At 64.0% G+C, this 40,575-nt stretch carries 34 protein-coding genes, 1 tRNA gene and 1 pseudogene; 12 read left to right on the top strand and 24 right to left on the bottom strand.

Features of this window, described 5'->3' with window-relative positions; translation table 11 throughout:
* Positions 1-20 precede the first annotated feature (20 nt).
* The 8 genes from CR492_RS18580 to fabA all read right to left on the bottom strand — a co-directional run bounded on the left by CR492_RS18580 (position 21) and on the right by fabA (position 7,433).
* The gene (locus CR492_RS18580) at positions 21-1,676 is read right to left on the bottom strand and encodes a DNA primase family protein (protein WP_180982617.1); all 1,656 of its coding nucleotides are present in this window, start codon (positions 1,674-1,676) and stop codon (positions 21-23) included.
* Between the two features lie 361 nt (positions 1,677-2,037).
* Positions 2,038-2,382, bottom strand: a complete 345-nt coding sequence (locus CR492_RS18575; RefSeq protein ID WP_102845216.1) for a helix-turn-helix domain-containing protein — start codon at positions 2,380-2,382, stop codon at positions 2,038-2,040.
* Between the two features lie 100 nt (positions 2,383-2,482).
* Positions 2,483-3,010, bottom strand: coding sequence for a hypothetical protein (locus CR492_RS18570; RefSeq protein WP_102845215.1), 528 nt, complete (start codon positions 3,008-3,010; stop codon positions 2,483-2,485).
* A 63-nt stretch (positions 3,011-3,073) separates the two neighbouring features.
* On the bottom strand, positions 3,074-4,288 hold the full coding sequence (locus CR492_RS18565; protein ID WP_102845214.1) for a tyrosine-type recombinase/integrase: 1,215 nt from the start codon (positions 4,286-4,288) through the stop codon (positions 3,074-3,076).
* 156 nt (positions 4,289-4,444) lie between these two features.
* A tRNA-Ser gene (locus tag CR492_RS18560) sits at positions 4,445-4,534 on the bottom strand.
* A gap of 179 nt (positions 4,535-4,713) precedes the next feature.
* Entirely contained in the window at positions 4,714-5,502 is a 789-nt protein-coding gene (gene fabI / locus CR492_RS18555; RefSeq protein ID WP_180982616.1) for an enoyl-ACP reductase FabI, read from the bottom strand.
* A gap of 37 nt (positions 5,503-5,539) precedes the next feature.
* Positions 5,540-6,763: a beta-ketoacyl-ACP synthase I gene (fabB, locus tag CR492_RS18550; RefSeq protein ID WP_102845212.1), complete on the bottom strand. Its 1,224-nt coding sequence runs from the start codon at positions 6,761-6,763 to the stop codon at positions 5,540-5,542.
* A gap of 151 nt (positions 6,764-6,914) precedes the next feature.
* Positions 6,915-7,433 carry a bifunctional 3-hydroxydecanoyl-ACP dehydratase/trans-2-decenoyl-ACP isomerase gene (gene fabA, locus CR492_RS18545; RefSeq protein WP_102845211.1) on the bottom strand — a complete coding sequence of 173 codons (519 nt, stop codon included), beginning with the start codon at positions 7,431-7,433 and terminating at the stop codon, positions 6,915-6,917.
* Between the two features lie 252 nt (positions 7,434-7,685).
* Between fabA and CR492_RS18540 the strand changes: the two genes are divergently transcribed.
* Entirely contained in the window at positions 7,686-8,681 is a 996-nt protein-coding gene (locus CR492_RS18540) for a Tim44 domain-containing protein (RefSeq protein WP_102845210.1), read from the top strand.
* Between the two features lie 224 nt (positions 8,682-8,905).
* Positions 8,906-9,520, top strand: a complete 615-nt coding sequence (locus tag CR492_RS18535; protein WP_102845209.1) for an HAD family hydrolase — start codon at positions 8,906-8,908, stop codon at positions 9,518-9,520.
* Positions 9,521-9,623: 103 nt separating this feature from the next.
* On the opposite strand, the gene CR492_RS18530 is transcribed toward CR492_RS18535, so the two are convergent.
* The 4 genes from CR492_RS18530 to CR492_RS18515 all read right to left on the bottom strand — a co-directional run bounded on the left by CR492_RS18530 (position 9,624) and on the right by CR492_RS18515 (position 14,308).
* Positions 9,624-9,983 carry a HesB/IscA family protein gene (locus CR492_RS18530; protein WP_102845222.1) on the bottom strand — a complete coding sequence of 120 codons (360 nt, stop codon included), beginning with the start codon at positions 9,981-9,983 and terminating at the stop codon, positions 9,624-9,626.
* 145 nt (positions 9,984-10,128) lie between these two features.
* A complete protein-coding gene (locus CR492_RS18525; protein WP_102845208.1) occupies positions 10,129-10,434 on the bottom strand; it encodes a hypothetical protein in 306 nt (101 codons plus the stop codon).
* Position 10,435: 1 nt separating this feature from the next.
* Positions 10,436-13,966 (bottom strand): transcription-repair coupling factor, encoded by a 3,531-nt coding sequence (gene mfd, locus CR492_RS18520; protein ID WP_102845207.1) that lies wholly within the window; start codon positions 13,964-13,966, stop codon positions 10,436-10,438.
* 45 nt (positions 13,967-14,011) lie between these two features.
* Positions 14,012-14,308 (bottom strand): succinate dehydrogenase assembly factor 2, encoded by a 297-nt coding sequence (locus tag CR492_RS18515; protein WP_102845206.1) that lies wholly within the window; start codon positions 14,306-14,308, stop codon positions 14,012-14,014.
* A 164-nt stretch (positions 14,309-14,472) separates the two neighbouring features.
* On the opposite strand from CR492_RS18515, the gene CR492_RS18510 reads away from it, so the two are divergent.
* Genes CR492_RS18510 through CR492_RS18500 form a run of 3 tightly spaced genes read left to right on the top strand, consistent with a single transcriptional unit; the run spans position 14,473 to position 16,298 of the window.
* Entirely contained in the window at positions 14,473-14,829 is a 357-nt protein-coding gene (locus tag CR492_RS18510) for an ArsR/SmtB family transcription factor (RefSeq protein WP_102845205.1), read from the top strand.
* Complete coding sequence (locus CR492_RS18505; RefSeq protein WP_102845204.1) at positions 14,813-15,781, top strand: SRPBCC family protein; 969 nt, start codon at positions 14,813-14,815, stop codon at positions 15,779-15,781. The genes CR492_RS18510 and CR492_RS18505 overlap by 17 nt, the downstream gene beginning before the upstream one ends.
* 37 nt (positions 15,782-15,818) lie before the next feature.
* Complete coding sequence (locus CR492_RS18500) at positions 15,819-16,298, top strand: VOC family protein (RefSeq protein WP_102845203.1); 480 nt, start codon at positions 15,819-15,821, stop codon at positions 16,296-16,298.
* Between the two features lie 142 nt (positions 16,299-16,440).
* Here the strand turns inward: CR492_RS18500 and CR492_RS18495 are convergent, their stop codons facing one another.
* Positions 16,441-18,063 carry an ABC-F family ATP-binding cassette domain-containing protein gene (locus CR492_RS18495; RefSeq protein WP_102845221.1) on the bottom strand — a complete coding sequence of 541 codons (1,623 nt, stop codon included), beginning with the start codon at positions 18,061-18,063 and terminating at the stop codon, positions 16,441-16,443.
* Between the two features lie 109 nt (positions 18,064-18,172).
* On the opposite strand from CR492_RS18495, the gene recG reads away from it, so the two are divergent.
* The gene (gene recG, locus CR492_RS18490; protein ID WP_102845202.1) at positions 18,173-20,245 is read left to right on the top strand and encodes an ATP-dependent DNA helicase RecG; all 2,073 of its coding nucleotides are present in this window, start codon (positions 18,173-18,175) and stop codon (positions 20,243-20,245) included.
* Here recG and CR492_RS18485 read toward each other — a convergent pair.
* The 4 genes from CR492_RS18485 to CR492_RS18470 are packed head-to-tail and all read right to left on the bottom strand — an operon-like array spanning position 20,231 to position 24,274.
* A complete protein-coding gene (locus CR492_RS18485; RefSeq protein ID WP_102845201.1) occupies positions 20,231-21,448 on the bottom strand; it encodes an MFS transporter in 1,218 nt (405 codons plus the stop codon). The two genes, recG and CR492_RS18485, sit on opposite strands and share 15 nt — an antisense overlap.
* Before the next feature lie 4 nt (positions 21,449-21,452).
* Positions 21,453-22,196, bottom strand: a complete 744-nt coding sequence (locus tag CR492_RS18480) for a class I SAM-dependent methyltransferase (RefSeq protein ID WP_180982615.1) — start codon at positions 22,194-22,196, stop codon at positions 21,453-21,455.
* On the bottom strand, positions 22,178-22,633 hold the full coding sequence (locus tag CR492_RS18475) for a DNA polymerase III subunit chi (protein WP_102845200.1): 456 nt from the start codon (positions 22,631-22,633) through the stop codon (positions 22,178-22,180). Before CR492_RS18475 ends, CR492_RS18480 begins: the two co-directional genes overlap by 19 nt.
* Positions 22,634-22,654: 21 nt before the next feature.
* A complete protein-coding gene (locus CR492_RS18470) occupies positions 22,655-24,274 on the bottom strand; it encodes a leucyl aminopeptidase (protein WP_102845219.1) in 1,620 nt (539 codons plus the stop codon).
* Between the two features lie 570 nt (positions 24,275-24,844).
* Between CR492_RS18470 and lptG the strand changes: the two genes are divergently transcribed.
* The 5 genes from lptG (at position 24,845) to rsmA (ending at position 31,656) form a co-directional block, all read left to right on the top strand.
* Positions 24,845-25,930: an LPS export ABC transporter permease LptG gene (gene lptG, locus CR492_RS18465; RefSeq protein WP_102845199.1), complete on the top strand. Its 1,086-nt coding sequence runs from the start codon at positions 24,845-24,847 to the stop codon at positions 25,928-25,930.
* The gene (locus CR492_RS18460) at positions 25,930-28,587 is read left to right on the top strand and encodes an LPS-assembly protein LptD (RefSeq protein WP_102845198.1); all 2,658 of its coding nucleotides are present in this window, start codon (positions 25,930-25,932) and stop codon (positions 28,585-28,587) included. Before lptG ends, CR492_RS18460 begins: the two co-directional genes overlap by 1 nt.
* A gap of 135 nt (positions 28,588-28,722) precedes the next feature.
* Positions 28,723-29,670, top strand: a complete 948-nt coding sequence (locus tag CR492_RS18455; RefSeq protein WP_102845197.1) for a SurA N-terminal domain-containing protein — start codon at positions 28,723-28,725, stop codon at positions 29,668-29,670.
* Between the two features lie 82 nt (positions 29,671-29,752).
* Positions 29,753-30,790, top strand: a complete 1,038-nt coding sequence (gene pdxA, locus CR492_RS18450) for a 4-hydroxythreonine-4-phosphate dehydrogenase PdxA (RefSeq protein WP_102845196.1) — start codon at positions 29,753-29,755, stop codon at positions 30,788-30,790.
* A complete protein-coding gene (gene rsmA, locus CR492_RS18445; RefSeq protein WP_102845195.1) occupies positions 30,790-31,656 on the top strand; it encodes a 16S rRNA (adenine(1518)-N(6)/adenine(1519)-N(6))-dimethyltransferase RsmA in 867 nt (288 codons plus the stop codon). Before pdxA ends, rsmA begins: the two co-directional genes overlap by 1 nt.
* Before the next feature lie 29 nt (positions 31,657-31,685).
* Here the strand turns inward: rsmA and CR492_RS18440 are convergent, their stop codons facing one another.
* The 3 genes from CR492_RS18440 to CR492_RS18430 form a co-directional block, all read right to left on the bottom strand.
* Positions 31,686-32,531 carry an SGNH/GDSL hydrolase family protein gene (locus tag CR492_RS18440; protein WP_245412165.1) on the bottom strand — a complete coding sequence of 282 codons (846 nt, stop codon included), beginning with the start codon at positions 32,529-32,531 and terminating at the stop codon, positions 31,686-31,688.
* The gene (locus CR492_RS18435; RefSeq protein ID WP_102845193.1) at positions 32,486-33,586 is read right to left on the bottom strand and encodes an OpgC family protein; all 1,101 of its coding nucleotides are present in this window, start codon (positions 33,584-33,586) and stop codon (positions 32,486-32,488) included. The genes CR492_RS18440 and CR492_RS18435 overlap by 46 nt, the downstream gene beginning before the upstream one ends.
* A gap of 96 nt (positions 33,587-33,682) precedes the next feature.
* Positions 33,683-35,299: an NAD(P)H-hydrate dehydratase gene (locus tag CR492_RS18430; protein ID WP_102845218.1), complete on the bottom strand. Its 1,617-nt coding sequence runs from the start codon at positions 35,297-35,299 to the stop codon at positions 33,683-33,685.
* 132 nt (positions 35,300-35,431) lie between these two features.
* On the opposite strand from CR492_RS18430, the gene hspQ reads away from it, so the two are divergent.
* On the top strand, positions 35,432-35,761 hold the full coding sequence (gene hspQ, locus CR492_RS18425) for a heat shock protein HspQ (protein WP_012591233.1): 330 nt from the start codon (positions 35,432-35,434) through the stop codon (positions 35,759-35,761).
* Between the two features lie 15 nt (positions 35,762-35,776).
* Here hspQ and CR492_RS18420 read toward each other — a convergent pair whose 3' ends face one another.
* The 4 genes and pseudogenes from CR492_RS18420 to CR492_RS18405 all read right to left on the bottom strand — a co-directional run.
* On the bottom strand, positions 35,777-36,481 hold the full coding sequence (locus CR492_RS18420) for a potassium channel family protein (protein WP_102845192.1): 705 nt from the start codon (positions 36,479-36,481) through the stop codon (positions 35,777-35,779).
* Between the two features lie 206 nt (positions 36,482-36,687).
* Complete coding sequence (gyrA, locus tag CR492_RS18415; protein WP_102845191.1) at positions 36,688-39,474, bottom strand: DNA gyrase subunit A; 2,787 nt, start codon at positions 39,472-39,474, stop codon at positions 36,688-36,690.
* A gap of 174 nt (positions 39,475-39,648) precedes the next feature.
* Positions 39,649-40,158 (bottom strand): single-stranded DNA-binding protein, encoded by a 510-nt coding sequence (gene ssb, locus CR492_RS18410; protein WP_102845190.1) that lies wholly within the window; start codon positions 40,156-40,158, stop codon positions 39,649-39,651.
* Between the two features lie 256 nt (positions 40,159-40,414).
* Positions 40,415-40,575: pseudogene (locus tag CR492_RS18405) on the bottom strand (dicarboxylate/amino acid:cation symporter); the annotation flags it as partial.

Genomic DNA, 40,575 nt, shown 5'->3' with positions numbered 1-40,575 from the left:
GACGGGAGGATAGAGCGGCGCTAGCCGTCAAAACGCTGCCCTTCGCGCTCCAGCTCCTCGCCGCTCCACGCGTGGCCCGATTGATCGACAAAGTCGGTAACGCCTTTGGTAAGCTCGATATCGAGCCAATAAACGTTCACCGACTTCTTTGCGGCAAGTCCGCGCTCTTTCAGAGCCGCGCCAAGACCCTTAGCCGACCATACAGCCTCGCCGTTGGACTTCGCCCAGGCGGCGAACAGCGCGTGCATGTCTGTCGCCTGGACGCGTTTGCCGATTGCCTGCCGCGTGCAAGCCTCAAGAAATCGGCCGAGGGGATCGCTATCGGATCGATAATCCGCCGTCGCCGCCGCAACGCTACTCGGGATACGCAACCCGCCATCGAGCCATGCGCAGAGGCCGTCGAGCAGCCGGTTGAGAACTCCGGACGCTTCGCCGCGCAGCTTCTCTTCTAGCCTCGGATCGCGTTTGTCGGCGGGAAAATAGACGCCCCACGGCACGAGCACGAGGCGGTTCCAAATGCCTTCGTCGGCGCCCGTGATGCGCGGGCGATAATTGCCTTGCATCGTCAATTTTGCTTGCGGCGTGAAGGCAAAAAACCCCTTGTTGAGATGACGCGCCTTGATCACGTCGCCGCCGGAAAAAAGCTTGATCAGGCCTTCGTCCAAGGTCGCGCCTTTTTTCGGCTCCGACGTCGTCAACATCCTGACCCCAGGCAAGCCGGCAAGATCCGGCGTCGCCTGTCCGCCAGCGCGCGCACGGCCGCTATCGAGAAAGCTCTCTATCGGAATAGAGTCGGCGTAATCGCCGGCGACGAAAGAAATCGTTTTGACCCAAACCGATTTGCCGTTGCGACCTTTGCCGTAATGGAAGGTGATTTTCTGTTCGGTGGTATCGCCGGTGAGGGAAAGACCAGCCCATTGATTGAGAAAAATCTGCACGTCGCGGCCGCCCGCCGCATCTGGCGGCTGCACCTCGTCAAGAAACCGATCGTAACGAGGGCAGACGGCATCCGCGTCATATGCCACGGGCGAAATCTTGGTAATGTAGTCTGCCGGATCATGCGGCTTGAGAACGACGTAAGGTCCATCGTCGCACTTGGCGATATGAAGTGTTCCGTTGGCGACGCTGATTTTCATCTTGTCCGCGTCAAGGTCACCAACCTGAATCGAGAGCATGGAATCGGCGCGCTTTGAAATCGAAGCCATCCGGTTAGCGCCTTCCGAGGTCCGCCCCCAAACTGCGATCTTGTCCGACAACAGGGTTTCTTTACCCTTCGCGTCGATAAAGACGACGTCATGGCCCGATTGACGCAAGGCTACAGCCTCGTCCTGGATCGCGCGCACCGTCACATGTTCGGCGCGTTTCACAACCTCTTCGGCGCCGTCGCGCGCCCATCGCTTGCCGTTCCAATAAAGCCAGCCAATGTCCGGGCAATATCGCAATTCGTCTTTGTGTCGCGCCGCAAATCGTTCGGCGTTGCCAAGATCGGTCAACGGAAAGTGCGCGAGACGAAGATCGATGCCCTCGGCGTCCGCTCCACGGCCGTGGCCGCCATTACCTCCGTCTGTCGGTTCGCGGGGCGGCTCGTGAGGAGGCAGGTTGCCTACACTGCTTTTCCGCACTGAGCCGCCGCCCTCCGGGAATGCAAGCACCTCGGCGGTTCGCAGTGTCTCCATGATCGCCGCTACGCCGACGCTCAGATTGCGGCTACCCACGATAATTTCGGCATTTTCCACGGCCGCGATGATAAGCCCGTCGCCTGGCATTGCGCCGATTTCTGGTTCCGTGCGTCCCGCGTCGGAACCGGTTTCTGAGATTGACTTGGGGTCTTCCCGCGGGCCGCGGGGAGAAGCGAGCAACTCCGCGCCTGCGACGAATTCGTCGCCGTCGAGTGGAGGCGCGCCATCACGGCTCACGCGTCAACCGATCGAGCTCCGCGCGCGCCAGGATGGTCTGCGCTTTTCCTAAACCCCGATCTGACGGCGGCTCTTGCGCCAGGCTGGTGGGCGCGCAGGGGAGCGTCGATTTGTTTGGCAACTACCCGACCTTCCCTTGAAGCGAGTTCAAAAAGCGGGTGATCTCGATCGCGCTAAAGAGCGTTCTTTTGCCGATGTATATCGGGAATAATTCGCCGGCGGCGATGAGCCGGTAGAGCGTGTTCCGGCCGATCGACAAAAGCTTGAGCGTTTCGACAACGCTGTATGTCGGATTTTTGAGACCATAATCTTCCGGGCTGCTTGTGGAGAAGCGAGCCGTAAGCTCGGGCGCTTTTTGCAAAGGGAGCAATTGAGGATCGACGCATTTTTCCTGTCGTCGGTCCGAGGAAATCCCGGCCCGGATGGACTTCCCACGCATTTTGTAGCTCCTTGCTTCGCTCAGCACCCCGCCGGCTGCGAAAATTGTGCGATCTCGAAAGCTCCGCTTTAGTCAAGATCGCAATACGAACACTCGATATGAGCGGTGCAAATGCGCCGTTTCTGATCTACTTTTGGGTCGCCGATCGCGGCCGGTCCGCCGCGCGGTAAAGCACGTCCACCCGACGAACGATCTCTACCAGCCAAATAACGGCCAGCCGCGTCGCCGGCTTTGTGTCGGGCGCTATTTCAAACTCTGTTAGTTCTGCCTTCTCGGATATGAGCTCGCCCACGCCCGCTTCGTCGGGCAAAAGCAAGGCGAAAGTCTCGATAGCGCCCTTGATCGCTATCGATGTCGACGGAGTGGCGCTTTCGCCTGTAGCCCGGTTTTCGATGTACCACGGAGGCAGCGTGCCGGCGGACTCTGCTCTGATCCATTGTTCTGCAATTGCTGACGCAACAGAGGGCAAATGCCCAATGTCAACCAGCGCGCGAAGGAAGGCTATCTCCAGCGCATTCTCTCGCGTGAAATTTCTCGCAACTCCAGGACGGGCCGCCGGAAGTTCGGTGGTCAGATGATTGCGGCGGATTAGGTTGTTGACGAAATCGTAGTCGCACCCAGCGGCGGCGGCTACGTCTTCCAAGATCGGGGCCATGAAATATCCTCTGTCGATGACAGAGAATACGCCGGCTTTTGGCCGTCTGTCAATGACAGATAGTTATGGCCGACAATTGGGGACGCGCAAAAAAGCGGCCCAATCCTCCATAAGGGGGCGCCGCCTCTCAAGCGCATCGCCGCGACGATATGCGAGCTCGGTTGCGTCGCCGACCACATGCGCGAGCGCAGCCTCGGCGATCTCGCGGGGATAGCTGGACAAATCACCGCTCCAGTCTCGAAAGCTGCTTCGAAAACCATGGGCGGTCACATGATCGGCCTTCATGCGGCGCAACAACATGACGAGTACATGGCTTGATAACGAACGCCTGAAATCTTGGCCGGGAAAAATGAAGTCGCCAGCTTTTGTCTTGGCAAGGTTTTCGAGGATCTCCAACGCCCTGCTAGAAAGCGGCACGCGATGCTCCCGGCCGCCTTTCATGCGCCGCGCCGGGATCGTCCAAATCTTCGCTGCAAGGTCGACCTCGCTCCACGCCGCGCTGAGAACCTCGCTTGAGCGCGCGGCCGTCAGGATCAAAAATTCGAGCGCCAGTGCAGCGACAGCGGGGCGCTTTCGAAGGCGCGCAACGAACGCGGGCAGCTCACCGTAAGGCATTGCGGCGTGATGGCCGCGGTAAAGCTTCTTGGGGGCGGGGAGCAGCTTGTCGAGGTGGCCTTTCCATCGGGCCGGGTTCGGCCGATCGGCTCCGGAATGGCCCGCCACGCGCGCGGCGTCGAGCACGGCCTCGATACGGCCGCGCAGCCGCGATGCGGTTTCAGGCTTTGCTTGCCATACGGGTTGCAGGGCGGCGAGAACGGCCTGCGTATCGACCTCCTCGACGGGCATATTCCAAAGGGAGGCCGCATAGGTTTCGAGGGTCATGCGCCATTGCGCGCGATGTTTGGCGTTGCGGCAGCCGGCCTCTTTGGCAGCCAGGAGGCTGTCAGCGACATGGCCGAATGTGCGCCGAGCTTGTTCCGCTTCGACGATTGCTTGTCGGGCCTCCCGCTCGGCCTGCTTGGCCGCGAGCGGATCAATCCCGTCGGCGAGCATTTGGCGCAACTCTCCGGCTTTAACCCGCGCCTTTGCGAGCGGCATGCTGGCGACCGAGCCGAGCCCGGCTTCCCTTTGCCGGCCGCCCTGGACACACATGAAAGTCCAACGTTTCGAGCCGCTGCGTTCGATTCTTAGATAGAGATTTCCGCCATCGGCATGACGGCCGGGTTTGGTTAGGGTCGCGACGGTGCGCGCGGATAACCTGTTGACCTTATTAACCACCGGTTTTTGTCCGCCGTACCTCTCTGTCCTAGTCGCCTATCCTAGTCGCTGACGGTGCTTGAGGCAAATAATGAGAAACGTGATAAAACGGCATATCCGTCAACTCATTGATGTTATGGAGTTTCGGACAACGGGGGACGGTCAAAAACAGGTAGCTGGCGGAGAGGGAGGGATTTGAACCCCCGATAGGCTTGCGCCTATGCCGCATTTCGAGTGCGGTGCATTCGACCACTCTGCCACCTCTCCGTGGGTCGGCGCTGGCGTCCGCAGGACGCCGCGTGATGCTTGGCGAGGACTGCGCTTTACAGCAGGTCGCCCTTAGCGTGGCCATGGGCGCAATAGCATGGCGCTTGCCCCCTTACAAGCGCCCGCGGCGGACTTGCAAAGCGCCCTCGGCAGGCGCGCCCCGCGGCGGCGCGCGCCCGCTATTCGGTTCCTCTCATATCGTCGGGATGCGGCATCGAAATGATGTTGTAGCCGGCGTCGACGTAATGGATCTCGCCGGTGACGCCGCTCGACAGATCCGACAGCAGATAAAGCGCCGCGCCGCCGACGTCGTCGATGTCGACGGTCCGGCGCAGCGGCGCATGCGCCTTCTGGAAATTGAACATGAAGCGCGCGTCGGCGATGCCCGCCCCCGCCAGCGTTCGCACCGGCCCGGCCGAAATGGCGTTGACCCGCACGCCTTGTGGCCCGAAATCGGCGGCGAGATAGCGCACGCTCGCCTCAAGCGCGGCCTTGGCCACCCCCATCACATTGTAGTTGGGCATGACCCGCGCGGAGCCGCCGAATGTCAGTGTGAGCATCGCGCCGCCAGCGTTCATCAGCGGCGCGGCGCGCGCCGCCGCCTCCGTGAAGGAGAAGGCCGAAACCAGCATGGTGCGCTGGAAATTGGCGCGGCTGGTGTCGGCATAGCGCCCCTTCAGCTCCCCCTTGTCCGAGAAAGCGATGCAATGGATGAGGAAATCAAGTCCGCCCCAAAGCTCCTTCACGGCGGCGAAAACCGCATCGAGCGAGGCGAGGTCCTCGACGTCGCAGGGCAGCACGAGGCTGGAGCCAAGCCCCGCCGCCAGCGGTTTGACGCGTTTTCCGAGCGCTTCGCCCTGATAGGTGAAGGCAAGCTGCGCCCCTTGCGCGGCGAGGGCGCGGGCGGCGCCATAGGCGATCGAATGGTCATTGGCGACGCCCATGACGAGGCCGCGCTTGCCCGCCATCAGCGAGCCTTCAAACGACTTTCGTTCCGGCCCCGCTTCAGGCGTCGACATGCTTGAAAACGATGCTGGCGTTGGTGCCGCCAAAGCCGAAGGAGTTTGAAAGCACGGCGCGCAGCGAGACGTTGTCGCGGCGCTCGAGGACGATGTCCATGTCGGCGAAGACCGGATCGAGCTCGTCGATATTGGCGCTGGCGCAGATGAAGCCGCTTTGCATCATCAAGAGCGAATAGATCGCCTCCTGCACGCCGGTCGCGCCGAGCGAATGGCCCGTCAGGGACTTGGTGCCGGCAATCGGCGGCGATTTGTCGCCCGAGCCGAACACCGCGCGCAAGGCCTCGATCTCCTTGACGTCGCCAACGCCGGTCGAGGTCGCATGCGGATTGATATAGTCAATCGGAATTTTGACGTCCTGCAACGCCATCTTCATGCAGCGGACAGCGCCCTCCCCGGAGGGCGCCACCATATCGTAGCCGTCCGAGCTCAGGCCATAGCCGACGATTTCGCCGTAAATTTTCGCGCCACGCGCCTTGGCGCGCTCATATTCCTCAAGCACCAGAACCCCGGCGCCGCCGGCGATGACGAAGCCGTCGCGGTTCTTGTCGAACGCCCGCGAGGCCGCCTTCGGACGGTCGTTGTAGGCGGAGGACATCGCCCCCATGGCGTCGAAGAAGACGGAGAGCGTCCAGTCAAGCTCCTCGCAGCCGCCGGCGAACATCACGTCCTGCTTGCCATATTGAATCATTTCATAGGCGTTGCCGATGCAATGATTGGAGGTCGCGCAGGCCGACGAGATGGAATAATTGACGCCCCTGATCTTGAACCACGTTGCAAGGGTCGCGGAGGCGGTTGACGACATCGCCTTCGGCACGGCGAAGGGTCCAATCTTCTTCGGTCCCTTGGTGCGGGCGATATCGGCGCCTTCCACAATGGTTTTTAGCGAGGCGCCGCCCGAGCCCATGATGATGCCGGTCCGCTCGTTCGAGACATCGTCCTCGCCAAGCCCCGAATCAAGGATCGCCTGGTCCATGGCGACATGATTCCAGGCGCCGCCGCGGGCGAGAAAGCGCATTGCCCGGCGATCGATCATCCCCTCGGGCTCAAGCGTCGGCATGCCGTGGACCTGGCTTCGGAAGCCGAGCTCGGCATATTTTTCGGCGCGGACGATGCCGGATCTTCCCTCGCGCAGAGAGGCGAGCACTTCCTGCGTATTGTTGCCGATCGATGAGACAATGCCCATCCCGGTGACGACGACGCGTCTCATAGCGTTACTCCTGGCTGTCCCTGACGCGTGGTCCGCCCCGGGCGCAGCGCTCAAATCCTGCCGTTTCCAAATCGAATCGTGAGCCGGAACTCAGATTCTTCGGCAAAGAACCTCGATAATGGCGTGGCTCACCTCGCCCTAACTGCGGCCCTTACCCCGCGGCCGGCGCCGTGAACAAGCCGACCTTCAGATCCTTAGCTTCATATATGCGCACGCCGTCGGCTTCCAGCCACCCATCCGCAATGCCAAGGTTCAGTTTGGTCTTGAACACGCGCTTGAGGTCGACGCCATAGACGACCCGCTTGACCGTCGGCAACACCTGATCGGCGAATTTGACTTCGCCGACGCCGAGCGCCCGACCGCGGCCGGAAAGGTCAAGCCAGCCAAGATAGAAGCCGAGCAGCTGCCACAGCGCGTCAAGCCCGAGGCAGCCCGGCATCACCGGATCGCCCTTGAAATGACAGCCGAAAAACCAGAGATCGGGCTTGATCTCGTATTCGGCGCGGATAAACCCCTTGCCATTGGGGCCGCCCGTCTCCGACAATTCGGCGATGCGGTCAAACATCAGCATGGGCGGCAGCGGCAATTGCGGATTGCCGGGACCAAACAGTTCGCCTCGCGCGCAGGCGATCAGATCTTCGTATTCGAAGCTTTGACGCCGCTTGCTCATATCGTTCACGCCAGGTTTCTCCGTTCTGCGGCCAGCGGCATAGCCGCGAAAACGCGGCGTTCTAACACAGCCGTCCCTGAGCCGGAAGCGCCGGAGGCGGAAATCGGCGCCGGGACGCGCTGCGACGATGGAAATCCAGACTCGCGCCCGGTTGAGACTGCATCAAGACGCATCGCCTCTTCTTTTTGTCGCAACCGCTTCCTATATTTCGCGCGACGGCGGCCCATGCCGCCCGCCACCAGGACTGATGCAATGGCGATCCGCCACAAAACGTTCATTATGATTCTAGCGCTGATGCTCGCAGCGGGATTTTCCGCCGACGCCTTCGCGCGCGCCGGCAGCGGCGGCTCATTCGGGAGCCGTGGCTCGCGGACCTTCAGCGCGCCCCCTTCGACCTCGACCGCGCCGCGCGGGGCCTCCCCGTTCGAGCGCTCGATGACCCCCAATCAGGGCATGTTCCGGCCAAACAGCGGCGCCGCCGGCGCCTCGCGCGGCGGTCTTTTTTCCGGATTTGGCGGCGGTCTCCTCGGCGGCCTGCTCGGAGCCGGCCTGATCGGCATGCTGTTCGGGCACGGCTTTGGCGGCGGCCTTGGCGGCGGGATGTCGTTTATCGGGCTGCTGCTCCAGTTGGCGCTGCTGTTCTTCGTGGTCCGCTTCGCGATGAATTATTTTCGCAACCGCCGCCCGGCGATGCAGGGCGCGGGTTATGGCGGCGCGTCAAACGTGGGCGCGGGGCCGTTCGGCTCCAACCGCGATAATCAGGGCTTCGGCGGCCCGCAGCAGGGCTATGGCTCCGGGCCGACCGCCGGCGCTGCGCCGGGCGGCGGCCAATCGCCGCTTCAGATCCTGCCGGCCGATTTCAGCGCCTTCGAACAGCGGCTGTTCGACGTGCAGAAAGCCTATGGCGACGAGGACATGAACGCGCTGCGCGCGCAATCGACGCCCGAAATGGCCTCCTATTTCGCCGAAGAGCTTGGCGAAAACGCCCGCAAGGGCGTCGTCAACAAGCTCTCCAGGGTCGAATTTTTGCAGGGCGATCTGGCCGAGGCCTGGAGCGAGGCGAGCGGCGACTACGCCAGCGTCGCGATACGGTTCTCGATGATCGACCAGACGCTCGACCGCGCCACCGGAAGGCTCGTCGCCGGCGACCCATCGACGCCGCAGCAGGCGACCGAGATCTGGACGTTTACGCGACGCCGGGGCGGCGGCGCGCCGGACTGGAAGCTTTCGGGCATCCAGCAGGCGTAAGAGGCTGTCTTCGTCCCTGCCCTTTTCGGGCGGACGCGCAGTCTGCCCGAACCCTGAGAGCGTCTTTGATTGCCCCGTGAGGCGTCTAAGACGCCCTTTTTATGAAAAGGCTCTCGTTGCGGCCCCTGCCGTCCGCCTGAGGATGAGGAAAATCTTTATTGCAGCGGCCTCGAGGCAAGGCGGCTGTCTTCAAATCCGCACGTCTTGCGGCTAGGCTTCTTTCCATGCAGCCATCCGTTCCGACGATCATCTTCGACCTTGGCGGCGTTCTGATCCGCCACGACAATGAACTTTTGTTCGAGCGTCTCGCCGCCTGCTGCGTCGATCCCGTCGCGGCGCGGCCGCATATCACGCGGGCGCTCGACGATGAGGCGATCGGCACGGGCAAGCTCAGCGTCGAGGCGCTGCACGCAAAACTCGTCGCCGAGCACGGCTTCGCGCAGGCCTATCCGCATTTTCTGGATTTATGGAGCAGCCATTTCAGCGCCGAGCCCGGCATGGAGGCGCTGCTTTGCGCCCTCGCGGAGCGCTATCGCGTGGTCATTTTCTCAAACACCAACGCCGCGCATATCGACCATATCAAGGAAAAATATCCGGTCTTCGCGCGCGCACACGCCGCCTATGTGTCCTACGAGCTTGGCCTCGTCAAACCCTATGCCGAAGCGTTCCGCAAGGTGCTGGAGCTGGAGGGCCGCAAGCCGGAAGAGTGCATTTTTATCGATGACCGGGCCGAAAATACCGCCGCGGCCGAATCTCTCGGCATAAGGACGGTGACCTTTACCGACGATGCCGCGCTCAGAGCCGCAATTTCGGAATATGGCGTAGCGGTCGACGCGTGAGGCTTTGCCTCAACCTGCGCTGAGACACCCCTTCGACGCCGTGCGAGCGCGCCGATCGGCAAGACTAAGAGGAGGCACGTGGCGCCTCCGCTCGAAGCAACAATTACCCCTGCGCGGGCGTGATCGAAACCGATTCGCCGCAGCCGCAGGCTGAGGTCTGATTGGGGTTCTTGAAGGTAAAGCTCGCGGCGAATTTGTCCGTCTCGAAGTCGAGCTGGGTTCCGAGTAGAAACATGAGATCTTTCGGCGCGATTAGAATATTGACGCCCTGATCCTCGACAATTTCGTCCCCCGGCAGCTTTTCATCCGCCAGATCAAGCGTATAGGTCATGCCGGCGCAACCGCCATTCTTGATGCCGACCTTGATCCCGGCGACCGGCTTGCCGGCCCCCGCAATGAGGTCGCGCGCTCTGGCGGCGGCGGCTTCAGTCAGCGACAGAACCGCAAATTTCGGATGGGCCATGCATCTCTCCGGTTTGACTGGGCGCGTTTTGGCGTCGGCCAACCCTTATATAGACCGTTGCAGCGGCAATGTTTAGAGGCGCCCGCGCGACCGGGCGAAGCTCCCCGAAAAGTCGCCCGGAGTTTGAACCCATGCTCCGCGAATATCACTTTGTCGGCTCGTCCTTTGCCGCGCCGACGTCGCGGAACGCCTCAGGCTCGAAATCGGCGAAGTCGAGCGTCTCAACCTGCCGCAAGAGCGCGGTTTTGGCCTTGGCGCCGCTGAGCAGAAGCGTCTGCCCGCTCCAGCCGCTGACCGCGAGCGCCGCGCCCCGCAGCGCCGCCGCATAATTGCCGACTTCGGACAAGGTCTCCACGGCGCGCAAAAAATCCTGCCGATCCTGCTCGTCGGCCGGCTCATTGTCGTCCAGCCAGCCAGCGATGTCGGTTGTCGTCGCGACAGACGCCTTCACCTTACGCCGCCTTCTTCGCCGCGATGGCGGCGAGCGCGCGCATGATTTTGCGCGTTCCTTCGAGCCTATCCTCGATCCGCTCGAATTCGCGCGAGAAAACGATTTTCATGTCCGGCCTGACCTTGGCGTAAGGGCCCTGTTCCGACACATAGCGCACGAGCCCCTGCGGATCGGCGAAGGAATTATCGCGGAAGGAGACGATCACCCCCTTCGGCCCCGCCTCCACTTTCTCGACATGGGCCTTGCGGCAGAGCGCCTTGATCGAGACGAGCTTCATCAATTGCGCAACCTCCGCGGGCAGCGGCCCGAAGCGGTCGATCATCTCGGCGGCGAAACTCTCGATTTCCTCGTCGGTCTCAAGGCCCGCGAGGCGGCGGTAGAGCTGCAGCCGCAATTGCAGATCGGCGACGTAATCTTCGGGGATCGTCACCGGCGCCCCGAGCGTGATCGCCGGCGACCAGGCCTCTTCCGCCGGCTCCTCGACGCCCGCCTTCAGCGCCTCCACCGCCTCCTGCAGCATTTGCTGGTAAAGTTCGTAGCCGACTTCCCTGATATGGCCGGACTGATCGTCGCCGAGCAGATTGCCGGCGCCGCGAATGTCGAGATCATGGCTCGCAAGCTCGAAGCCGGCGCCGAGCGTATCGAGGCTCGCCAGCACCTTCAGCCGCTTTTCCGCCTGCGGCGTCATCGCCCGCTCGGCCGGGACGGTGAACAGCGCATAGGCGCGCACCTTCGAGCGTCCGACCCGGCCGCGCAGCTGATAGAGCTGGGCTAGGCCGAACATATCGGCGCGATGCACGATCAGCGTATTGGCGGTCGGAATATCGAGGCCCGATTCGACAATCGCGGTCGACAGCAGCACGTCGAACTGGCCGTCATAGAAGGCCGACATCTTGTCTTCGAGCTCTGTCGCCGGCATCTGGCCGTGGGCGATGACGAATTTCACTTCCGGCACATGCTGGCGCAAGAAGCTTGCGGCATCCTCGATGTCCTCGATGCGCGGACAGACATAAAAGCTCTGGCCGCCGCGATAGCGCTCGCGCAGCAAGGCTTCGCGCACGAGCAGCGTATCGAACGGCGTGATGAAGGTGCGCACGGCGAGCCGGTCGACCGGCGGCGTCGCGATGATCGAAAGTTCGCGCACGCCCGTCAAGGCGAGCTGCAAGGTGCGCGGAATTGGCGTCGCCGACAGCGTCAGCACATGGACTTCGGCGCGCAGCTCTTTCAGGCGCTCCTTGTGCTTGACGCCGAAATGCTGCTCCTCGTCGATGATGACGAGGCCAAGATCCTTGTAGGCGACGCCCTTGCCGAGCGCGGCATGGGTGCCGACGATGATGTCGATATCGCCCGAGGCCGCTCCCGCCTTGGCCGACTTGAGGTCGGCGGCGGTGACCATGCGCGACATCTGCGCCACCTTGACCGGCAGATGCGCGAACCGGGTCGCGAAATTCCTGTAATGCTGGCGCGCCAGCAGCGTCGTCGGCACGATCACGGCGACCTGCTTGCCCTCGATCGCCGCGGCGAAGGCGGCGCGCAGCGCGACTTCCGTCTTGCCGAAGCCGACGTCGCCGCAGACCAGCCGGTCCATCGGCCGGCCCGACGCCATGTCTTGGAGGACGGCGTCGATCGTCGTCAGCTGATCTTCCGTCTCGTCATAGGGAAAGCCGGCGCAGAATTCGTCATAGAGATTTTCCGGCGGCGCGAGCTTGGCGGCCTCTTTGGTGAAACGCGCTGCGGCGATCTTGATGAGGCCCGCGGCCATTTCGAGGATGCGCTTGCGCATCTTCGCCTTGCGCTTCTGCCAGCCGCCGCCGCCGAGGCGGTCGAGCTGGACCTCGGTGTCCTCCGAGCCATAGCGCGACAAAAGTTCGAGGTTTTCGACCGGCAGGAACAGCTTCGCCCCTTCGGCGTAATGCAGCTCCAGACAGTCGTGCGGGGCGCCCCCGGCGTCGATCGACTGCAGCCCGACGAAGCGCCCGATGCCGTGATCGACATGAACGACGATGTCGCCGGCGGCGAGCGCGCCGACTTCACTCAGGAAATCCTTGGCCTTGCGCGATTTCTTGCGGGCGCGCACGAGGCGGTCGCCCAGAATGTCCTGCTCGCCGACGATGGCGAGATTTTCGCCGCCTGTCCTGGCCTCAAAGCCAGCCTCAAGCCCGATCACCGCCAGCGCGGCGGCGGTTTGCGGCAGGTCGCGCGCCTGCGCCAGCGAGGAGACAGTGGCCGCCCCGCTGAGCCCATGGTCGGCGAGCACATGGGCGAGCCGCTCGCGCGAGCCGTCGGACCAGGCGGCGACGATCACCCGCGCGCCGCCGGCCTGCAGCGCCTTGACGTGATCGACCGCCGCCTGAAAGACGTTGGCGCCCTCGTCGGCGCGCTCGGGGGCAAAACTGCGGCCCGGCTTCGAGCCGCAATCGACCACAAGGCCGCGGCTTCCTTCCGGCTCGGCGAAGGGGGTCGTTCGGATCACCCGGGCGAGGGCCAGCCGCTGCGCCCATTCCTCGCGCGAAAAATAAAGCAGCTCGGGCTTCAGCGGCTTGTAGCCGGCCTGCGCCGGGTCGGCGTCATAGGCGGTTTTGCGCGCGTCGTAATAATCCTCGATGAGGGCGATGCGCTCGCGCGCGGCCTCATCGGCCAGCGAATCGAGCACCAGGGGCGCGCGGCCGGCGTAATCCATCAGCGTATCGAGGCCGTCGTAAAACAGCGGCAGCCAATGTTCGTGCCCAGCCGGCCGGCGCCCCTCGCTGATCGCCTCATAGAGGGCGTCGCCGCGCGTCTGCGCGCCAAACCGCGCGACATAGGCCTGACGGAAGCGCCGCATCGCCTCGCTCGTCAGCTGCACCTCGCTCATCGGCACGAGGTCGAGGCCGCGCAGCGGAAACAGCGTGCGCTGCGATTCGGGATCGAAGGCCCGGATCGACTCCAGCGCGTCGCCGAAGAAATCGAGCCGGACCGGCTGCGCCATGCCCGGCGCGTAAAGATCGATGATGCCGCCGCGCACGGCATATTCGCCGGCTTCCCGCACCGTGGACGCGCGTATGAAACCGTTGGTTTCGAGCCAGAGGGTCAGCTCCGCCAGATCGACGACATTGCCAGGCGCGGCCGAAAAAGTGTCGGCCGCCATCTGTTTGACCGGCGGCACGCGCTGGATCAGAGCCTTGATCGTGGTCGAGAGAATGCGCGGGCGCTCGGCGCTGGACCGCGAGCGGGCGAGCCGCGACAAAACGATCATGCGGCGCGCCGTGACCGAGGCGTTCGGCGAGACGCGGTCATAGGGCTGGCAGTCCCAGCCGGGAAAATCGAGGATCTCGATATCGGGCGCGGCGAAGGCGAAGGCTTCCGCGAAGGAGGCCGCGCGCTGGCTGTCGCGCGCCACATGCACCAGCGCCAAAGCGCGCTCCTCCGATTCCCGCGCCAGCGCACGCGTCAAGTCAGCGACGCGGAAGGCGTCGAACCCGTCGGCGAGGGAGGAAAGGGTCAGCGAGCCGCCTTTTGCAAGCTCGGCGATGGCGCGTTTGAGGTCAGTCACAGAGATGATCGATTCAGGATTTTCCGCGTCGCTTGGCGGAGGGTGTCAGGTTCGCGCCGGGAAGAAGCCGCCATGAAACGCGATAATGCGGGCAAACAGCGGCGTGTCGAACTCGGGCGGCGTCGGCGTTTCCCCGGTCGCCCAGGCGAACACGTCGCGGTCGAGCGCCTCAAGCAGCGCGTCGAACACATCGCATTCGGCCTCGCCCAACCGGTCCACCTCGGCGTTGGCGAAACGGCCAAGCAGCAGATCGGTCTCCAGCATGCCGCGATGCCAGGCGCGGAACTTTATGCGCCGGCGTCGCGCCTCAAGGCTGATTGTCTCCGCTTCAGGGGCGGCCATGAAAAAACCTCCATAGCGATGCGAAGGCCGCGCCCGAGAGGCGCGTCCCTGTCCGCCATATAGACATTGAGGGGCCGGCTGTCAGGTTTTTTGCGCGGCGGTTGGTCCTGCCGAAAACTCACTAAGGGGATTGCCTAACTGTTTCCGCTCTGATAGTTAGGCATATGCTTAACCAAACGCCGGATCTCGACCGCCTGTTCCATGCCCTTGCCGACCCCGCCCGCCGCGCCATGTTCGAAAGGCTAAGCCGCGGCCCGGCCCCCGTCAGCGAACTGGCGCGCCCTCTGCCGATGTCGCTTCCGTCCGTCATGCAGCATATCGGCGTGCTGGAGGCCGCAGGTCTGGTGCGGTCGGAGAAGTTCGGCCGGGTGCGGACATGCTCGATCGAGCCCGGCGCGCTAAGCCTCGCCGAACAATGGATCAATGCCCGACGGCAGGAGTGGGAATGCCGTCTCGACCGCCTCGGCGAATATCTGAAAACCATGGAAAATGGAGAAGATGACAATGGCCGAGTCGACTGATGCGGACAACGCCGCAACCCAGCGGCAACTGCCGCCGCTCCTTGTATCGCGCGCCTTCCATGCCCGCCGCGAGACCGTGTTCAAGGCGTGGAGCACGGCCGAGCATGTGAAGAACTGGTTCAGCCCGGAAACCTACAGCGTCGCAGAGGCAAAGGTGGAGATGCGCGTCGGCGGCGCGTTCGAGGTCTGTATGCTTTCGCCGACCGGGGAGCGGCATTGGAGCCGCGGCGTCTTCGTAGAAGTGACTCCGCACAGCCGCCTCGTGATCGACATGCACGCCACAGATCTACAGGGGCGTCCGCTGTTTCGCGCCTACACCGAGGTCACATTCGCCGACGGTCAAGGCGAGACGCGGATGGATGTGGCGCAGACCTACACCTTCATTGATCCTTCGATGGCCGCGCCCATGGTCGCCGGCGCGTCAGAGGGCTGGCGCACGACGCTCGACAAGCTGGAACAGGAAGTGCTGCGCATGTCGGGCGCGGCCGGCGTGCAGACGCGTTCGGTCGTGCACGCCAGTTTCCATCTCGAGCGTCGCTATGATGCGCCGGTGGAACGGGTGTGGAGAGCGTTGACCGACGAGGCCGCCAAGCAGAAATGGTTCGGCGGTCCACCCGATGAATTGGATTTGATCGAACGCTACATGGATGTGCGGGAAGGCGGACGGGAGCTGGCGAAGGGGCGCTGGAAGAGCGGCGTGGTCTCCACTTTCGACGCCATCTATCACGACGTCGTCCTTCATCGGCGGCTGGTCTATAGCTATGTCATGTCTCTGGACGACAAGAAGATCTCTGTCTCGCTGGCGACCATGCAGCTCGAGAGCGTAGACAAAGGGACGCGACTCAAGGTCACCGAACAAGGCGCCTTTCTCGACGGCTATGACGACGCAGGATCCCGCGAGCATGGAACCGCGTTTCTGCTCGACAGGCTTGGCGCATCGCTGAGCGATTGAACTACCTGTACAACCGCAATCTGTAGGGAGAGCGACGATGAGCAAGATTGTCACCTGCCTGTGGTTCGACCATGGCGAGGCGCAGAAGGCCGCGGACTTTTACGCCGCCACCTTTCCCGACAGCCATGTCGGGCCAGCGCATAAAGCCGCGTCCGACTATCCTGGCGGTAAAGTGGGCGATGAGTTGACTGTTGAGTTCACCGTGCTCGGCCAGGCCTTTGTCGGGCTGAATGGCGGTCCGGGTTTTTCGCCAAACGAGGCGGTGAGCTTTCAGGTGATGACCGACGACCAGGCGGAAACCGACCGTTATTGGAATGCGATTGTCGAAAACGGCGGTCGTGAAAGCCAATGCGGCTGGTGCAAGGACCGTTGGGGATTTTCCTGGCAGATCGTGCCGCGAGTCCTGATCGCCGCGCTGGGCGACGCCGATCGCGCCGCCGCAAAGCGGGCGATGGAGGCCATGATGACCATGGGACGAATCGACATCGCCAAGATCGAGGCGGCGCGGGCGGGATAGGAAGCGGTCTCGCGCGCACTCCAACGACCAAGGCCTGCGCTCGGCGCGCATAGAAGCTCTGCCGTCCGGCCTGTCAGGTTTTTTTGCGCGCTTGACGCCGCCGCCTCGACCCATGAGGCAAAGCGGGCTTCCGGACGAGAGTTTAGCTCCGCAAGCCGGGGGCTTCCTGTCCGGTTCGCGCGACATATTCCGTATAGCCGCCGCCATATTGCTCGACGCCGTCGGGCGTCAGCTCCAACACGCGATTGGACAGGGCGGCGAGGAAATGCCGATCATGCGAGACAAAAAGCATGGCGCCCTCAAATTGCGACAGCGCGGCGATCAGCATGGCCTTCGTGTCGATATCGAGATGGTTCGTCGGCTCGTCGAGAACCAGGAAATTCGGCGGATCGAACAACATCTTGGCCATGACGAGCCGCGCCTTCTCCCCGCCCGAGAGCACGCGGCAGCGCTTCTCGACGTCATCGCCGGAAAAACCGAAGCAGCCCGCGAGCGCGCGCAGCGAGCCCTGTCCGGCGCGCGGGAACGCGGCCTCAAGATTTTCGAAAATGGTCGCCTCGCCGTCGAGGAGATCCATGGCGTGCTGCGCAAAATAGCCAAGCTTGACGGTCCCGCCCAGCGTCACCTTGCCCGCGTCCGGCTGTGTCGCATTGGTCACCAGCTTCAACAGCGTTGACTTGCCGGCGCCGTTTACGCCCATCACACACCAGCGCTCCTTGCGCCGTACGGAAAAATCGAGCGCTTCGTAGATGCTCCGGCCGCCGTAGCGCTTGTGCACCTTTTCAAGGCTCACGACATCTTCGCCAGACCGGGGCGCAGGCTGGAACTCGAACGCCACGCTCCGGCGCCGGCGCGGCGGCTCCACGCGCTCGATCTTGTCGAGTTTCTTCACCCGGCTCTGCACCTGAGCGGCGTGCGAGGCGCGCGCCTTGAAACGCTCGATGAACTTGATCTCCTTGGCGAGCATGGCCTGCTGACGCTCGAACTGCGCCTGCTGCTGCGTCTCGTTCAAGGCGCGCTGCTGCTCGTAGAACGCATAGTCGCCCGAATAGGCGGTCAGCGCGCCGCCGTCGATTTCCACCACTTTGCCGACGATGCGATTCATGAATTCGCGGTCGTGCGAGGTCATGAGAAGCGCTCCCTCAAAGGTTTTCAGGAAGGATTCGAGCCAGATCAAGCTTTCAAGATCGAGATGGTTGCTCGGCTCGTCGAGCAGCATCACGTCCGGATCCATGAGGAGGATGCGGGCCAGCGCGACCCGCATCCTCCAGCCGCCGGAAAGGGACGCGAGATCGCCGTCCATCATCTCCTCGCTGAAGCTGAGGCCGGCGAGAACCTCCCGGGCCCGGCCCTCAAGGGCATAGCCGTCGAGATCTTCGAACCGCGCCTGCGCCTCGCCATAGCGCTCGATCAGCGCCTCCATCTCATCCGCCCGCTCCGGGTCGCCAAGGCCTGCCTCGAGCTCCCTGAGCTCGGCGGCGACGGCGCTCACCGGGCCCGCGCCGTTCATCACCTCGCCGACCACGCTGCCGCCGGACATTTCACCCACATCCTGGCTGAAATAGCCGATGGCGACGCCGCGATCGGTGGAGATCTGGCCTTCGTCCGGCTGTTCCTCCCCGGTGATCATCCGAAACAGCGTCGTCTTGCCCGCGCCGTTCGGACCGACGAGGCCGATCTTCTCGCCGCGCTGGAGGGAAGCGGACGCTTCGATGAAGAGGAGCTGCCTGCCGTTCTGCTTGCTGATTTTTTCGAGGCGTATCATGGGTCCGACGGGAATGGAGAAAAAGTCCCGACGCCCATACGCCATGGAGGCAGGCAGAGGAAGCGGATTGATTTGCGCGCCGCCTGAAGCGCGTTAAACCGTTGCTCTGATGCGTCCCTCGATTTTGAACCCCCTCTTCGCCTCGGCCGCGAGTCTGCCGGGCGTCGGCCCGAAAACCGGTAAGCTGCTTGACCGGCTGTTCGGCGTGGGTGAGGCGCGTGTGCTTGATCTTCTGTTTCATCTGCCCGCCGGGGTCGTCGACCGGCGCACGCGGGTCAAAATCGCCGACGCGCCGCTCGACGCCATCGTCGTGATCGAGGTCACAGTGGTTGAGCACCGGCCGGCGCGCGGCAAGGGGCCGACGCGCGTACTGGTCGAGGACGAGACAGGCGATATTCTCCTCGTGTTCTTCCTGACCAATCATAAGTGGATCGAAAGAAGCCTGCCCGTCGGCGCGAAACGCTGGGTGTCGGGAAAACTCGAACTCTGGGACGGCCACCGCCAGATGGTCCATCCCGACCGGGTGCTCGACGCCGAGGGCCTCGCCAAAATGGCCGCCGTCGAGCCGGTCTATCCGCTGACCGATGGCCTCAGCCAGCGCCTCCTGTCCAGGGCGATGGAGGGCGCGCTGGCGCGGCTTCCCGCTCTGCCCGCCTGGAGCGGCCTCGAGGCGCCGCTCAGTTTCGCGCAGGCGCTCGCCGCAGCGCATCGGCCGCAGACGCCCGAAGATATTCTGCCCCAGGCGCTCGCCCGCAAAAAACTCGCTTTCGACGAAATGCTCGCCGGCCAGCTGGCGCTCGGCCTGATGCGGGCGCGCGAACGCCGCCTGCCGGGCCGCGCCAGCGTCGGTGACGGCCGTATCGCGCGAAAAATCCGCGCCGCGCTGCCGTTCAGCCTGACGCGCGGACAGGAGGAGGCGCTGACCGAAATCGCCGCGGACCTTGCCAGCGAAAGCCGCATGCTGCGCCTGCTGCAGGGCGACGTCGGCTCCGGCAAGACGCTGGTCGCTTTGCTCGCCATGGCGAGCTGCGTCGAGGCCGGGCGCCAGGCGGCGCTGATGGCGCCAACGGAAATTCTGGCGCGCCAGCATTTCGCCGGCCTCAAGCGTTTCGCCGAGCCGGCCGGGCTAAAACTTGCGCTGCTGACCGGCCGCGACAAGGGCGTCTCGCGCGAAAAAACGCTTGCCGCGCTGGCGGCCGGCGAGATCGATATTCTCATCGGAACCCATGCGCTGTTTCAGCAGGGCGTCGATTTTCGCGATCTCGCGGTGGCGGTGGTCGACGAGCAGCACCGTTTCGGCGTGCGCCAGCGGCTGGCGCTCGGCGACAAGGGCGAGCGGACCGATATTCTCGCCATGACCGCGACGCCGATCCCGCGCAGCCTGGTGCTCACCTATTTCGGCGACATGGAGATTTCGACGATCCGGGAAAAACCCGCAGGACGCCAGAAGATCGAGACGCGCGCGCTGCCGGTCGAGCGCATCGGCGAATTGATCGAACGGCTGTCCGGCGCGCTGAAGGCCGGCGCGCAGGCCTATTGGGTCTGCCCGATTGTGGACGAGAGCGAGGCGCTCGACGTCGCGGCCGCGCAGGAGCGTTTCGAGGATCTGCGCCAATTCTTCGGCGACGCGGTCGGCCTCATTCACGGCAAGATGAAGGGCAAGGACAAGGACGCCGCAATGGAGGCATTTTTGGCTGGAAAGACGAAAATCCTCGTCGCCACCACAGTGATCGAGGTCGGCGTCGACGCGCCGCAGGCCAGCATCATCGTCATCGAACACGCCGAGCGCTTCGGCCTTGCGCAATTGCATCAGCTGCGCGGCCGCGTTGGCCGGGGCTCCGCGAAATCCGCCTGCATTCTGCTCTACAAAGGCCCGCTCGGCGAGACGGCCAGGGCGCGTATCGAAATCTTGCGCGAGAGCGAGGACGGGTTTCGCATTGCCGAGGAAGACCTGCGCCTGCGCGGCGAGGGCGAGGTTCTGGGCCAGAAACAATCCGGGCTGCCGGGGCTCCGCCTCGCTGACCCGGCCGCGCATGCGGATTTGCTGGTCGAGGCGCGGCGCGAGGCGCAAAGGATCGTTGCGGAAAACCCAAAGCTTGAAGGGGAAAAGGGCGAGGCGCTGCGGCTGCTGTTGAATATTTTCGAGCGCGCCGAAGCGATAAGGTTGTTAGGGGCGGGATGAGCGAGGCGCATGGTTCAATAGCGCCGTCGCGATCAACGCCAAAGCCGAGACTCCCGCGAGCCCGGCCAGAACCAGCGCCGCCGCCCGAAAGCCGAGATGGCCGATAATCAGCGCTTGCGGGTACGGCATCAGGAAGATCCCGATGTTGAACGCCGTGTTCAAAAGCGCCTGTGGCCCGGCGCGCTCGGAGGGGTCGAGGTCCTTGCTGATCGCCGCCGACAGCACCGGATAGACGACGCTGTAGCCGGCGCCGAACAGAATTCCGGCGACGACGATCAGCCAGGATTGGCCGGCGAGCCCGATCAGCACGAAGCTCGCAGCCTGCGACAGAAATCCGCCCGCGACCAGAAGGCGGCGCTCGATCGTCTCGAAAATCCCCATGGCGAGAAAGCGGCTCGCGAACAAGGTCGTCGTCGAGGCGAGGAAGAACGCGCCGATCGGCAGCGCCTCGGCCTCGAGCAGCGCGGCAAGATAGGCGGCGGTAAAGCCGAACATCGCCCCATTGACGAAGACGGCGGCGAGCGAGCCGATGTTTTCGCGCCGCCACGCCGCAGATAGGTCGAGCCCGCGGCCGGGCGCGGGGCGCGGGATCGGCCGCAGCCCAAAGGTCAGAACGAGCGCAAGAACGGCGGGAATCGAGCCTTCCAGAAACATCGCCGGCGCGCCATAGGCGTTGAGGATCATCGCCCCGAACGGCGGCGCGAATGCCTGCGCCACGGCGAACATGCTGGTAAACAGGGCGATCAGATAGACGAACCGGCTGGCGTTGAGACGGCTCTGCCCATAAGTGACGAAGGAACTGAGCAGCAGGCCCTGTCCGATCCCCTGCGCCATGCGCGAGGCCATCGCCGGCCAGAAATCGCCAGCCGTGTAGCGCAGGCTGAAAAAGCCGATCAGCATCAGCAGAATTGCGAGCCGGCACGTGTTGAGCACGCCGATCCGCGCCGCGATCGCCCCCGACAGAAAAGTGAACAGGATGACGGGAGCGGCATAGAGCGACAGCAAAAGGCCGATCGCATGAAGATCGAACCCCTCGCGCGCGAAAACCACCGCGAGCAGCGCGGCGTGCGAATACATGAAGGAAATCAGAAAGGCGGCGCCGGCGAGCTGCATATATTCGCGGCGTCCCCGCGCATCGACGAAGCCGGCTTTCGCCGCGGCCGCGTCGGTCACATGCAGCAGATTTTGAAGCCTCGCGCGCAAAAAACTAGGCGCCGTTGGAGCGCCGCAGCAGCGCGCGCCAGTGCCGGCTGGGAACCTCCGCGGTCGCGGCAATGTCCTCGATGACGAGCGGCTCCAGCCCGGCGCCGGCGGCCTGCGCGAAAATCGATGCCGGCAGCGGCCAGGGCGGTCCCGACGCCGCGGCGGCGTCCTCGTCGCGGGCCCTTGCGATCAGAAGAAGCTTTCCGCCCGGCGCGAGCAGCGCGGCGAGGCCCGCAAGCGCTTCGCCGAGAAGCGAAGGGGCAAGCGCCTGCAAGGTGTAGCATTCATTGATAAAATCGAATTTGCTGCGCCAGTCTTGCGGCGGCTTGAACAGATCGGCGGCGCAATAAGCGACTTTTGATCCCGGGAACCGGCGCTGAGCCCAAGCCACGGCCTCTTCAATGAGATCGAACGCCGTCACATCAGCGCCAGCCTGGCCGAACCATTCGGCGTTGTCGCCAAGCCCGCAGCCGACGTCGAGCACGCGCGTTCCGGCAAGGCCAGAGAGCTGAAAATCAACGAAGGATTTGACCAGCGGATGCGGGGCAAGATTGGCCCAGGGCACCCGCGCCGGGTCATTTTGCGCGAGTGAATAGACCGCCTCGAACCAATTTCGCCGCAGCGGATCGGGGTCCGGCGCGCCGCCCTTCGCGGGGTCCAGCGCGTCGAGCTCCAGCCGCGCCTGCGCCCGCCGCGCCGCAAAATCCGCGTCGCGCGGCGTCTCGGCCCTCACGCCTTCTTCTCCCATCGCCCGGCCTCGTTCTGCTGCCAGTAGCTCAAGGCAAAGCCCTGGTCTTTCAGCTGTTTCCACTGCGCCCGCGCGGCCAGAAGCTCGTCCTCGTCATTGCCATTGAAGGCGGCGAGCGCCCGCTCATAGGGGCCGTTGGCGAGCGAACCCGCGATCGGCGCGCCCTCGATGAAAATTCTCAGGCGCGCGCCATTGGGATTCTCGGCGCCGGTTGCGAGATAGACCGGCTGTAGATCGCCGTCGCCGTCGACGGCGCGGCCATGCGCCAGAAAACTGTCGTCGCGATAGGTCCAAAGGTGCTGGTCAAGCGCGGCGAGCCGCTCTTCGCTCGAACCCTGAACGACGACGCGCCAGCCCCTTTCGAGTGATTTCTCGATAAGGACCGGCAACGCCTGATCAAGGCTCTGGCGCTGCAGATGATAGAACCAGATCTCCATGCGCGCTCGCCGGAAGGCTGCTCAGCCCTCGTAATTGTCCGACACCAGACGATCGAGCAGCCGCACGCCAAAGCCCGAGCCCCAGCTCTGATTGACGTCGCTCGACGGCGAACTCATGCCCGTGCCGGCGATATCGAGGTGAGCCCAGGGCGTGCCGTTGACGAAGCGCTGCAGGAACTGCGCCGCCGTGATCGAGCCGGCATGGCGCCCGCCGGTGTTCTTCATGTCGGCGAACTTTGAATCGATCATCTTGTCATAGGCGGGGGCGAGCGGCAGGCGCCAGAGTTTTTCGCCGGTCGCCTTCCCCGCAGCGAGCAGCTTTTCGCCAAGATCGTCATCATTGGTGAAGAGCCCGGCGTGCTCCTGCCCAAGCGCGACAAGCACGGCGCCGGTCAAGGTGGCAAGATCGATCATGAATTTCGGCTTGAACCGGTCCTGCACATACCAGAGCACGTCGCCGAGCACGAGGCGCCCTTCGGCGTCGGTGTTGATGATCTCGATGGTCTGGCCCGACATGGATTTGACGATGTCGCCGGGACGCTGCGCATCCGGCCCCGGCATGTTCTCGACGAGGCCAATGGCGCCGATGACGTCGACCTTGGCCTTGCGCGCGGCAAGGGCCTCGATCAGCCCGACGACGCAGGCGGCGCCGGCCATATCGCCCTTCATGTCCTCCATGCCGGCGGCCGGCTTGATGGAAATGCCGCCGGTGTCGAAGGTGACGCCCTTGCCGACGAAGGCTATCGGCTTCGAATCGCCGCCCTCGCCGGCGCCGCGCCAGCGCATGACGACGACCCGGCTCTGCCTCGACGAGCCCTGGCCGACGCCAAGCAGGGCGCCCATGCCGAGCGCCTGCATGGCCGTCTCATCGAGAATCTCGACCTCGACGCCGAGTTTTTCGAGCTCCTTGGCGCGCGCGGCGAATTCTTCGGGAAAGAGAATATTGGCCGGCTCATTGACCAGCGAACGGGCGGTGATGACGCCCGCGGCGACCGCTTCGCTGCCTGCGGCCTTTTCGCGCGCCGCCTCGGGATCGGCGACGGCGATCACAATCTCGCTCGCGCCATTCTCGTCGGCGTCGTCCTTTTTCTTGGTCTTGTAGCGGTCGAAGCGATAGTCGCGCAGCTGCAGGCCGAGAGCGAATTCCGCCGCCGCCGCCGCCGCGTTCTCGGGCGCGCGCGGCAGGTCGAACACAACCGTCGCCGCAGCGCCGCGGCCAAGCTTGCCGCCGACGACGCCGCCGAGATTGGCGTAGTCGGCAAGGGTCGGCGGGGCTGCCGGTTTGATCGGAACAACCGTCTCCGGCTTGCCCGCCTCGGGCGTCTTCGGCTCGGCCGTTTCCTCGCCCGGAGCGCCGATCACCAGCAGTCGGTCGGCGGCAAGACCCGCCGGCGCGATCAGATCCAGCGCCGATGAGACTTTTCCCCTGAATTTGGCCGTGGCGGCGCCGCGCCGGATCAGCGCCTCCGCCTCCGCGCCAATCAGCTTCAGCGTCGCCGCTCCGAGCTTCAGATCGGGCCCGGCGAAGATCACGAGCGTTTGCGCCGCTTTGGCCGAATCGCCCGCGGCTGCGCTCGCCCCGGGCGCTGCCAAGGCCAGCTTTCCCAAGGGCGCGAACTGAATTTTTAACGATGGCGGCATGTGATCCTCAAAAACTGACTGGACCGGGACGAACTCCATTCGAGACAGGCGGCGATCCTTCCGACGTCTTCGATCCGCTGTCCCGACCTGAATAAGACGATGACCCGGTCAGGGCCGCCGCGCGAAACCGGCTCCCCGTTTCGGCGTCGCGCGCTCTGCCGGCAAAGCTTGCGCCTGCCTCGACCCTTCGGAATGACGTGCTTATCAAAAAAGCATCGTCCCTGTCAGGTCATGATCGCAAATTTGTTAATCGCCTCGCGCGCCGGAAAGGCGCATGGCGGACGCGGCGCAAGCTCCGCGCGCCGAAAAAATGCCGCGAGGGCTCGCGATATTAGGCCGCTCGCGAAAGGGCGGCATCTGTGATGGTAAGGTCACGCGGGCGCGAAATCCCGCGCTGCGGCGGAGCGGCGCCTAGCGGCGAGGCCGAGGGCGGTGTAGCAAGATTGTGCGGGGCGTACGGGATTTGAGTTTCATGATGTCGAGCATGACCGTTTCCGCAAACGCTTTTGGCCGCGCCGTTTTCAGGCGACAGGCGCCGGCGCGTCGTCTCTCCGCGGGACTGTTGCGTCAATGATCGGCTGGACGCTCGGCCGCTATTTTTCGGCGCGTTTCCTGACGCTGATCATCGCGGTTTTCGTGACGATCTGCGGCATGGTGTTCGTCGTCGATTTCGTCGAGATGCTGCGCCGCACCACGGACCTGCCTGACGCCTCGCCGCGGTCGGTCGCTCTGCTGGCGATGCTAAGGGCGCCGTCCGCCGCCGAGCAATTGATGCCGTTTTGCGTCCTCTGCGGCTCCATGGCCGCCTTTCTTGATCTTACCCGCAAGCTGGAGCTCCTGATCGCTCGCGCTGTCGGCGTCTCGGTCTGGGGCTTTCTCGTCCCGCCGATCGCGATCGCGCTCGTTATCGGCGTCGGCTCCGTGATGCTGTTCAATCCGGTCTCCGCCGCCATGAAGCAGCGCGCCGACAAGATCGAGGTCGAGATTTTCGGCCGCCTGACGCAGCAGAACGCCGACGCCGACATCTGGATCCGGCAGAAAAGCGTCGACGGCGACGCCATTATCAAAGCGGGGGCGATGTCCCGCGACGGTTCGCGCCTGACGAAGCCGACCGCTTATATCTATAACGATCACGACAAGTTCGAGGCGGAGGTCGTGGCGGAACACGCGCAGTTGAGCGACGGCGTGTGGCGCTTCGAGCAGGCCCGCATCCTGATGCCGGGCGAAGAGACGATCGATACGAGCGTTTATCTGCTCGCCTCGAATCTGACGCCGGCTCAGGTGGCGCGGGGGCCGATCTCGCCGCAATCCGTTCCATTCTGGGATCTTGACGCCGCCGGACGTCAAACCGACAAGGCAGGACTCGACTCGACGGCGTATAAGCTGCAATTTCAATCGCTTTTGGCGCGGCCGCTGCTGTTCGTCGCGATGGTTCTGATCGCTGCGGCCTTTTCCTTAAGGTTTTTCCGATTTGGTGGAATCGAGAAAATGGTTGGCGGTGGCGTGGCGGCTGGCTTCGTGCTTTATGTGGCGTCCAAGCTGGTCGGCGACCTCGGCGGCGCGGGCCTTGTCAGCGCCCCGGTGGCCGCATGGTCGCCGGCCGTCATCGCGAGCATGCTAGGGGCGCTCGCCTTGTTGAATCAGGAGGATGGGTGATGGGGCGGCGTTTTTGCCCCAACAGGGTCGCAGCTCGACCAACCGGTCTTGGCGGCGCTCCGAAAGCGGCCGCTGAGGCGGCTGGCGCTCGCGCTTTTTTCCGCGCCGCGCTCCGGCTTGCCGCGCTCGGGATCGGCGTCGCGGGCCTCGCCCTCGCCGCGCCAGCGGCCGCGGCGGAATCAGGCGCGTCAACTCCCAAAACCGCCTCCGCCAAGGCTGCGGCAAAGGCTGCGCCCGCACCCGCCGTCGACCCGAACAAAATGGTCGTCGAGGCGGACGAACTGCGCCAGGATGAAGTCAAGAATACGGTCTCCGCCGTCGGTTCGGCGCGCGTCTATTACAAGGGCCGCCTGCTCGAGGCCGATCGCGTCACCCTCGACCGCAACAGCGGCCGTGTCGTCGCCGAAGGCCACGCCAAACGCACTGAAGCGGACGGGACGATCCTTTACGGCGATTATTTTGATCTGACCGACGACTTCCGCGACGGGTTCATCCACAGCCTGCGCATCGACACCACCGACAAGACCTATTTCAGCGCGCCCTTCGCCGAACGCATCAATGAAGACACAACGGTCTTCACCAAGGGCACCTATACGGCCTGCGCCGCCTGCGGATCGAATTACGACCGTCCGCCTCTGTGGCGGGTGCGCGCGAAGCGCATCATCCACAAGAACGACGAGCAGATGCTCTATTACGAGAATGCGACGGTCGAACTGTTCGGCATGCCGGTCGTCTACATGCCGTATTTCTCCTCGCCCGATCCGACCGTCACGCGCAAATCCGGCGTGCTGATGCCAAGTCTCGTCACGAAATCGGCGCTAGGCTATGGCTTCGGCGTTCCGATCTTCTGGGCGCTGGCCCCGGATTACGACATCACCTTCACGCCGACATTTCTGTCGAAACAGGGCTTTCTGGCGAGCGGCGAATGGCGCCAGCGGCTTGAACACGGCGAATATTTCATTCGCGCCAATGGAATCGACCAGCTGGAGAAATCCGCCTTCCCCGCCTCGCCCTGGGGAGCGGCCGATATCAGGATGCGCGGCTCGCTCGAAAGCAAGGGCGAGGTGCAGATTGCCGACCACTGGAAGTTCGGCTGGCAGTTCACCGTGCTGTCGGACAAATGGTTCCTCAACGATTACAATATCCCGAGCCAGACGCTTTCCTCGAACTATATCAATGAGACGACGACGACGGCCTATCTGATCGGCCAGGACCGCGGCTATTTCGACCTGCGCGGGTATCGTTTCGAGGGACTCTCCTCGCATGACATCCAGCCGCAGCAGACCGCTGCCTACCCTGTCTTCGATTACAACAAAACCTTCGACGTCGATCCCGCCATTTCGCATGGAATTGGCGGACAGATCGAAACGAATTTCAATCTGGCGAGCCTTTCCGCCGCGACGGCGAGCTTCCAGTCGGTCGGGACGCGGGTGCTCGACAACGCCTACTCGCTCTATCCAACCTGCACCAATTACGTTCCCGGTCGGGTCGCCGGCACATGCCTTTTGCGCGGCATCGCCGGGATCTACACGCGCGCGTCCCTCGACGTGTCGTGGAAACGCCAATACATCGACCCGATCGGCGAGGTCTGGACGCCCTTCGCCTTCACGCGGGTCAACGGCGAAATTCTCGACCTCACCACCAGCGGCTCGTTCGGCTTCGCCTCCTCGGCGGGATCTTCGGCGATCTATAATTCGTCTCAGCTGCCCTTCCTGCAGAACACACAGGACGCCGCCTTCGGCGCCTTGAACCCCGGCGTCGGCTTCGAGTATCGCTATCCCTTCTTCGCAAAGACGAGCTTCGGCTCGGTGAGCGTGACGCCGATCGGCCAGATCATCGCGCGGCCGAACAACCAGATCGGCTCTTACGGGCAGGCCAATCTTGACGCGCAGAGCCTCGTTTTCGACGAAGCCTCGCTGTTCCAATGGGACAAATATTCAGGCTACGACCGCTTCGAAACGGGAACGAGAGCCAATTACGGCGGCCAGGCCACGCTGAATTTTCAGGAAGGCGGCTATATCAACGTCATCGGCGGCCAGTCCTATCAGCTCGCGGGCACCAACGCCTATGCGACGCCGGACGCCGCCAATGTGGGCCTCAGCTCCGGCCTCGACACGCGGCTCTCCGACTATGTCGGCGCCGTCACGGTCGCGCCAAGCTCGGCATTCGCCCTGACGACGAAGGGTCGCTTCGACGTCAACGGTTTTGCGCCAAGACGCATCGACGTCGTCGGAACTTACAACCTCGGCGCCTGGACCGGCGGAATTCAATACGCGAATTACCAGGCCCAGCCTGAAATCGGCTATTATGTGCGCCGCCAGGGCCTCGCTCTCAACAGCCGCTATAAGGTGAGCGACAATTACTGGGCTCAGGGCAACATCACCTTCGACATGAGCCGGCAATTCTATCCAGCTTCAATGATCGGCTACTCAAATCCCGGCCCCTTCGCCATCGCCGCTTTCGGCGTCGGCGCCGGTTATCAGGATGATTGCACCACTCTCTCGGTCAATTTTTCCTCCGTCTATCAGGACAATGGCAATGGCGGCCTGACGCGCAATCAGACCGTGCTGGTTCAGCTGGAGCTGCGCACGCTTGGCCAAATCAAGCTCAGCCAGACCTTCAGCAACACGAGCAATCTCGACGGCCTGAATTATTGACCGGTCCCAAGTTGACTCCTTTTCCCATCTCAGCATGTTTCAACGCAACGATGCGGAGCGATCGCCTGATCGACCGCATAATCTCAAGCGGGCGGAAAAGCCGCGACCGAAGAAAACAAGGGAGAATTGCGGAGAATGACCGAAATGCGTAAGGCCGGCGCTTATGCGGGCGTTCTTCTGAAAGCGAGCCTCTTTGCCGCGGTTGTCGCCGCGGCGCCCTTCGCCGGCGTCTTTCCCGTCCATGCCCAGGCCATCGTCGCCAGCATCAACGGCGATCCGGTCACCAATATCGACATCGACCAGCGGATGAAGCTGCTGCGCGTGCTGCGCAAGCCGGCGACGCGCGAGGCGGCGATCGAGAGCCTGTTCAGGGACCGCCTGCAAATTCACGAGGCCGAGAAATACGGCGTCAATCCCCGCGACGCCGATATTTCACAGCAGATCGTCCAGACGGCGACGGACATGAACATGCAGCCGCAGGCGCTGCTCGCGGCGATCCAGGGCGCCGGCGTCTCAGAGGACCAGTTCAAATCCTATTTCCGCGCCAATCTCGCCTTTACCGTCCTCGTCAAGGCGCTGAACAAAGGCGTCGAGGCGAGCGAGACGCAGGTGCGCGCCGAGCTCGAAAAGCAGGGCGGCAAGGCCGCCGCCGGCACCTCCTATACCGTGCAGCAAATCATCTTTACGCTGCCGATCGGAACGACGCCCGCGAGCCTCGCCGTCCGCGCCAAGGAGGCCGAGCAGCTGCGCAGCCGTTTCTCCGATTGCAAGACCGGCGCCGAGATGGCGCGCACGCTGAACGACGTCACGGTGCGCGACCCGTTGACCCGAAGCTCGCATGAACTTGGCGATCAGCTGCGGCAGTTGCTCGACAAGACGCCGGTTGGACATTTATCGCCGCCGCAACGCTCGACATCCGGTCTTGAGATGGTCGCCGTCTGCGCGCGCGGCCCCGCCAAGGACGATACGGCTATCCGGCAGACGATCGCGCAAAAACTGCTCGCCGCGCATATTCAGGCGGACGGAGAGCGCCGTCTCAAGGAATTGCGCGATAGAGCCGTCATCGTGAAGACCGCGCCCTGAGCACAGCACAAGCGCGCCTGCGGTCGCCCGGATCGGCCCCCGCTTGAGGACCCCGCAAATCAGGTCAGAAGGCGCCCGTCATATGTTAGATGCGCCTCGACCGGCAAAGCCCCTGATCGCGCTGACCCGCGGCGATCCCTCGGGCATTGGCCCTGAACTCGCGCTGAAAGCCTGGCGTCTGACGCGCGAGGATCCCGAGGCGCCAGCCTTTGTGATCGCCGCCGAGGCAGACCATCTTGCCGCCCTCGCGCGCAGCCTTGGTCTTGAGGCGCCGATCGCGCGGGTCGCCTCCGCCGCCGAAGCGCTGAAGACATTCCCCGACGCGCTGCCCGTGCTCGATTCGCAAGGCGTCGTCAAAGGCGCTCCCGGAAAACCGCATCCAGACGATGCCGCGGCGACGATCGCCTCGATTGAAACCTGCGTCGGCCTCGTCGCGCGCGGCGAGGCGGCGGCGGTCGTCACCAATCCCATCGCCAAGGAGATTCTCTATCGCGCCGGCTTCGCGCATCCGGGGCATACGGAATTTCTCGGGGTTCTGGCCGCGCGCCTGACGGGACGCAAGGTACTTCCCGTGATGCTGCTGTGGTCGCCTGAACTCGCCGTCGTGCCGGCGACGATCCATATCCCCTTGAAGGACGTTCCTGGGCGCCTCTCGACGGCGTTGCTGATCCGGACCGGCCAAATCACATCGCATGATTTTCAGCGCCGGTTCGGCGTCGCGCGGCCACGGCTCGCCTTTACCGGGCTCAATCCGCACGCCGGCGAAGGCGGCGCCATGGGGCGTGAAGAAATCGACATCATCGCCCCGGCGCTTGCCGCCCTGCGCGAGGCGGGCGTCTGCGTCAGCGGCCCGCACCCCGCCGACGCCATGTTTCACGCCAAGGCGCGCGAGAGCTATGACGTCGCGATTGCCATGTATCACGATCAGGCGCTGATTCCGATCAAGACGCTCGCTTTCGACCATGGCGTGAACGTGACGCTCGGCCTGCCTTTCATCCGCACCTCGCCGGATCATGGCACCGCCTTCGGCATCGCCGGCCAGGGGATCGCCGATCCCTCAAGCCTCATCGCCGCACTCAAGCTCGCCGGCCGGCTCGCGCGCCGGGCTCTTTCAAGCTGATGTCCGGCGCGACGGACGACCTGCCCCCTTTGCGCGAGATCGTCGCGTCTTTCGGCCTCGACGCAAAGAAATCGCTCGGGCAAAACTTTCTTTTCGACCTCAATCTCACAGGCCGCATCGCCCGCGCCGCGGGGCCGAAGGACGCTGCGCTGATCCTCGAGGTCGGCCCGGGTCCTGGAGGATTGACCCGCGCGCTGCTCACGGAGGGCGCGCGAAAACTGATCGCTATCGAGCGCGATGAGCGCTGCCTGCCGGCGCTGCGGCAGATCGCCGAACATTATCCCGGGCGTCTCGATATTATCGCCGGCGACGCGCTTGGCGCCGATGTCGCGGCCCTGGCGGGAGACGCCCGGCCCGCCCGCATCTGCGCCAATCTTCCTTACAATGTCGCAACCGCGCTGCTGACGCGCTGGGTCGAAAGCGAACCATGGCCCCCCTGGTTCGACCGCCTCATCCTGATGTTCCAGCGCGAGGTCGCTGAGCGGATCGTCGCGACGCCTTTGCAGCGCGCCGCCTATGGCCGTCTCGCGGTGCTGTGCAACTGGCGCTGCGAAACCCGCATCCTGTTCGACGTGTCGCCATCCGCCTTCACGCCCCCGCCGAAGGTGACGTCGAGCGTGGTCGAGCTTCGCCCTCGCGCAGCCCCGTTGTCCTGCGAGGCGCGGCTGCTGTCGCTTGTGACGCAGGCCGCCTTCGGGCAGCGGCGCAAGATGCTGCGGCAGTCGCTGAAATCGCTCGGGGCAGACGACGCCGCGGCGATCCTCGCCGCCGCCGGCGTTGATCCGACGGCCCGCGCCGAGGAGATCGACATCGAGGGTTTTGCGGCCCTCGCCTGCGCGCTCGGCGAACGGCGGCTTGCGACGTGACGGCCGCGACGTCGGGACCGGCGGGATTTTCAATTCGCGGCGGGTCGCACTTTCTTCATGAACAGGCTGACGATCAGCGCATGGGCGACATGTTCAGCCATGCATTGATAGCCAAGATCATTCAGATGAAACCCGTCCTGCGCCATCAGATGCAGGTTGGCGCGAGTCTGCGCGATGAAGCGCATGGCGTCATAGCGGCTGACATACAGAACGTTCTCTTCCGCCGCGACGCGCTTTAGCGCATCGCGGATCTCGGCGTAATTGCTGTCGCGCGCCAGCCGCGGCGCATATTGCAGCCCGACGAGGGCGACATCGGTCTGGTTGTCCTTGAGCCATTGAACGGTCGAGCGCACCGTCGCCGCGAAATCGCTGGCGGGGACTCGCGCCAGCGCGTCATTCGTGCCGGTTTGCCACAAGACGAGATCGGGTTTTTTCAGCGCGACCTCGCTCTTGATGCGTTCGGCCGTGCTCTGCGCCACCTCGCCCGGCAGACCGCGATTGATAATGATGACGTCCTCGCCCTTCAACGTCTTTTCAAGGATGGCTTCGAGTTGCGAGGGATAGGTCTTGGCCGTGTTGGAGGAGCCCGTCCCGGCGGTCGAGGACGATCCGATCGCAAGGATTGTGACCGTTTCGCGCTTTTGCAGCGCCGCGGTAAAATTCGGCAGGGCGATCGGACCGGCAAGATCGGACGCGGGGACGTCGCAGGACGCGCTGAGCGGCGGCGCGACCATCGCAGTGGGCGCGCTCGCGCCAGAGCCCGCGAGCGGCGCGACGGAAGATGGCGCATCCTGCGCATGCGCGAGCGGCGCGAGGCAGACCAGCGCCGCTAACGCGCCCGCGCGGGCCGATCCGCCGGTAGTCTTGCGCGCCATTCCGAAGCCCATGCGACAAGTCCCATGACTGTCAGTCCGAGGATAACGATCAGCGCATCGGTTGCAACATGTCCGCCATAGACAAAGCGAACTATCTGGCAAATCAGGCTGAGCAGCGAAGCGGCGCAGAATACATTCAGCGAGTTGCGCCCAAGCAGAGAAAGAAATTTTCCCCCGGCCGGGGACCAACGCTCGATGGTTGCAAAGGCGCCTGCGAAAAGCGCAGTCAAAGCTAGACTGTGAACAAGACGGGCAGGCGACAGAAACGTCTTGTCGAACATGAAGAGAAGCTTCGGCTGCGGGACCGATATCGGGCTCGGCGAGAAATTCATCAGCGCCAGGACCGCGCCCGCTGCGACGATCGGGATGGCGAGACGGCGCAGGCTCTGCCTGTGGCGCCGAGCGAAACCGCCAAGCCCGTCGGCGCCGCCAAGGATGAAGCCGAGGCAATAGATGAACTGCCAGCTCAGCGGATTGAAAAACCAGGTGCCCTCGACCGGCCAGGTCGGAAAATTGATCCCCGAGATCAGCGCAAACGCATAGATCGCGAAGGACGCCGGCGCGAGCGCGGCCGGCGCGTAGCGATGCGTCAGCGCGATCAGCGGCGCGACGAACATCAGCACGACATAGAGCGGCAGGATGTTGAAATAGCCCAGCTGATGCGTCAGCAGGACCAGCCCGATATGAGCCTCCACTGGCTGATTGAAAACGGCCGACGCATTGTGCCAATCGATCATGAAGGGCGCGTCAAGCAACAGCGAAGCCGCGGCCAGGAGAGCGATCGCGACTTCGGTAATCACCGTCTGCGCGACATAGACATTGAGTGCGCGGCCCTCGAGGCGGAACACGATAGCGCCCGGCTTTAGCCCCGCGACCGGCCCCTCGACGAGCTTGCGCAGCGCGACGCCGGCCAGAAACACGAACAGCTCGGCCGAGTCCGAGAGCGAGACATTGCGGAAGGTGAAGCGCTCGAAATAAAGCCCGGGGATATGATTGATAAAAATCGTGACGAGAGCGAAGCCGCGCCAGAAATCGATCTCGTTCGGAGCGCGCATCGAGGTTCCAGATGTCCCCTGCCGCGGGGCTCTCGTGATCCTCTCCGCAAAAACCGGCAAAGTGGAGACAATTGTGCTTGATCGCCCGCGGCGGCCTCAGAGCGGGTGGCGGCCCAGATTGTCATAGAGGGCGCGCAGGACGGCCGGCAGCGATTCGGGCAAATCCTCAGAGATGAGCCCGACGCCGAATTGGCGCGCGGCCGCTCCATGCAGCCAGACGGCGGCGGAGGCCGCCTCGAAGATGGGCATGGCTTGCGCGCAAAGTCCGCCGATCATGCCAGCGAGAACATCGCCTGAGCCGGCGGTGGCGAGCCAGGGCGGCGACAGATCGTCGATCGTCGCGCGCCCGTCCGGATCGGCGACGACGGTGTCGGGTCCTTTCAGCAGTACGACGGCGCCCGTCAGCACGGCCGCAGCCCGCGCGCGCGTGAGCTTCGAGCCGGAGCGCAGGTTTTTCAGCGCCTCGCGCGCGGCCTCGGGCTGGAAGCCGTTCCCAGCGTATCGGTCCGCGTCGTCCGGCGAGGCGCCGTCAAACAGCCGCGCGAATTCGCCGTCATGCGGCGTCAGGACGACGGGCGCGCCTGCCGCGCGGATCGCCTGCCCGAGTTCGGCCGCCGCGCCCTTGAAGCTCGACAGAGCGTCGGCGTCGAGCACGATCGCGCGGGGCGAGGGACCCGCCTTTCCAGCCGCGAGCGCGGTCGTCACAAAGGCGCGCGTCTCGGCGCCGACGCCGAGGCCGGGGCCAAGCACGAGCGCGTTCTTGCGGCTGTCGCCAAGAAGCGCCGCCAGTTCTTCCGGCCCGTCACAGGGCGCCGTCATGACGGCGGTCAGCGCCGCGGCGTGGACCGCCAGCGCATCGCGCGGGGTCGCGACCGTGACGAGCCCCGCCCCGGCGCGCAGCGCCCCTCTGGCCGCAAGCCGCGCCGCGCCGGTGTGCGCGAGCGAGCCGGACAGGACGAGCGCATGGCCGCGCGAATATTTATGTCCCTCGATCGAGGGAAACGGCAGCAGTCGGCCCCAGAGCTGCGGCCCGTTCGCCGCCGCCTTCGGCGCGATCGCGGCGAGCGTTTCTGCCCGGATGCCGATATCGGCCACGACGGTCTCGCCACAATAGATGCGTCCGGGCAAAAGCAAATGGCCGGGCTTGCGACGGAAGAACGTAATCGTGCGCGCCGCCCGCACGGCGACGCCGCGGATCTCCCCGCTGGTTCCATCGAGACCCGAGGGCACATCGACCGCGAGCGCCGGCTTCCTGCGCCGCGCCGACCACTCATTGAGGCGAAGCACGGCGTCGCGCGCCGCTCCATCGAGATCGCGCGCGATGCCGGCGCCAAACAATGCGTCGATCGCAACATCCGCGCTTTCGAGATCAAGCGCGTCAAGCGCCGCCGTCTCGCCATCCCACGCGCCCGCGGCGGTCGCGGCGTCGCCATGCAGCGCCTCGCATGGCCCAAGCAAGCCAAGCGTGACGGAAAAGCCGCGCGCCTTGAGGAGCCGCGCCGCGACAAAACCATCGCCGCCATTATTGCCCGGGCCGCACAGCACTGCGATCCTGCCGCCTCTCGGCGACAGCCGCGCGGCCTCTGCGGCGACAGCGGCGCCGGCGTTTTCCATCAGCTGATAGCCCGGCGTGCCGGAGGCGATCGTCATCCGGTCGGCTTCGCCCATTTCCGCATTGGTCAACAATTCGGGCGGAAGATTTTGCAGGCTCATGAGCGACAGATCCGGCGCGCGCAGGCGCAATTGACATCAGCGGCGGCGCCGGTTACCGAAATAAGGTCCGGATGATCCGCTCTGGCGCCCGATGGGCCGCTCCGGCGTCGATTTTGCCGCGGACGTGATTTCATGAAGCCTCTTGTTGCAAAATTCGGCATCGGACAGGTCGTCAAGCACCGGAAATATCCTTTCCGCGGCGTCATCTATGATGTCGATCCGGTCTTTTCCAACACCGACGAATGGTGGCAATCCATTCCCGAAGAGGTTCGCCCGCGCAAGGATCAGCCCTTCTATCACCTCTTCGCGGAGAATGCCGAGACCGAATATATCGCCTATGTCTCGGAGCAGAATCTCCTGCCCGACACGTCTGGCGATCCGGTGCGCCATCCGCAAGTCGACGAGATTTTTACAAGAGCCCAGGACGGCGGCTATCAGATCCGCACCGGCCGGCGCAACTGATCGCCGGCGCGGCGATCAAGGTCTGGTGGAGCGCTCGGACAGTTCGAGCGTCACAAGGCGGGCAAGAAGCGTCGCCGGAAACAATTGGCCGACAATCGCTTCGAGATTGGCGAGCGAGCGCGCCACCGGATGCACCGGGACGATGTCGCCATAGCCGACCGAAGTCAGGGTCGTGAAGCTGAAATAGATGACGCGGCTCGCAAGGCCCCGCATCTCGTTTGCGTCGAGGTTCGAGATCGCGCCAGGCGACGCAAGGGCGACCACCGTAAACAGTCCGGCGAAGGTCATGCCGATCGTCAGATACAAAAGCACCGCGCCATTGATGCGATGAATGGTGATCTTGCCGGGCGCGAACACCGCCTGCGTGACGACAACGATCAGCACGACGTCAATGATCAGCGTCGCGACGGCGTCGAGATAAAGATCGACGAAAGAGGGCGCCTTGGAACGGAGCACGATCGCCGCCGCTGCAATGCCAATGCCGAATAAAAGCGCAGCGATCACCGACCACCGCCGCGATTGGGTCAGCGCGCAGCTTGCCAGCAGCAGGACGACGACGAAGCCGTAGCCTTCCGCCGAGATCGCGCCCGCCGCATGAAGCGGCACCACGATAAAAATCAGCCCAATCAGCAGAAGGGTCAGGATCGACAGCAGCGGATCGCGGATCTCGTCGCGGCTTTTGGGCAGCGACAGACGCGCGCGACGCCTTCTGATGGCCATCAGTCGCTCTGCTTCGCCCAACCTGACTGCCGCCTCTCGCTGTCGTTCAACGCCTTACGTCGACCCGAAAAGTCTGCAACTTTTCGGCATGATGTCTTTGTTTCGACGCATCATGTTGACCCGAAAAGTCTCCAACTTTTCGGCATGATGCTTTTGTTTCGACGCATCATGTTGATCCGAAAAGTCTCCAACTTTTCGGCATGATGCTAAGCCTCTCCGGGCTCCGCGGAGGGATCCGGCGACGGCTCGCCCTCTTCCGTCTCGCCCCGCGCCGCGTCCTCCTCGGTGATCCGCTCGACCGACACGACCTGTTCGTCGGCCTCGGTGTTGAACACGATGACGCCCTGCGTTCCGCGTCCGGCGACGCGGATTCCCTCGACCGGGCAGCGGATCAGCTGGCCGCCATTGGTCACCAGCATGATTTCGTCGCCGTCCTCGACCGGCATCGATGCGACGAGAAGGCCGTTGCGCGGGTTGACCGCCATGGCGACGATGCCTTTGCCGCCGCGTCCGGTGATGCGATATTCAAACGAGGATGTCCGCTTGCCAAAGCCGTTGCTCGAGAGGGTCAGGATGATCTGCTCGTCGGCCGACATGCGGGCATAACGGTCGGGGCCGAGACTGCGCGGCCCGGAGTCCTCAAGCGCGCCTTCCTCGGCGGCCTGCGCATCCGGAGCGCTCTCCGTCCCGGTCTCGGCGGCCTCGCCGGCGACGGCGCGCCGCATTTTCAGATAGGCGATGCGCTCGCCGCTGTCGGCCTCGATGTGGCGCAGGATCGCAAGCGAAATGACGCGGTCTCCTTCGCCGAGCGAAATGCCGCGCACGCCCATCGAATCGCGTCCCTTGAACACCCGGACGTCGGTGACCGGAAAGCGGATGCACTGGCCTTTGGCGGTGGTCAGCAGGACGTCGGCGGCCTCGCCGCAGATCTGGACGTCAACGATTTCTTCGCCCTCGTCGATCCGCATGGCGATCTTGCCGGCGCGGTTGACCTGAGCGAAATCGGACAGCTTGTTGCGGCGGACGGTGCCGCGCGTCGTCGCGAACATGACGTCCTGCGTCGCCCAGGCGGCTTCGTCTTCCGGCAGCGGCATGATGGTCGTAATGCGCTCGCCTTGTTCAAGCGGCAGAATGTTGACGAGCGCCTTGCCACGCGCCTGCGGGGCGGCGAGCGGAAGCCGCCAGACTTTCTCCTTGTAGACCTGCCCCGCCGAGGAAAAGAACAGGACCGGCGCATGGGTCGAGGCGACGAACAGCCTTGCGACGAAATCCTCGTCGCGCGTCTGCATCGCCGACCGGCCCTTGCCGCCGCGCCTCTGCGCGCGATAGGTCGCGAGCGGCACGCGCTTGACATAGCCATGATGCGAAACGGTGACGACCATGTCCTCGCGCTGGATCAGATCCTCGTCGTCGACGCCAGCCGCGCTGTCGAGGATGATCGTGCGCCGCGGCGTCGCATGGGCGGTCTTGACCGCCAGCATCTCCTCCTTGACGATGGAAAACAACCGCTCGCGCGAATGCAGGATTTCGAGATAGTCGGCGATTTCGACGGCGAGCTTGTTCAGGGCTTCGGCGATTTCCTCGCGGCCGAGCGCGGTCAACCTTTGCAGCCGCAATTCGAGGATCGCCCGCGCCTGCGCCTCGGAAAGACGGCATTCGCCGTTCTCCGAAAGAATATGACGCGGATCGGCGATCAGCAGGACGAGCGGCGCCATGTCATGCGCCGGCCAGCTGCGCGCCATCAGCGCCTCACGCGCCGCGGCGGCGTCGGCCGAGCTGCGGATCAGCCGGATCACCTCGTCGATATTGGCGACGGCGATGGCGAGGCCGACCTGGAGATGGGCGGCGTCGCGCGCTTTGCCCAGCAGATATTTGGTGCGCCTTGTGACGACCTCCTCGCGGAAATCGACGAAAGCCGTCAGAAAATCCTTCAGCGTCAGCATTTCCGGCCGGCCGCCGTTGAGGGCGATCATATTGCAGGCGAAACTCGACTGCAGGACCGTGTAGCGCCAGAGCTGGTTCAGGACGACGTCGGCGACGGCGTCGCGCTTCAGCTCGATCACGATGCGCATGCCGTCGCGATCGGATTCGTCGCGGAGATCGGCGATCCCCTCGACGCGTTTTTCGCGCACGAGATCGGCGATCTTCTCGACAAGGCTCGATTTGTTGATCTGATAGGGAATCTCGGTGACGATCAGCGCCTCGCGCTCCTTGCGCAAGGTCTCGACCTCGACCTTGGCCCGCGTCAGCACCGAGCCGCGGCCGGTGAGATAGGCCGATTGCACGCCGGCGCGTCCGAGGATCGCGCCGCCTGTCGGAAAATCGGGGCCGGGCACATAAGCCATCAGCTCCTCGATCGTAAGTTCCGGATTATCGATCAGGGCGATAACGGCGTCGATCACCTCGCCAAGATTATGCGGCGGAATATTGGTCGCCATGCCGACGGCGATGCCGCCCGCGCCATTGACTAGCAGATTGGGGAAGCGCGCCGGCAGAACGACAGGCTCGCGCTCCTTACCGTCATAATTGTCCTGAAAATCGACGGTGTCGGAGTCGATATCCTCCAGCAGCGCCATGGCCGGGCGGGCGAGGCGCGATTCGGTGTAGCGCATCGCCGCCGGCGGATCGCCGTCGACCGAGCCGAAATTGCCCTGGCCGTCGATCAGCGGCAGACGCATGGAAAAGCCCTGCGCCATGCGCACCAGCGCGTCGTAAATGGCGCTGTCGCCATGCGGATGATATTTGCCCATCACGTCGCCGACGATGCGGGCGCATTTGACGTAAGGCCGGTCGGGCGTGTGGTTTTGCTCGTGCATCGAGAACAGGATGCGCCGATGCACCGGCTTCAGCCCGTCGCGCACGTCGGGCAGCGCGCGGCTGACGATGACGCTCATCGCGTAATCGAGGTAGCTGCGCCGCATTTCGTCGGAAATCGAAACCGGGCGGATATCGGAGCCGGGCGCGCCCGGCCCTGTGTCGTCGTTGTCGGCCAAAGCAGCCAATCCAGAAAATGAGCGAGTTCAAGGGAGCAAATCAGAGCCAGCGGGCGAAGCGCCGCGCGGCCTGCGCCGGGCGAACCTAATCGACCGGACGACAAAACGCCAGCGCGCCGCGCAAGCTCAGGAAAACTTCATCGAAACAGGAGATTAGCCTGCAGTTAACTCGGCTTAGAACGGAATGTCGTCGTCGATGATATCGGAAACGCGGCTCGCCCCGGTCGCCGCCGGCCGGCGTTCGGGAGCGCGCTCCATCGGCGAAGAGCGCCCGAAGCTTGATGAGGAATCCTCAAAGCTCCGATCGCTGTCGGCCTCGCCCCGGCCGCCGCCGCGGCTGTCGAGCAGCGTCAGCTCGCCGCGAAAGCGCTGCAGCACGATCTCCGTCACCTTGCGCTGATTGCCGTCCTTGTCGGTATATTCGCGCGTCTGCAACGCGCCCTCGACATAGACTTTCGAGCCCTTCTTGCAATATTGATCCGCGATCTTGCCAAGATTTTCATTGAAAATCACGATGTTATGCCACTCGGTGCGGTCCTTGCGCTCGCCCGTGGCCTTGTCGCGCCAGGAATCGGTCGTGGCGAGGCTGAAGCTCACGACGGCGTCGCCGGAATTCATCCGCCGCGTTTCGGGATCGCGGCCAAGATTGCCGATGAGAATGACCTTGTTGACGCTGCCCGCCATGCTGACGCTCCTTCAAAGCGGGGCGCCGTCCGGCTCCTCCCGCTCGAGTTTAAGATTTCGCTTGTCGCATGATCCTAGCGCAAACGTCAGAGCGCCCCGCCTGAGATCACGCGGCCATCCACATAAAATAAGAGTTTCTCGCGGAAACCGGCCTGCGGCCCGGCGGCGCAGATGGCTGAACTCCAAATGTTCTTCTTATGTTCTAATATCAGAGCGCCCGCGGCGCAAGAGCGCCGCAGCGAAATTCCCGCCCCTGCTATCCCGTCGTGAGGCCGGTCTCGAGATCCGTGACGTCGATTTTTTTGCCGAGAGCGACGTTGAGTTTTTCGCGGTCGAGCTCGCCTTCCGACCAGGAGATGACCACGGTGGCGACGCCATTGCCGATGATATTGGTCAAAGCGCGGCATTCGCTCATGA

The sequence above is a fragment of the Methylocella silvestris genome, assembly GCF_002891535.1.
GTDB classification, from domain to species: Bacteria; Pseudomonadota; Alphaproteobacteria; order Rhizobiales; family Beijerinckiaceae; genus Methylocapsa; species Methylocapsa silvestris_A.
The sequence above is the reverse complement of the archived record's forward strand: the minus strand, read 5'-3'. Positions and strand labels throughout refer to the sequence as shown.

Excerpts from the sequence above, each read along its gene's own strand:
- CR492_RS18580 (WP_180982617.1), bottom strand. The coding sequence starts at position 1,676 with ATGGAGACACTGCGAACCGCCGAGGTGCTTGCATTCCCGGAGGGCGGC.
- CR492_RS18570 (WP_102845215.1), bottom strand. The coding sequence starts at position 3,010 with ATGGCCCCGATCTTGGAAGACGTAGCCGCCGCCGCTGGGTGCGACTAC.
- fabI (WP_180982616.1), bottom strand. The coding sequence starts at position 5,502 with ATGGCGGGCAAGCGCGGCCTCGTCATGGGCGTCGCCAATGACCATTCG.
- fabB (WP_102845212.1), bottom strand. The coding sequence starts at position 6,763 with ATGAGACGCGTCGTCGTCACCGGGATGGGCATTGTCTCATCGATCGGC.
- fabA (WP_102845211.1), bottom strand. The coding sequence starts at position 7,433 with ATGAGCAAGCGGCGTCAAAGCTTCGAATACGAAGATCTGATCGCCTGC.
- CR492_RS18540 (WP_102845210.1), top strand. The coding sequence starts at position 7,686 with ATGGCGATCCGCCACAAAACGTTCATTATGATTCTAGCGCTGATGCTC.
- CR492_RS18535 (WP_102845209.1), top strand. The coding sequence starts at position 8,906 with ATGCAGCCATCCGTTCCGACGATCATCTTCGACCTTGGCGGCGTTCTG.
- CR492_RS18530 (WP_102845222.1), bottom strand. The coding sequence starts at position 9,983 with ATGGCCCATCCGAAATTTGCGGTTCTGTCGCTGACTGAAGCCGCCGCC.
- CR492_RS18515 (WP_102845206.1), bottom strand. The coding sequence starts at position 14,308 with ATGGCCGCCCCTGAAGCGGAGACAATCAGCCTTGAGGCGCGACGCCGG.
- CR492_RS18510 (WP_102845205.1), top strand. The coding sequence starts at position 14,473 with ATGCTTAACCAAACGCCGGATCTCGACCGCCTGTTCCATGCCCTTGCC.
- CR492_RS18505 (WP_102845204.1), top strand. The coding sequence starts at position 14,813 with ATGGCCGAGTCGACTGATGCGGACAACGCCGCAACCCAGCGGCAACTG.
- CR492_RS18500 (WP_102845203.1), top strand. The coding sequence starts at position 15,819 with ATGAGCAAGATTGTCACCTGCCTGTGGTTCGACCATGGCGAGGCGCAG.
- CR492_RS18495 (WP_102845221.1), bottom strand. The coding sequence starts at position 18,063 with ATGATACGCCTCGAAAAAATCAGCAAGCAGAACGGCAGGCAGCTCCTC.
- recG (WP_102845202.1), top strand. The coding sequence starts at position 18,173 with ATGCGTCCCTCGATTTTGAACCCCCTCTTCGCCTCGGCCGCGAGTCTG.
- CR492_RS18480 (WP_180982615.1), bottom strand. The coding sequence starts at position 22,196 with ATGGGAGAAGAAGGCGTGAGGGCCGAGACGCCGCGCGACGCGGATTTT.
- CR492_RS18475 (WP_102845200.1), bottom strand. The coding sequence starts at position 22,633 with ATGGAGATCTGGTTCTATCATCTGCAGCGCCAGAGCCTTGATCAGGCG.
- CR492_RS18470 (WP_102845219.1), bottom strand. The coding sequence starts at position 24,274 with ATGCCGCCATCGTTAAAAATTCAGTTCGCGCCCTTGGGAAAGCTGGCC.
- lptG (WP_102845199.1), top strand. The coding sequence starts at position 24,845 with ATGATCGGCTGGACGCTCGGCCGCTATTTTTCGGCGCGTTTCCTGACG.
- CR492_RS18460 (WP_102845198.1), top strand. The coding sequence starts at position 25,930 with ATGGGGCGGCGTTTTTGCCCCAACAGGGTCGCAGCTCGACCAACCGGT.
- CR492_RS18455 (WP_102845197.1), top strand. The coding sequence starts at position 28,723 with ATGACCGAAATGCGTAAGGCCGGCGCTTATGCGGGCGTTCTTCTGAAA.
- pdxA (WP_102845196.1), top strand. The coding sequence starts at position 29,753 with ATGTTAGATGCGCCTCGACCGGCAAAGCCCCTGATCGCGCTGACCCGC.
- rsmA (WP_102845195.1), top strand. The coding sequence starts at position 30,790 with ATGTCCGGCGCGACGGACGACCTGCCCCCTTTGCGCGAGATCGTCGCG.
- CR492_RS18440 (WP_245412165.1), bottom strand. The coding sequence starts at position 32,531 with ATGGCGCGCAAGACTACCGGCGGATCGGCCCGCGCGGGCGCGTTAGCG.
- CR492_RS18435 (WP_102845193.1), bottom strand. The coding sequence starts at position 33,586 with ATGCGCGCTCCGAACGAGATCGATTTCTGGCGCGGCTTCGCTCTCGTC.
- CR492_RS18430 (WP_102845218.1), bottom strand. The coding sequence starts at position 35,299 with ATGAGCCTGCAAAATCTTCCGCCCGAATTGTTGACCAATGCGGAAATG.
- hspQ (WP_012591233.1), top strand. The coding sequence starts at position 35,432 with ATGAAGCCTCTTGTTGCAAAATTCGGCATCGGACAGGTCGTCAAGCAC.
- CR492_RS18420 (WP_102845192.1), bottom strand. The coding sequence starts at position 36,481 with ATGGCCATCAGAAGGCGTCGCGCGCGTCTGTCGCTGCCCAAAAGCCGC.
- ssb (WP_102845190.1), bottom strand. The coding sequence starts at position 40,158 with ATGGCGGGCAGCGTCAACAAGGTCATTCTCATCGGCAATCTTGGCCGC.